Origin of the sequence: Geothrix sp., from assembly GCF_049292215.1 — a bacterium.
Classification (GTDB): Bacteria; Acidobacteriota; Holophagae; order Holophagales; family Holophagaceae; genus Geothrix.
In genome coordinates, this window is sequence record NZ_JBATQW010000046.1 from 1 (window position 1) to 54,810 (window position 54,810).

A 54,810-nucleotide genomic window follows, 5' to 3' on the forward strand; every position below is an offset into this window, starting at 1 on the left:
GAGCTGCTCACCTGGAACGCCGATGTGTGGGCCGAGGCCGTGCCCTTCGGCCGCCTGCGGGCCGCCCACCGCGCCACCCGCGCCACCCTCAGCTGGCTGCTCGTCCCGCATCCGGGCGGCCGCTGGAATCCCGTGTGGATGGATGAGCAGGACCGTGTGCTGCCCAAGGATGAGGTGGGCCCCCAGGGACCCTTCCACTTCACCGGTGCCGCCGCCTGGTCCCCCGAGGCCCTAGCCCTGCTGCCGGAGGGGCCCAGCGAGGTGAACGACCTGCGGCCCCGTCTGCCTATCCACCTGGGCGTGGTCGCCGAGCCCTTCGCCTGGCGGGAGGTGGGCACCGCCGAGGCCCTCCTCCAGGCCGCCGCGGAGCTGGCCCCGGAGCAGGAGGGCCGTCTGCCCGGCTGCTACGTCCATCCCACATCCCGGCCCGCCGGAAGGCTCACCCGCTGCGTCCTGGGCCCCGGCGCCTCGCCCATGCCCTCCATCACCGATGCCGACGCCCTCTGGTTCGAAGAAGGCGGCCACCAGGTGCGGCTGGGGCTCTGACATTCGTGCCTGGAAAGCCAACCGCGAATGACGCGAATGGGCGCGAATGCCGATGCTTCCCCGCCGTTCACCCTCCGCCATGCCTCTGGGCAGGTGCCGTCGCTTTATCGGCGTTCATCGGTGGTTAAAAGGTCCTTTCCTGAGGCCTGAACCCACGTCGGCTGTGGTTGACGATCCCTCGTTGCAGGATCAAAAGCTGGAACACCGATGAACACCGATAAAAGCTGATGAACACCGATCAAGATGGGGCCCATGCGGCGTGTGGCCTCACCCTACTTTGTCCCCGTGGATCTCCGGCCAGAAGGCGGTTTCCCGGTTCCTCCGTGGCTGAAAGCCCGTCCGGGAGTACCCTGGTCGGATGGATCCCCGTCTGCAACGCGCGCTGGACCGCTGGGCCCTGGCCGATCCCCAGGCCCTGGCCGGGGATGCGGGGGCGCGGCAGTACTTCCGGGTGCTGCACCCGCAGCTGGGCACGGCCCTGGTGGTGCTGCACCCGCTGGACACGCCCGAGAAGACGGATGACAGCTACTTCGAGTTCCGGGCCCTGCAGGCCTACCTGGATCCCCTGCTGCGCGTGCCCACCATCGTCGCCAGCGACGACGCCGACCGCTGCCTGCTGGTGGAGGATCTGGGTGACACCACCCTGGAGCGCCGCCTGGTGGAGCACCCCGAGGAGGAACTGGCCTGGGCCGAGAAGGCGGGTTGGCTGCTCACCACGCTGGCCGGACCCCTCACCCTGGGCGCCCCGGGCCACACCTTCTTCATGAGCCGTAGCTTCGACCAACCCAAGTTCCAGTTCGAGTGGGACTACTGCCGCCAGAACTTCTTCCAGGACTTCCTGCAGAAGGAACCCCCCCGCTGGCTCGACCGCATGATGGACGAGGTGCACGCCAGCCTGGAGACCCGAGCCCGCTTCTTTGTCCACCGCGACTTCCACGTGCGCAACCTCATGGTGCACGGCGACCGGCTGGTGGCCATCGACTTCCAGGACGCCCGCCGGGGCGCGGCCACCTACGACCTGGCCAGCCTGCGCTACGACGCCTACTGGGACTGGTCCAAGGAGGCGGGCCGCGCCCTCATCGCCCCCCTGCAGGCCGAGCTGGGCTGGAGCCACGAGGCCCTGCTGGAAGAGCTGAACCTAAGCGCCCTGCAGCGTAGCCTCAAGGCCCTGGGCACCTTCGGCCACCAGCTCGTGCACCGCAAGAAGGCCCACTTCGCCCCCGCCGTGCCGCGCACCCTGCGCCACCTGCGTGGCCACTTCCAGCGCATGAACCACCAGGACGGTGTCCTCGCCAGCGAGCACCTGCTGCGCCTAGCCGAGGAGCGGCTGCTGAAGGGTTAGGGGCGATGCTCGGGGGCCGGGCGCTTTTGCCGAGAACGCAGTAAGGTCAAGGAGGGATCGGCGATCTTTTCGCGAGAATCCCTTCCTGAACAGGTCGCGTGCGGTGGACCATGGGCAGAGAACCATCCACCTGAAAGGCCCCTTGCGAGGTGCGTCTTGAACGGAGACAAGGAAGCCGTACTGACCAAGGAGTTGGCCGACCTGGGGAGACGTTACTCAGAATTGCATGCTCGTGATTCGGCATTAATCGGGCAGATGCAGCTGTTGGCCGAGACTTCGTCCAAAGCCGCAACACGCGCCGCAGGTGCGGCAGACAGGTCCTTGGTGGCCGCGAAATCCGCCTATGAAGCTGTGACGGGGGCTCTGGCTGGGGATGTCGCGGCTGCCGTCAAAGGTGCCGTTGTGGCCGCAACGGCATCGGCTGCAGCAGCCACGGAGGCAGCGGCCTTTTCCGCCGAAGCCGAGGTGCGAGATGCAGTGACCTGCTTTGAGTTGTCTGGAGCGGCGGCTACAGCCGCCAGAGAAGCCTCCGAAGCAGCAGAACGGGCCATCCAAGTCGCTCAAAAAGCCAAAGCAATGCTGAAAGAGCAGGATCCAGGTTCGCTTTGACTGGTCGGCGGCCGGGCCTTCCACTCAGCGAGGGACCCGGAGGCATTGCCGCGCATTTGGGCTCACCTGTCGGCGAGCAGCACCTACTTGGCGGCGCCGCAGAGGTGGAAGTCGGCGGCCTGGCTCATGGTCACGGTGAATACCAGCTCCTGCTGGACGACGGCCCAGTGGGGGCTCTGGCCCGGGATGAACAGGTAGCCGCCGGCCCCCAGGCGGGTGCCCTTGGCCTTGTCCACGGTCTCCCCGCCACCGAAGATGGCGCTGCCCGAGAGGATGGTGACGGTCTCGTCGGCGGTGTGGGTGTGGGCGGGGATGGTCATGCCCTTGGGGAACTTCATGAGCAGGACCGAGGGGCCCTTGGTGGGGTCGCCGCTCTGGACCGCCAGCTGGCCGCCCTTGATGAAGGGGTGGGCCCCCCACTTGGTGTCCGCCGCCTTCACGAGGGCGCCCTCGGCCGCGCCGAGAGACAGGACTCCGAGCGACAGACAGGCGAGCAGCACGCGCTTCATGACAGCCTCCTTGGGCAGGTTCGGGGACAAGGGTGGCAGCCGGTTTCCTCCAAGCATAGGCATTGATACAAAAATAATGCTCTATTCCCAGGCTCCCAGCCCGCCTGGCTGTGCCCCGGCCCAGGCTAGACTGGCGCATCCCCCGTTCCGCCCAGCCAAGTCCCGCCCCGGAGGTTCCATGCCCCAGGTCCGCCGCCCCCTTTCATCCTCCCTGCTGGCCCTGCTGCTGGGCACGGCCCTGCTGGCCCAGACCCCCAAGCCCGCCGCCCTGCTCAGCGAGCTGCCCGCCGAGTTCCAGGTTGCCACCGGGGACTGGGACCACACCCGCCGCGTGGAGATGGTTCCCATGCGCGATGGGGTGAAGCTGAACACCATCATCCTGGTGCCCAAGGGGGCCCGACCAGGAGCATCGGCCGCGCCGATCCTGCTGACACGAACGCCCTACAACGCCGTGGAGCTCACCAGCCACGCCCACAGCGCCCACCTGGGGCCCGTCCTCCAGGGCTACGACAACGTCACCGACCTCATCGTGGAGGGCGGCTACATCCGGGTAGTGCAGGACGTGCGCGGCAAGCACGGCTCCGAGGGCGACTACGTCATGAACCGGCCCCTGCGCGGGCCCCTGAACGGCACCCAGGTCGATCACAGCACGGACACCTACGACACCATCGAGTGGCTGGTGAAGCACCTGCCCGAGAGCAACGGCCGCGTGGGCATCCTGGGCATCTCGTACGACGGCTTCCTGCCTCTCATGGCCCTGGTAGATCCCCACCCGGCCCTGAAGGCCACCGTGCCCATGAACCCCATGGTGGACGGCTGGCGCGGCGACGACTGGTTCCACCATGGTGCCTTCCGCGCCCAGAACCTCAGCTACATCTACGACCAGCAGGCCACCCGCACGGGCGAGGTGAAGTGGTGGACCAGCCACTTCGACGACTACGACATGTTCCTACAGGCGGGCTCCACCGGCGCCCAGGCCAAGCGCCGCGGCATGGACCAGCTGGGCTTCTGGCGCAAGATCGCCGAGCACCCCTCGTACGACAGCTTCTGGCAGCAGCAGGCCATGGATCAGGTGCTGGCGCAGCGGCCGCTGACGGTGCCGACGATGCTGGTCCACAGCCTCTACGATGCCGAGGACATCTACGGCGCCGTTGCTGTGTGGAAGGCCCTGAAGCCGAAGGACAGCGCGAACCTGCTGTACCTGGCCATGGGCCCATGGAACCATGGCGGGCAGATCGGCGACGGCAGCAGCCTGGGTCCCCTGAGGTTCAGCCAGGACACCGGGCTGCAGTTCCGCCAGAACGTGCTGCGCCCTTTCCTCGACCAGCACCTGAAGGGCGGGCCCAGGGCGGACCTGCCACCCGTGAGCGCCTTTGAGACGGGCACCAACACCTGGAGGAAGCTCCCGGCCTGGCCTCTGGCAGGGGAGGGCTCCGCCGTGAAGGCCACGCCCTACTACCTCCGCGCGGGACTGGTGGTGTCCACCGCGCCGCCCCGGGCGGACGAGGCGCCCTTCGACGCCTACGTGTCCGACCCCGCCAAGCCCGTGCCCTTCAGGGCGCGGCCCATCCAGCCTGTGGGCTACGACAAGGGCCTGACCTGGCCCCAGTGGCTCACGGACGACCAGCGGGAAGCCTCGGGCCGCACGGACGTGCTGGCCTACCTCTCAGAACCCCTCAAGCAGCCCCTGCGCCTCAGTGGAGAGCCCGTGGCGAACCTGGTGGCCGCCACCAGCGGCACGGACAGCGACTGGGTGGTGAAGGTGATCGACGTGTACCCAGACGAGGTGGCCAGCCAGCCGCAGATGGGCGGCTACCAGCTCATGGTGTCGGCGGACATCTTCCGGGGCCGCTACCGCGAGAGCCTGGCGGCGCCCAAGGCCCTGAAGCCCGACGCGCCCCTGGTCTACCGCTTCGCCCTGCCCACGGCGAACCATGTCTTCCTGCCGGGCCACCGCGTCATGGTGCAGGTGCAGTCCAGCTGGTTCCCCCTCTACGACCGCAACCCCCAGACCTTCGTGCCCAACATCTTCTTCGCCCAGCCCGCGGACTACCGCCCCGCCACCCAGCGCATCTTCCACGCCCCCGGCCAGGCCAGCTTCGTGGACTTGCCGGTGGTGAAGTAGCACAGTCGGAGCACCCGTCATGGAACAGCCCCCTCCAACCCCCGAAGCCGCCACGGTTCGCCAGCTGCTGGAGCGCTGGGCGGAGGCCACCCGGACCAACCGGCTGGATGACGTGCTGCAAGACCATGACCCCAAGGCGCTGATCTACGACGTGCTGCAGCCCATGAAGCATGAGGGCGCCGAGGCCTATCGGCGCAGCTGGGGGGATTGGCAGCCCGAGACCACCGGCGGGGAGCGCTTTGGGTGGGAGGACCTGGCCGTGGTCGCCGAGGGGGACCTTGCCTTCGCCCACGGCTTTATCCGGTGCGGGGGCCTCCTGCCCAATGGCAAAGCCTTCGAGGATCTGGTGCGGGCCACCTTCTGTCTCCGTCGCGTGGGCGGCGCCTGGCAGGTGGTGCACCAGCACATCTCCAAGCCCTTGCCCGCCTGACTTTGCCGACTCCGAAAGAGCACCTTGAACATACCCAGCTCCGACCTGAACCACCTCCTCCGCACCCTGGATCCCGTGCTGCACGAGGGTGTGTACGCCTTCGCGTCCCTGCCGGCCGGGACCGACCTCCGGGGCCTGGAGCCGCTGGCCACCTTCCAGGAGGACGAGGGCCTCACGGTGGTGCTGAAGGAGGGGGCGGCCCTGGCCCGCCAGCTGCCAGTGCTGTTCCGCGCCGCCTGGATCACCCTTCGGGTCCACTCGGATCTGCAGGCCGTGGGCCTCACAGCCGCCTTCTCGCAGGCCCTCGCCGAGGCCCGCATCAGCTGCAACATCCTCGCCGGGGCCCACCACGACCACCTCTTCGTGCCCGTGGAGGAAGGCCCACGGGCGTTGTCGGTGCTGCGGGAGCTGCAGCGGCGCGGGGGCGCCTGAGCTAACGGGTGGCAGGTTCGGCGAAGGTCACCCGCTGGCGGCCGGGCTTCAGGGCCACGCGCAGGCGCTGGAACAGGGGATCCGCGCCGCCCTCGGCCAGGGGCTGGGCCAGCTTCAGGGTCCGGGGTAGCAGCAGCACCAGCTCCCGGGCCCGGGTGATGCCGGAAAAGCTCACGCCCTTGGCATCCAGCTCCACGCGCAGCCGCTCGCCCGCGCCGCGGCGGTAGGCCTCGCTTTCGCCATCATCGCTGAACACGGTGAAGGCGGTGGGCGTCGGCCCCGGCAGCAGGATCAGGCCCTCGGTGCCGGCTCCGGCGTCCACGGGGAGGATGGCACCCTCCCGGTAGAAGAGGGGGAAGCGGTCGAGGCTGAGGGGGATCGCCACCTCGCTGCCGCCGACCTGGCGTTCCAGCGTGAAAGCGTCATACCAGGCGCCCTTCGGCAGCCGCACACGCTTGACCGATTCGTGCTCAAGGGGCTGGGTGACGGGGGCGACCAGGATCGCGTCGCCGAAGAGGAAGGCCGAGGTGTCCGTGCGCAGCGCCGGATCGGCGGGATCCAGGAAGAACAGGGGCCGCAGCATGGGGTGCCCCTCGGACCACACCTGATAGGCGGTGCTGTAGATGTAGGGCAGGAGCTGCTGGCGGCGATCCAGCACGGCTTTCACCCGGGCCATCCAGGTGTCGCCGTAGATCCAGGGCTCCCGGGGGCCTGTGCCGTGGGCGCGGTAGACGGGCGTGAAGGCGCCGAACTGCTGCCAGCGCAGGTAGAGCTCGGGATCCGGCGGCATGGCCTCGCCGCCCCGGGTGATGAAGCCACCCACGTCGGAGCCCCAGAAGGGCAGGCCCGAGAGGGACGCCGACAGGCCGAGGGGGAGCTGGTCCTTCAGGCCCTTCCAGCTGGCGGGGACGTCGCCGGACCAGGTGGACACACCCATCCCGGCGATGCCGAGGTAGCCCGAGCGGCTGAGGATGAAGGGCCGACGGTCGGGGTGGGCGGCCAGGAAGGCGCTGCGCACGAGCTTGGCCCATTTGAGGTTGAAGGCGTTGTGGAAGGCCCGCTCGTCGTACTCGCCCTGCGCGCCGAAGCGCGCCTCGCCCGGCACCCGCTCCGGCTCGCCCAGGTCGATCCAGAAGCCGTCCACTCCTTCCCTGGCCAGCTTCTTGTAGCGGCCGCCGAGCAGCTCCGCAGCCCGCGGCGCCAACGGGTTGATGACGCCCCCGCCGAAGTCCTTGCCGAAGTCCCACCAGTCCTTCCAGAGCACGGTCTTGCCCTTGGCGTCCTTCGCCAGGGTGCCCGCAGCGTCGAGCTCCGCGAAGGCCTGGGAGTCCCGGGTGAAGAAGGGTTCTGAGATGGTCACCAGCTTCACGCCCTTGGCATGCAGCCAGGCAGCCAGCCCCTCGGGATCGGGGAAGGCCTCGCGGTTCCAGGCCAGGTCGCCCATGCGCTTGAACCAGTAGAGGTCGAGCACGATGGCCGACAGGGGCAGCTTGAAGCGCCGGAAGAGCTCCACCGTCTGGCGTACCTCGGCCTCGGTGCGGTAGCCGTAGCGGGACTGCAGGTAGCCGTAGGCCCAGCGGGGCAGCAGGCTCTGCGAGCCGCTCAGGCGGTACCAGCGGGCCACCAGGGCGGCGGGATCGGCGTCGCTCCAGGCGTAGAGGTCGAGGCGTCCCGTGGTGGTGCTGAGGGTGACTTCGCGGCCCTTGGCCACATCCACCTGGTCCCGACCTGCGGCATTGAAGGCCACGGCCAGGCCCGAATCCGAGAAGAAGAAGGGCATGTGCAGGTAGGTCTGGTCGCCGAAGTGGGGCTCGTGGTACAGCTCCAGACTCTCGTCCGTTACGCCCAGGGCTTTCACGGCCTGACCGAAGCCGTGGAATGCCGTGGCGCCGTCAGCCACGAGGCGCAGGGTGAGGCGGGCGGCATCGCCCTCTAGGGTGAGGTGGAAGGGGCGACCGCCCTTGGGGGTCACGGTCACCTTGGCGGGGCCTGTGGGGGCCAGGCGATAGCCGCCGCCCTCCAGGAGCGCCGTACCCGGCACGGGGTGGAAGGGCGCCCCGGACGGAAAGTCGAGGGTGACAGGCGGCAGGGCCGGGCTTGCGCCCTCCGCCGTGGCCGTGATCCGCAGTAGGCCCCCCTCGGCCAGGGTGACGCGGGCCTGGGCCTTGGCGGTGCGGAGGACCAGGGAACTGTCCTGGGCCAGCAGCAGGAGGCTGCCAAGCGCCAGGCCGAGCATCAGGAGTCGGGGGAGGAGGATCCGTGGTCTCATGGCTCGACTGTACGAGGGGTGCGCCTACTCGCCCAGCAGCTCCTCCACGAAGGCGGGCACCAGGTCCGTGGCGCGACCGGTGCGGGCTTCCTGGAAGGCGCTGGCCACCCGGCTGGGCTCCAGGTTCAGCTCGACGGTGCGGGCGCCGGGGGCCACGGCCTGCACGAGGCCCGCGGCGGGGTAGACGTGCCCGCTGGTGCCGATGGCCACGAACAGGTCGCAGCGCCCCACGGCATCGAAGATGTGGTCCATCTCCAGGGGCCGCTCGCCGAACCAGACGATGTGGGGGCGCAGCCGTCCCAGCTCGCAGGTCGGGCAGTGGCTGGCGTGGTCCAGGTCCCCGGGCCAGGCGTGGACGATTCCACAGGCCAGGCAGCGGCCCTTCAGGAGCTCGCCGTGCATGTGCAGCAGGTGCTGCGACCCGGCCCGGTCGTGGAGGTCATCCACGTTCTGGGTCACCAGCAGGAAGCTCCCCTCCCAGGCGCGCTCCAGCCGGGCCAGCGCCTGGTGCGCGGCATTGGGCTGCACGGTGGCCAGGCTGCGGCGCCGCTCGTTGTAGAAGCGGTAGACCAGGGCGGGGTTGTGGCGGAAGGCTTCGGGCGTGGCCACCTCTTCCACGCGGTGGTTCTCCCAGAGGCCGTCGGCATCGCGGAAGGTGCGCAGGCCACTCTCGGCGGAGATGCCCGCCCCGGTGAGGACCACGATGCGGGCATTCAGCGGGAGGGACATGGCCTATTTCCGGTGACCCAGGTCCAGCACCTTGCCGTCCACTGCGCCGGGCTTCAGGCCCAGCTCCCGGGCCAGGGTGGGGGCCAGGTCCACGGTGCGCACCGGCTCGCGGCGATGGCCTCCCTTCCATGGGCCCCAGAAGATGAGCGGCACCCGGCGGTCATAGGCGTTGGGTGTGCCGTGGCCAGTGATGTAGTCGGGGGTGGGCGTGTTCATCACCACCATGGGCTTGAAAGCCACGAGGATGTCGCCACTGCGCGCGGGGTGGAAGCTGCGACGCAGGAGGCCTCGGAGGCTGGAATGCCGCGGGCTGTCCGTGGGGGCAGGATCCGTGGCGGCGAGCTCCTCGGCGGTGAAGGCATCGGCCACCTCGGGTCGGGCCCTCAGCCAGGCTTGGGCCGCCTGGAGCACGGCCCGGCGCTGCAGGCGGGCCGCCTGCACGGTGGCCTCGACCAGGTAGAGGTTGTTGGCCTCTGGGTTCGCTAGGACCAGGTCGGCATCTACCTTGAAGGTGGCCCTGAGGTCGGCCTGCAGTGCGGATATGAAGGGCTCTGCGAGCGCCCGGCGGGCGGGAAGACCCTGCTCGAGGAGCGCCTCAGGCAGGTCCAGTCCCCCGTGATCCGCGCTGAGCACCACCCAGGCGCCGGGATGACGGCGCTGGAGGCGGTCGAGGAGGCGGCCCAGGGTGCGATCCAGGCGGTGCATCTGGTCCCGCATCTCCGTGCTGAGGATGCCGTAGCGGTGGCCGATGTAGTCCGTGGCGGAGAAACTGATGGCCAGGAGGTCGGTGGCCGGACCCCGACCCAGCTTCTCACCCTCCAGCAACGCCTCGGCGGCCTCCAGGGTCACGGTGTCCAGGAACGGGGTGCGCCGGAAGCGCCCCTCAAAGCCGCTGTCCACGGGCATGCCCGCGCCCTGGATGAGCCTGGGCAGGGTGCCGTTGCGGACGGTCAAGGCACCGACGGTCCACTGCCCTGAACGGCCCTCGAGGGTGCCCGGGTCCTTGGACCAGAGCCAGCTGTCCGTGCCGATCCGCTCTGACAGGCTTCGGTCGTAGCGCATCAGCCAGGTGGGCAGGTGATCACCATAAGTGGTGGAGGTGCTGAAGCCCGCGGCACCGGTGAACCAGTAGACCCCCGTGGGCCTGCGCCCGGCCATGAGAATGGCGGCGCGGTCCTTGCCCGAGACGGAGAATACGCGGCTGCCCGGTACCTGGGCCTGTAGCCAGTCCCCCAGGCCATCCCCGAGGAAGCGCTCGTTGGAGGAACTCGCCTGCGCCGGTGCGTGGAGCGCCCTGGTTCCGGCATCTTCCACGCAGTTGACGACCTTGCCCGTGGCTCGGTCGAGCCACCGATTCTCGACGATACCGGTGTTCGCGGGGAAGCGGCCCGAGAGCAGCACCGAGTGGCCGGGGCCGGTCTCCGTGAAGCCGTGGTCGTGGTAGGCCTCGGTGAAGAAGACCCCTTCCCGGCGCAGCCGGGCGATGCCCTGAGTAAGCTCAGGGCCGTATGTCTGCATCAGTTCGGAGGAGAACTGATCGATCGAGATCACGACCACAAGTTTTGGGCGAGCCTTTGCCGAAGAGGTGGCAACCAGGATCGGGAGGAAGGTGAGGGCAGCCAGCGCGGATCGGATCATCAGAAGGCCACGCCCACGCCGAAGGTCCACAGGCGTTCGAATTCCTGTCCACTGCCCTGGGCGGAGAAGTAGGCCGCCAGGTCCGAGGAGCTGCTGAGCTTCACCGGACGATCCTTGGTGACGGGCTGCTGGTAGCTGGCCGCCAGGTAGGGGTGCACCACCACGGAGGGAATGCGCCAGCGGGCGCCCACCCGCAGCCAAGTGCGGCTGAGGTCCTTGGTGGATGCGGCGCCGGCCGTGTCGTAGCGGTAGTGCTGTAGGCGCTGGATGAGGCCGAACTCCCCGGCGAGCCCCACGAAGGGCACCCAGAGCTGGGCGTGGAGGCCCACACCTAGGCCCTGCTGCTTGAGCTTCGTGGCCTGGGTGGTGCCGCCCTGGTTGAGGCTGCCGTCGGCCGTGAACTGGGAGACTTCCACGCCGCCCTCCAGCTTGAGCAGGGGGCCCAGCTGGAAGAGGCGCCGGTTCGCCGAGGCGATGAAGCCGCGGCCCGAGTCCAGGTCCCCGGAGACCAGCTGGCCCGAGCCGCTGAGGAGGGTCTGCGGCAGGCTCTGGCCGCTGGGGCGGGGCAGCTCCAGGCGCAGATCCCACTGGGCGCTGAGGGGCAGCGCCGCGAAGCTGAGGGACAGGAGGGCAAGGCGCATCGGGGCTCCGGCAGAACCTCCGATCATACCCTCAGCCCGTGCCACGACTATGTCGGTGGGGGCTCATTTCCACTTGATGCTGCAGCCTCGACTGGGCGGCTGCTCTGAGGAGACAGGCCGGCCCACCAACAGAGCCTCCGTGGCCGCATCGAGGTCACGCACCTTGACCTGGGCGGCGTCGCGCCAGCTGTCGTCCATGCGGCCGCGGTAGACGAGCTTTCGCCCCCGGTCGAAGAGGAAGAAGTCCGGCGTGCAGACGGCGCCGAAGACCCGGGTCACCGCCTGGGGCGTGTCCTTGAGGTAGGGGAAGACGAAGCCCTGGCCCTTGGCCTGGGCCTGCATATCCGCGAGGGATTCCTTGGCGTGGGTGTCCACGTCGTTGGCGTTGATGGCCAGCACCGTGACATTGCCCGCGTACTGCTTCGCATAGGCGTTGATGCGGGCCTGGGTGGCCAGCACGTAGGGGCACTCGGTACTGAGGAACACCACCATCAGGGGCAGGGGGGAGGCGGGCCCGTGGACCTTCCCATCGGTGCCCGGCAAGCTGAAGGGCGGGCAGACGTCGCCCAGCTTCAGGCCCGGCGCCTGGGCCACCAGAGCTGCGGCGAGGAAGAATGGAGCCATGGCTCGGATCATCGGGACCTCCACTTGATGCTGCAGCCCATGCTCGGCTGCTGGACTTCGAGGGGGTCGCGCCCCGCAAGGACGCCCTCGATGGCCTCCTGCAGCTCCTGGCGCGTGACGCGGCTCGCATCCTTCCAGTTGTCGTCCAGACGGCCCCGGTACATCAGGCGGCGGTGGGAGTCGTAGAGGAAGAAGTCCGGCGTGCAGACAGCGCCCAGGTCGCGCGCCACAGTCTGCTCCTCGTCCCAGAGGTAGGGAAAGGCGTAGCCCTTGGCCGCGGCCCGCTGGCGCATGGCCTCGAAGCTGTCCTCGGGATGGCTCACGGCGTCGTTGGCGTTGATGCCCACCACGGCGCAGCGGCCGGCGTAGGCCCGGGCCAGGGCGTCGAGGCGGTCGTCGATGGCCTGCACGTAGGGGCAGTGGTTGCACATGACCACCACCAGCAGGGCGGGGCAGTGGAAGTCGTGCAGCGACCAGAGGCGGCCATCCACGCCGGGCAGGGTGAAGTCGGGACAGGCCGTGCCCAGCGGGACCATGGTGGATTCCATGAGTGACATGGCAACCTCCGGAGTGCTCCTCTCATCGTACGCCGCGGGGCAAGGGTTGTTTTTTGCCCCGTCATTTTTTTGACTTGACCCCTAGTTCTCTGCCCCTAGGCTGGTTGCAATCAAGGAGCCCATGACCCAGCTGCCCCGCCTTCACTGGTCCACCCTCGGGGACGATACCGGGGGGCTGGAGCATCGGTGGGCCGCCCTCTGGGATGTGACGGTGGACCGCGGTACCGCGCCCGCCCTGGCGCCGCGCGATGTGGATCTGTGGGTGATCAGCGCCAAGGGCGCCTGGCCCCCACCGGAGTTGAACCGCATGATGGCCGAGGTGGCGGCCCTGCCCATCCTGTTGGGCCTGCAGCCGGACTCGGCGTCCATGGATCCCAAGGCGCTCTCGGAGTGGGGGTCCCTGGGCTCGGTTCGCTGGGGCGTGCTGGGGCCCGAGCCGCCCATGCCGGGTCTGCGGCCCCGCTCGGGCACCACCACCCAGCTGAGCGCATCGCAGGCCCTGGCCTTCGGGCTGGTGGGCACCAGCGTGGCCATGCAGGATGTGCTGGCCCGCGCCCGCGCCGCCGCTGCCACTCGCGCGACGGTGCTGCTGCTGGGCGAGAGCGGCACGGGCAAGGAGGTCATCGCCCGGGCCATCCACCGCATGAGCGCCGACAACACGGAAGCCTTCGTGGCCGTGCACTGCGGCGCCATCCCCGAGAACCTGCTGGAGTCCGAGCTCTTCGGCTACAACAAGGGCGCCTTTACGGATGCCCGCAAGGACACGCCGGGCAAGTTCCGCGAGGCCCACGGCGGCACCATCTTCCTGGACGAGGTGGGCACCATGCCCCTGGGCGCCCAGGTGCGCCTGCTGCGGGTGCTGCAGGAGCGCGAGGTGCAGCCCCTGGGCGGCGGTGCGCCGGTGAAGGTGGATGTCCGCGTCATCACCGCCTCCAATGTGGACCTGTGGAAGAAGGTGCAGGATGGCAGTTTCCGAGAGGACCTTTTCTACCGGCTCGAGGTGGTGCCCATCACCATGCCCCCCCTCCGCGCTCGGCGGGAGGAGGTGCCCTTCCTGGCCCAGCACTTCCTCAACCGCAAGGCCCGCGAGCACGGCCTCTACCCCAAGGCCCTGCATCCCAGCGTGGATCCCCTGCTCATGTCCCTCCCCTGGCCCGGCAACGTGCGCCAGCTGGAGAACGCCATCGAGCGGGCCATCGTGCTGTCGGGCACCCGCCCCGTCCTGACCCGGGAGGATTTCGCCTTCCTGGCCGAGCGCATGGGCGAGGCGACTCCTGCGGAGGCCCACGGCGAAGCCCCCAGGGCCGGCTTCACGCCCCTGCCCGCCGACGCCTTCGCCCCCCAGGCCGCTCCGGCCTTCGGCATGGACCTGCCCGCCGAGGGGCTGGACCTCAACCAGGTGGTCTCCGACATGGAGAAGAACCTCATGCTGCAGAGCCTGGCCATCACCCGAGGCAACAAGAAACGGGCCGCCGACCTGCTGGGCCTCAAGCGAACCACCTTCCTGGAAAAAATGAAGCGGCTGGACCTGGAAGACCCCGATACGGTGGAGGCCGCCGAGTAGGGCTCCCTTTGAACCCAACGAAACAGGGGGGGACGCGTGTCCCCCCCTGCCGTTTTCCCCCCACAGCCCCTCACTCACTCACCGTGGCCCACTGACCGGCCACACCCTTTGAGTGCAGTCCGGAGACCAATGGTTCCCAGGGTGCCCTGTTAATCTTGGTACATGGTTCATGCGACGCATCTGCGGTGGAAGCTGGAGGTTCCGGATCCCCAGGAAGAGGCGCTCTGCGCCTGGCTGGAGGGGGAGGGCTCCTCCGCCTTCTACCGGGAGGCGGAGGAGCCCCGGGCCTGCTACGCCTACTTCCCCCCGGACCAGGCCCCACCGGCCGAGGAGGGGCTGAAGGCCTTTGCCGGGGTAAGCCTTCTGGAGGCTGAGGCCTTTGGGGACGAGGACTGGCTGGCCAAGAGCCGGGAGGGTTTCGGTGCCTTCGAGGTGGGCACCCGCTTCCACGTGCGACCCACCTGGGACGAGGCCCCGGGCCCCGCAGGCCGCCTGGACCTGGTGGTGAACCCGGGCCTGGCCTTCGGCACCGGCGGCCACGAGACCACCCGCCTCTGCATGGAGCTACTGGAGGAACTGGCCCAGGCCGACCGGTTGAAAGGCCCCATCCTCGACATCGGTGCGGGCACGGGCATCCTCTCCCTGGCGGCCCACCTGCTGGGCGGGCGGCACCTCACGGCCTTCGACATCGACCCCGACTGCGGGCCGGCCATGGCGGAGCTCATCGAGCTCAACGCCCACCTGCTTCAGCGCGCGAAACCCTACGAGAGCTTCGTGGGCACCCTGGACCACCCCAAAGCCAATGGCCCCTTCGCGGGCCTGCTGGCCAACATCCTGCTGATCACCATCCAGGAGCTGCTGCCCCGCATGGCCGAGGTGGCCGCGCCCGGCGCCTGGATCATCGCCAGCGGCATCCTGGCCGAGCGCACCGACGAGGCCCTGGTGAGCCTCGTGACCCACGGCTTCAAGCCGGAGCAGGTTCGGCAGGAGGGCGAGTGGATCGCCATCTTGGCCACGCGGGTCAACCCATGAGCCGAGCTGACCGCCCCATCGGCATCTTCGACTCGGGCATCGGCGGGCTCACGGTGCTGCACGCCCTGCGCCAGTTGCTGCCCCAGGAGGACCTGGTGTATCTCGGCGACACGGCGCGGCTGCCCTACGGCAGCAAGAGCCACCGCACCATCGAGCGCTACACCCTGCAGATGGGTGAGCTGCTGCAGCGCGTGGAGCCAAAGCTCATCGTCATCGCCTGCAACACCGCCAGCGCCCACGGCCTCCCGGCCCTGCAGGCCGTGAGCCCCTGCCCGGTCATCGGCGTCATCGAGCCCGGCGCCGAGGCCGCCTCCGAGCACGCGGGACCCGTGGGCATCATCGGCACCCTGGCCACCATCGGCAGCGCCGCCTACGACACGGCCATCCGCCGTCGCGATCCCGCCAAGGTCATCCACAGCGTGGCCTGCCCCCTGCTGGTGCCCCTGGCCGAGGAGGGCTGGTTCGACGACCCCGTCACCGACAGCATCTGCCGCCGCTACCTGAACCAGCTGCCCTTCGAGGTGAAGACCGTGGTGCTGGGCTGCACCCACTACCCCACCCTGCTGCCCAGCCTGGAGCGCTGTCGCCCCGGCACCCGCTGGATCGACAGCGGCCGGGTCACCGCCAAGGCCGTGGATCGCCTCCTGCAGGGCAGCCTGGGCTACCGCACTACCAGCGCCCGCGGCACTCTGCGCGTTCAGCTCACCGACGCCAGCAGCCGGCTGAAGGAAGTGGGCAGCCGGTTCCTGGAGGAAGCGCTGGGGGATGTGGAAGTGGTGGAGATTTAGACCAGTGCCCCCGGCAAGGTGAATACCACGAAGGTGCCCTTGCCTACGGCGCTCTCGATGCGGATCTCGCCGCCGTGGTTGCGCACGATCTCGCGACAGATGCTGAGGCCCAGGCCCGTGCCCTTGCCCTCGGGCTTAGTGGTGAACATGGGGCGGAAGACCTGGCCCAGCAGCTCGGCGGGGATGCCCTGGCCGGAGTCGTGGAAGTGCAGCTCCCACCAGAGGCCGCCCGGCGTGCTCTCGTCGGCGGGCTTCGCCGTGAGCACCACCTGGCCGCCCTCGGGCATGGCGTCCACGGCGTTGTTCATGAGGTTGATGAAGAGCTGCTCCATCTGCTTGCGGTCCACGTCCAGGCAGCAGTCCGGCGGGGCCTGGGCGGACACGGTGACGCCGTGGGCCGCCAGGGTGGGCGACCAGAGCTGCTGCAGGTCCTCTAGCAGGCTTTCGAAGAGCAGGGGCTTTCGGTGCAACTGGGGGCGGCGGGTGAGGTCCAGGAGGCGGCGCACGATGTCGCCCACCCGCTGGATCTGGCCGCCGATGACGCCCAGGCGCTCGCGGGTCCTTTCCGGCAGGTCCTTCTGGGCCTCCAGCAGCTGGAGGTGGCCCGTCACGAGGTTGAGGGGCGTGCCCACCTCGTGGGCGAAGGTGGCGGTCAGCTGGCCGGCCACGGCCAGCCGCTCCTGGGCGCCGAGCTCCTCCCGCAGGAGGGCGTTGCGCTCCACCAGGGCGGCCAGCTCATCGTTCTTGGCCTGCAGCTCGGAGAGGGCGACGTCGATGCGGTCCTGCAGGTTGGCATTGAGGCCGCGGATCTCGCGGATGAGGGCTTCGCGATCCTCCCCGGCCCGTTGGATCTGGGTGGCCATGTCGTTGAAGCGGGCGGCGATGAGGCCCAGCTCGTCGCTGCGGCGCACCGGGGCCCGGGCGCTGGATTCGCCCTGCTCGAGCCGCTGCATGGTGAGCACCAGGCCCTCGATGGGATCGCTGATGAGCATGCGCAGGATGAGCCAGAGCAGGATGAATTCGCCGAGGAGCACGCCGGGCAGGGTGCGCAGCGTGCGTTTGAGGTTGTTGTCCCAGACCACCTCCCAGCGCTCCAGGTCGCAGTAGGCGCGGACGAGGCCGATGGGGGGCTGGCCGGGCTTGTGGGGGCGGATGGGAAGGTAAACCTTCCAGGCCTGGCGCCCGGTGTTGAGGTCCACCAGCTCGGCCTGGGCCCTGGGCAGGGTGAGGTACGACCCAATCTCAGGGCCCCAGTCCACCTGGCTCTCCTCGCCGGAGGAGCGCACCAGCTCCACCTCGTTGCCCCGGCCCACGCGCTTGAAGACGTCGACCTGGAAGATGCTGCGGTCAGGGCCGGCGATGCTGGCCAGCACCTGGTCCAGCTTGTCGGGGTCCTTGAAGGTGGGGTCGCGCTCGATGATGTCGGTTTCGATGGTGCCGGCTGCCTCGATCACGAGGTTGCGCGAGTAGGCCTCCAGCTCCCGGCGGCTGTTGCGCACGATGGAGTAGGCCACGGCCACGGTCAGCACGCTAGTGACGAGGCCCAGCAGCACGAAGAGCTTGGCGTGCAGGCTGCGCAGCCAGGCCAGTGGGCGCAGCCGCACCCGGCCGATGCTCATGCCAGGATCCCGTCCAGGGGAGGGAGCCCCAGGGCGGGCCGCACGGCCCGGCCAAAGGCGGCGGGGCGCAGGGTGTCGGCCAGCTCGACGAAGCGGCCGTAGATGGTGCGCCGCGTCTCGGCCACGCCGCCCAGCAGGTCGAGCACGCCGGCGGCGAGGTTCTGCCGCCCGCGGAGGCGCAGCCCGGCCTCCGCCTCCCAGAGCAGGGCCTCCAGGGCCGCCAGGTCGTGGTGGTCGCCCAGCACGGTCTGCAGGGTGCGCAGGCTCTTCAGCACGGCCTCGGGGGGCTCGGCGAAGGCCGCTTCCAGGGCCTCGACCGCGTAGCGCAGCTTCTTGATGCGCACCCGGGTCTTGTGCAGGGCGGACGGATCCTCGTGGGCGCAGAGGTCGGGCAACTCGCCCAGGGCGGCTTCGGCCCGGGTCTCCAGGCAGCTCCAGGCGGCCTCTTGCAGGGAGGTGGACTGGAAGGGGTTCTGCAGGGCGGGCACCTCCAGCAGGCGGCGGAGGTCCGGCAGACGCAGGCGATCGAGCTCCTTCTGCATGGCCCGGCGGGCCTTGGCGCGGCCACGGTCCACCTGCTCCAGAAGGTGTTCGAGCACGGCGGCCTGGGCGGGCGTGGCGGCCTGGAGGAGGTGGTTCCGCAGGTGGCCGGCGTGGACATCCAGCTCCCGGGGAAGGCCCAGGGTGTCCACCAGCCCCTTGAGGGCCCGGCGCTGGCCCTTGTGGCCGGGATAGATCTCGGCGTCCACCAGGTCCAGCACGGCTCCGAGCCGCCGGGCCGAGACGCGGACCTGGTGCAGCTGCTCCTCGTCCTCGGCCCAGTCCGGGGCGTCAAGCAACTCCTGCAGGCGCGCCAAGCGGACCTCCAGGGCGCGGTGAAGCAGGATCGACAACTCAGCTGGATGCATCAGACGATTCTAAGCGCAATTCCCGAAGGCGAAAATTTGGCGTAAGCTAGGGAGATCATGGAACACATCCACATCAAAGGCGCGAGGGAGCACAACCTCAAGAACCTGGACCTCTCGCTGCCGCGGAACCAGCTGGTGGTGATCACGGGGCTGTCGGGCTCGGGCAAGTCCAGTCTGGCCTTCGACACCCTCTACGCTGAGGGCCAGCGGCGCTACGTGGAGAGCCTCTCGGCCTACGCCCGGCAGTTCCTCGACCAGATGGAGAAGCCCGATGTGGACAGCATCGAGGGCCTGTCCCCGGCCATCTCCATCGAGCAGAAGACCACCAGCAAGAACCCCCGCTCCACCGTGGCCACCGTCACCGAGATCTACGACTACCTGCGCCTGCTCTACGCCCGCACTGGCAAGCCCACCTGCGTGGGCTGCGGTGAGGGCATCGCCAGCCAGACCATCCAGGAGATGGCGGACCAGATCCTGGCCAGGCCTGCTGGCACCAAGCTGCAGATCCTGGCGCCCGTGGTCCGGGGTCGCAAGGGCGAGTACAAGAAGCTGCTGCAGGACCTCATGAAGCGCGGCTACATCCGGGCCCGCGTCAACGGCACGATGCTCGATCTCACCGAGGGCATCCCCGACCTGGACAAGCAGAAGAAGCACACGCTGGAAGTGGTGATCGACCGCCTGAAGGTGGACCCTTCCATCCAGTCCCGGCTGGCGGACAGCCTGGAGATCGCCTGCAACCTGGCCGAGGGCAGCGCCCTCCTGATCTTTGAGGCTGCAGTAGGCGCGGAGGGCCACCGTCCGAAGGATGGCCCGAAGGGCGGTGCCCAGGACGGGCGCCGTGACGGGGTCGAGCAGTTCTTCTCCAGCAAGCTGGCCTGCAGCAACACCAAGTGCGCGAAGTTCGGCCAGGGCCTGCCGGAGCTGGAGCCGCGGTCGTTCTCCTTCAACAGCCCCTATGGCGCCTGCCCCACCTGCGACGGCCTGGGCTTCAAGCGCCAGTTCGCGGAGGAGCTGATCATTCCCAATCCAGCGCTCTCCATCAACGAGGGCGCCATTCAGGCCAGCGGCTGGAAGAGCGTGTCGGAGGATGGCTGGCGCTCGCAGCTGCTGGACCAGCTGGCCAAGAAGATGAAGTTCAGCCTGGACGTGCCCTGGAAGAAGCTGCCCGCGGACATCCGCCGCCTGCTGCTGCACGGCACCGAGAAGGAGATGCGCTTCACCTACGAGAGCAAGCGCAACCGCTACGACTTCGTCCACCACTTCGAAGGCATCATCGGCAACCTGGACCGGCGCTATCGGGAGACTGCCAGCGAGGAGATCCAGGCGGAGATGGAGCAGTCCATGCGGATCATCCCCTGCGAGGACTGTGGTGGGCGGCGCCTCAAGCCAGAGATCCTGGCGGTGTACGTGGGGGGACTCCACATTGCCGACGTGGTCGCACAGAGTGTGCGGGAGGCCCGGACATGGTTCGCGGAGCTTGCGCTCGAGGGCAAGGATGCCGTCATCGCCGAGAAGGTGCTGAAGGAGATCCGCGAGCGCCTGGGCTTTCTGGATGACGTGGGCCTGGGCTACCTCACCCTGGATCGCAGCGCGGCCACGCTGTCCGGTGGCGAAGGCCAGCGCATCCGCCTGGCCACCCAGATCGGCAGCAAGCTCCAGGGGGTGCTCTACGTGCTGGACGAGCCCAGCATCGGCCTGCACCAGCGGGACAACCTGCAGCTCATCAAGACCCTCCAGGAGATGCGCGACCTGGGCAACACGGTGCTGGTGGTGGAGCACGACCTGGAGACCATCCTCGCCGCCGACCACGTGGTGGACATGGGGCCGGGCGCGGGCGAGCACGGCGGCATGGTGGTGGCCCAAGGCACGCCCGCTGAGATCAGCCGCACGCAGGGTTCCATCACCGGCGACTTCCTATCAGGGCGGGATTCCATCCCAGTCCCCCGCAAGCGCCGCAAGGCCGAGCGCGGGTATCTGTCCATTTTGGGCGCCGAGGAGAACAACCTGAAGAAGGTGGATGCGGAGTTCCCCATCGGCATCTTCACCTGCGTGACCGGTGTGAGCGGCTCAGGCAAGAGCACCCTGGTGAACGAGATCCTCTACAAGGCCCTGGCCAACCAACTGCACCAGGGCGTCCACATCGTTGGCAAGCACAAGGCCATCAAGGGCCTCGAGGCCATCGACAAGGTCATCGACATCGACCAGGCCCCCATCGGCCGCACGCCCCGCAGCAACCCCGCCACCTACACAGGCCTCTTCACGCCCCTGCGCGAGCTCTTCGCCCAGCTGCCCGAGAGCAAGGCCCGCGGCTACGCGCCGGGCCGCTACAGCTTCAACGTGAAGGGCGGGCGCTGCGAGAAGTGCGAGGGCGACGGCGTCCTCAAGATCGAGATGCACTTCCTCCCGGATGTCTATGTGACCTGCGAGCAGTGCAAAGGCAAGCGCTACAACCGCGAGACCATGGAGATCCACTACAAAGGCAAGAGCATCTCCGATGTGCTGGCCATGACCGTGGAGGAGGCGCTGGCCGTCTTCGGGCCCATCCCCGTGCTGGCCAACAAGCTTCAGACCCTCATGGACGTGGGCCTGGGCTACATCCGCCTGGGCCAGAGCGCCACCACCCTGTCCGGCGGCGAGGCCCAGCGCGTGAAGCTGGCCAAGGAGCTGAGCAAGCGCGCCACGGGCCGCACCGTCTACATCCTGGACGAGCCCACCACCGGCCTGCACCTGAAGGACATCCAGAAGCTGCTGGAAGTGGTGAACCGCCTGGTGGAGACTGGCAACACGCTCATCGTCATCGAGCACAACCTGGACGTGATCAAAACGGCTGATTGGATCCTCGACCTAGGCCCGGAGGGTGGCGGAGAAGGGGGCCGCATCATCGCCGTGGGAACCCCCGAGGCGGTGGCCAAACAGAAGGCCAGCGTGACGGGAAAGTACCTTGCGCCGTACCTGAAGTAGCGGGCTACAACCGCCACAGGTACGAGGCCTTGAAGAACAGGCCTCGCTGCATGTCGAGGAAGTGGTCCGAGGGCCGGTACATGCCGTTCTCCCACTCCTGGCGCTTGGCCAGGGCGCCGTAGCCCAGGTAGAGGACGGTGCCGGGGATGTAGGTGTACGAGGCGAGGAAGTCCGTCAGCAGCTGGCGGCGGTAGCCGTTGTACTCGGCAATCGCCCGCAGGAAGAAGGCATGGCTGAACTGGTAGGTGAGCTTGGCCCGGCTGATGGGGTACGAGTAGACCTTCTCGTCCGTGGCGTCCCGGTAGAAGTCGGCGTGGATCCAGTTCAGGGTCAGATTGAGGGATTCCCCTGGCTGGACCACGGCGGACAGCGAGGTCTGGGAACCGTGGCCCTGGAAAGGATCGGCGGTGTAGCGGATGCCCTTGCCCCGCCAGTGGGAGCCGGTGAAGGCGAGGGTCCGGGTGACTTGGCTGCGACCCGAAAGGCGCAGGCCGTCGGTCCGGAAGCGCTGGCCCAGGAACACCTCTCTGGCGTCGTCCCACTGGAGCGTGGCTGCGGCATTGCGCTGGAAGATGGCCGTGAAGCCCAGGGTCGCATCGGTCTCGAAGAGGTTGCTCGGGTGGTCGCGGAGGGTGGTGTACCCGACGAAGGGATCGAGGCGGCGTACCCAGCCAGAAGGGGGATAGACCTTGGGCGTCACCTTCAGGCTCGTGGCGGTGAGGCCCGTGCGGGTGAGGAAGCCGGCATCGGCGATGAAGCCGCTGGTCACGTCGTGGACCGCAGCGGTCACCGCCAGGCGACTGGTGTCGTAGAGGTACTCCAGGCCCAGCGCGCGGCCGCGCTGTGGTCCGGTGGTGCTGCCGTTCTCGGTGATGGAGCCCAGGGCGTGGAAGCCCAGGAGTGAGGCGGGCGTGAGGCGGAGCTGGCCATCGGGGCCGAAGACGCGGTTGCTGCGGGGACCGGCCTCGCGCCCGGCGTAGAAGGCGCCGAGGTAGCCATCCTCCTCGGTGCTCCGGCGGTAGCGGAAGATCCCGAAGTGGGGGTTGGCCGGGTCGGGGGACCTGGGATCGGCCGTGTCCGTGGCCGCCAGCAGGGCGATGGTGTCGTCGTGGCCCAGCTTGCCCGAGAGCTTGGCACCCCACTTGGGGTCCACGATGGTGCGCGAGTGGAAGAGCGCCAATACGGAGCCGGTCTGGGAGGCCGCAAGGTTGAAGGCCTCGCTGCCCTCCAGGAAGAAGGGGCGCTTCTCGGCGAAGAAGAGGCTGGAGCGGAGATTGGCGTCCACCTGCCCGGCATCGGCCTCCACCTGGGAGAAGTCGGGGTTCACGGTGGCGTCCAGGATGAGGCTGGGGGTCAGGCCGTATTTCCCCGTGAGGCTCCACTGCCGGTCATCGGAGTGGCGGACCATGACGCCCTCCTCCCGTGAGGCCTGGCGGGAGAGGGTGAAGGCCGGGAGCAGCTCCAGGATCGTGGGCCGGGCGAGCCCCTCGTATTCCAGGACCGCCATCTGGGGCAGGAAGGCGTAGCCGCGCTTCGGGTCCAGGGCCGGGAAGGAGCCGTGCTCCTGCCGACGGTGGATGGTGCGCTCGAAGAACACCGCCATGTCCACCACGGGCTTGTGCAGGTAGCGGATGCTCTTGAGGGGGATCCGCATCTCGACGGTCCAGCCCTCGGCATCGATCCGGGCGGCGCTGTCCCAGACCAAGTCGACGCTGAAGTCCTCCTTGTTGCTGGCGAATCGGCTGTCGCCCTGGACACCGAGCGGCGTGACATAGAAGGCGTAGAGGGACTGCTGGTCGTTGAAGGTGTCGAGGTTGATGCAGACGAAATCGCTGGAGCCGATGTCATCGCGGCGCGACAGGGCGCCCTTGATCAGGTCGGGGCGATCCAGGCAGCGGAAGGCGAAGTAGAGGTTCTGGTCGTCGTAGGCCATGTAGGCGGTGGTCTTCTCAGCCTGCCGTTTGCCGTACTCCGGGATGAAGGTCTCGAAGTCCGTGACAGAGGCGGCCTGGGCCCACACGGGCTCATCCAGTCGGCCGTCCAGGACCGGCGGGTTGCTTGTCTTGAGGGGCTTCAGCCGGGGCTTGAGCGGGGCCATCCCCCCCAGGAGGGGAAGGGCCAGGAGCGGGGCGAGAAGGAGGCGGGGGCGCATGGTCTTCCGGGGAGCGGGGGCAAGGAGCCCTAGCTTACATCAAGTCATGATGCAAGCGACCATCCAGGCGCATGAGTCCCATCGCACTCGCCTGACCCCTAAGCGTACTGGTCGATGCCCTGTCCCAGGCCCGTGGACTGGTTCAGCATCTTCACCAGGGCGGCACCCTGCTGGGCGTCCACGTCCAGGCTCTTCTTTAGCACGCTGACTGCGACCTGCTGCTGCAGCAACTGCTGCGCCTGGGCTGCTGCACCTGCCGGGCTGATGTCCACATTGGCCTCGAAAGCGTCTTATCGGATGTGGGGCTTCCGGACTTGAGCGGCCCGGAGCAGGGCAGCCACGTCCTGGACGGGCACCTTGGAAGCCGTGGCGGCACGGTTCTCGGCGGCGATGGCCTCGAAGACCTCCCGCCGATGGACCTCCACGGTGCGCGGTGCCTTGATGCCCAGTCGCACACCATCCTTGGTGATGCCGAGGACGATGACCTCGACCTCACCGCCGATGACGATGGATTGTTCGGGCTTTCTCGTGATGACGAGCATCCACGGGGCCTTTCAGACCGTTCAGTCCTGGAGGAGGATGGGGCAGCGGAGGGGGTAGGTTTCGGAGCTGAGGATGATCTGGCGGCCGATCCGCGTGCGGACGTTGATGATGAGGGGTCCCGCCAGGTTCGTGGTCATCTGCCGCGGATCCTCTGGCACGACCACCAGGGTAAGGATCAGGGCATCCTCCGGGGCCTCAAGGCCGAGGGCCTCGGCCTCCTCCTGAGTCAGGGGGACCTGGTAGTCCCGCTTGACCGTGACGGGGTCGATGCAGATGAAGGACACGTCCGGGTTCTCGTTGGACTGGAGGAACTTGAGGGGATAGCCGTCCTTGGGTTCGAAGAGCAGGAAGGCCGTGAGCTGCTCGAAGCCCAGCAGACCCTTGGGAAAGGTCACCTGGATGCCATCGGGCAGTTCGGGGGTGGAATCGGGAGGGTTGGCGGGTTCGGGGGTCATGGTTGTCCAGGGGTGGTCCAGATTAGGCTATCGGCGGATTCTGCCTCTTCCTGAGTTTCATGGGCGCCCTCGGCGAAGACCTCCCAGAGGGCCTCCAGCCGCTTGCGGCGGAAGCGGGGATTCGGGATGGTCCGCTCCAGGGCCTCTTTGGTGGCGGGGGGGTGCGACAGCCGGGCCATGAGCCAGCGGTTGCCCAGCTCCATGACGGCCCCCACATCGCCTTCATTGCCCCAAGCCCAGCGCAGGGCCGTGAGCTTCTTGGCGCGGTCCACGGCCAGGTCACCCAGATGCTTCACCTTCTCGACGACGGGATCATGCTTGGGGGGCGCGTAGGCGCGGATGCGCTTGAGGAGGTGGCGCATCTCCCTGGGCAGGCTGGCCAGGCGGGGCCCGATCTCGGGGTGGTCCCGGTGGGCGTCGCACTCATCCGCCAGAATGCGCAGCAGCGGCAGCAGCAGGGCAGCATCGCGGCTGGCGTAGCTGATCTGCGCCTCGCGCAGGGGGCGGAGCATCCAGTTGGAGTCCTGCTCCTCCTTGGGGATGTCGAGGCCCAGCTTGAGCTTGGCCATGGTCTTGAGCCCCGGCTGGGGATAACCCAGGGCGCGGGAGAGCAGCATGGTGTCGAAGATGCTCTCGGGCACCACGTCGTAGAGGCGCTTGAACACGATCCCGTCGCCGGAGAAGTCGTGGACGATCCAGGGCACCTGGGCCATGGCCTGCAGGGCGGGGCGCATGAGGTGATCCAGGGGGAGCGGGTCCACCAGCCAGGCCTGGTCGTGGGTGGCCACCTGCATGAGGGCCAGCACGCAGTGGTGCATGCCCGTGAGGCTGCACTCGATGTCCACGGAGAGCACGCCGGCCGCGTGCCAGAGCGGCAGGGCCTCCTGCAGCTTTTCCGGAGTGTCCACGTAGGTTGTGGGAAGGTCGAAGTGATCCAGCGCCATCCGGCCAGTATGCCAGTCCGGTACCATGAACCCTTGTCACGATCTGTGAGGAACCATGAACCGATCGCTCTTCTGGACCACTTTCGCCACGGTCTTCCTCGCCGAGGTGGGGGACAAGACCCAACTCGCCGCGATGACAGCCACGGTGCGTAGCGGCCAAGTCTGGACCGTGTTCCTGGCCGCCAGCGCCGCCCTGGTGTGCGCCACCGCCATCGGCGTCGCCCTGGGCGGCATCCTGTTCAAGTACATCCCCGAGGCGGCCATCAAGTGGGCGGCGGGGACGGCCTTCATTGCGGTGGGGCTGTGGGTCCTGATCAAGGGCTGACCTACCTCTTCTACGACGGCAGCTGTGGCCTCTGCAGTCGGGCCGTGCAGTTCGTGGCAGGGCGGGACCGCTCCGGTCAGGTCCGGTTCGCGCCTCTGGGCGGCGAAGCCGTCCAGCGTCTGGTTCCCGAACCGGTGCGCACCGGTCTCCCGGACAGTCTCCTGGTCTGCACACCCGTCGGTGAGCACCTGGTCCGCTCTGCGGCAGTCATCCACCTCCTGGGCCAGATGGGACCCGGATGGCGCCTGGCAGGTGTGGCTCTCACCCTGATTCCGGTGAGGCTGCGGGACTGGACTTATGACCGGGTGGCGTCGCGACGGCGCAAGGTCGCGGCCTGTGCCTGGCGGCCCGCCGCAGGCGATCCGCGCTTTGAACCATAGAAATAAAAAAATGTCACAATGCCGCACGGGGTCGCACCGAAAGGTTTAACAACAGCACTTCGGCCCTGATCGGAAACGTCCGCGATGGCCATGTCCTGTTCCACAACCGGGCCGCAAGGCGGCCCAAGCTGCGGCTCTGTCCGCACGGAGGATCCATGTTCACGAAGTTGATTGGTGCCGCCACCCTGTTCACCGCCGGTTCCCTCATGGCCGGCGGGACCGCCACCGTGGGTGCCACCCCTGTTCAGGCCTTCGGCGCCGAGGCCGCCCTGACCCAGGCCGGTGAGTGCGGAGCCAAGGAAGGCAAGGAAGAAGGCAAGAAGCAGGACAAGGCCAAGGACGGCAAGGCCAAGGACGGCTCCTGCGGCAAGGGCTCCTGCGGCAGCAAGGACAAGAAGGAGAAGAAGACCAAGGACGGTTCCTGCGGTAAGGACAAGAAGGCCAAGGACGGCTCCTGCGGGAAGGACCACAAGGAAGGTTCCTGCGGCAAGGAAAAGAAGTAGCGGGCTGGAGGCTGGCATGACTCAGGACAGGTTCACCGGAGTGGGGCTCGGGCTTCGCCGCCCGCACCTCGAGCTGGTGGCGCGCATGGGTGACCATGGCGTGCCCTTCTGGGAGACCTGTCCTGAGAACGTGATCGGCGACGGAGGCCGGCAGCATCGGCTGGCCTCCGCCATCCTGGACAGGGATCCCGTGCTCACCCACGGACTGACCATCTCCGTGGGTGGCTTTGACGCCTGGGACGAGGACTACCTGCGGGACCTGGGGACCTTTCTGATTCGCACGGAGACTCCCTGGCATTCCGAGCACCTCTGCTTCACCAGTGTGGATGCGAACTGCCTCCACGAGCTCCTGCCGCTGCCATTCACGCGCGAGGCCGTGCGGCATACCATCACCCGGGCCAAGGACCTGCAGGCCCGGCTCCCAGTGCCCCTGCTGCTGGAAAACATCACCTACTACGCCGAGCTGGGGGCCGCCGAAATGGATGAGGCGAACTTCATTACCGCCGTGCTCGAGGGTGCGGACGTGGGTTGGCTGCTGGACGTGAACAACGTCTACGTGAACGCCCTCAACTTCGGGTTCGATCCCAAAGAATGGCTCTCGCGCATGCCGCTGGACCGTGTGGCCCAGCTCCACATCGCGGGGCACAGGAAGTTCGGCGGCCTCACGGTGGATACTCACGGCGCCGAGGTTATCGACCCGGTCATTGACCTCATGCAGTGGACCCTGGCCCGCCTGGGGCGGCCCGTGCCCCTGCTGCTGGAACGCGACAACCACATTCCTGATTTCGACATCTTGCTGGCGGAGCGGCTACGCCTCCAGCAGGCCTACGACACGGCGATGGCCACCATGGAAGTTCGTCATGGCTGAAACCCGGACACTCCACCTGCAGCAAGCGATGGCCTCCCTGGTGCTCGACGGGGACGAGGCCGCCCTCGAGGCGGATCCCGGTCGCGTGGCCCGGCGCCACGGCCTCTCCGGGGCTGATCAGCGCGCCTTCCGCGAGCAGGGCGAGGCGATGCTCACCTACCGCGAGCTGGCCCGCATGAGCCTCATCGAGCCCCTGGAGACCATGTTTCCGGTGCTGAAGGCGCTGCTGGAATCCGAAGAGCGCTGGGATCCCTGCGTGCAGGCCTTTCTGGATGCCCGATTGATCCGCAGCGGCCACTACCGCGACATCGCCCCCACGTTCCTCAGTTGGCTGGCCAGCACCAGATGGGGCCAGGAGCGCTGGCCCTTCCTGCTGGAGCTGGCCCATGCCGAACTCCTCGAGGTGCTGGTCGCCCGCTTCCCGGATGGCGACCCGATCGAGGGCCTCCATGCCGAGCCGGGCCCTGGCGACCTGGTGGTGCTCGAGGCGGCCACGCAGATCGTTTCCTACCGCCATGCGGTCCACCAAGTCACCGAGGCGGCCCCGGTGCCCGAGGCCAGGCCCACCCACCTCTTGGCCTTCCGCAACGGGGAAGGGGAGCCCCGGCTCATGGAGCTGACCCCGGCCACCGCCGCCCTCCTGGTGCAGGCCCAGTCGCGGTCCCTGGGGGAAGCCGCCGCGGCGCTCCACATTCCTGACCTTGCCCCTGTCCTGAACCTCCTGAACGACCTCCACCGCGATGGTGCCATCGCCGGATTCCAACCTTCCACCTAGCCCAAGAGGCCCCCATGCGTTTCCGTTTCCTTCTGCCGGCCCTGTTGCTGGTTCTGCCCCTTTCCGCCCAGAGCAAGGTGTTCCGTCTGGATGACAACCACACGGTCTTCGGCTTCAAGGCCTCGACCCTGCTCTTCGATGTGCCGGGCCGGTTCATGAAAGTCAGTGCCGACATCCAGGGTGATCCAGCCACGCTGGAAGGAGCCAAGGTCCGCATCACGATCGACGCCAAGTCCCTAAACACCGCCAACAAGGGCAGGGACGAGCACCTGCGTTCGGAGGATTTCTTCGATGTCGCGAAGTACCCCAACATCACCTTCACCTCCACGGATGTGCGCAAGGAGGGCGACAAGGTGCGCGTCCAGGGCAACCTGGAGATGCACGGGGTCAAGAAGGAGCTCACGCTCTCCTTCGAGCCTGCCGAGGGCATGAACGGGGCTGATGTCCACACCTGGTCCTACCGCACCGTGATGCCCCTGGATCGCCTGGATTTCGGGGTGGGCGCCGAGAGTGTGGCTGCCAAGATTAGCCTGAAGCGTCAGGTGGAGTTGAACCTGCTGCTGGTGGGGTTCTTTGAGGAACCCGCAGTTCCCGCCAAGCCTGCCGCGAAACCCGCCAAGAAATCCGCCGCCAAGAAGTAGCTTGCCCGGGGAAAGATCGCCGCCGACACTGGCAGCGGCATGACGGAAGCACCCCCGACCGAACCTGAGCTGATCCAGCGGGCCGCCCAAGGCGACTCGGATGCCTTCGGTGCGCTCGTCCAGCCTCACCTGTCCCTGTTCCACAATGGGATCCACCGCATCCTCGGCAACACGGCTGATACCCAGGATGCGCTCCAGGACGCCCTCATGAGCATCCACCGAGATCTGCCCAGGTTCGAGGGGCGCAGCCGCTTCAGCAGCTGGGGCTACAAGGTCTGCCTCAATGCGGCCCTGATGATGCGCCGGAGCCGGGTGCGGATCCACGACATGGAACGTTCGGAACCCCTGGCCCTGGGCCCTTTCGATGATCGTGGGCACCACCAGGAAATCGATCGCCTGCCCGAGTGGCAGGTGGAGGCCCAAGCCCACGACCTCTTGGAACGCCAGGAGATGCGCGAGTGCCTGACTCGGGCCCTGGACGAGCTGCCCGATAGCCATCGGATCGTGTTCGTGCTGAAGGATCTGGAGGACTGGGGGACCGATGACATCGCCCGGCACCTCCAGCTCACCCCAGGCACCGTCCGGCAGCGCCTCCACCGCTCGCGCGTGCTGCTCCAGGCTCGGCTTCGCGCCTACGTTCTGGGAGGTCGCCCATGAAGCTCCTGCCCTCCTGCCATGATGTCCAGACCCACCTGACCGACTATGCCGAGGGCTCCCTCCCCTGGTCGCAGCGGCTCGGGATCCGGCTCCACCTGCTGTTGTGCCGGGTCTGTGCTGCCTTCAAGCGGGGGCTGGAGGCTCTGCCCGGCCTCGCCAAGACTTCGCTCGCGCCGCCGCCGGAAGCGCCGGAAGCGGCCGCTGAAGTCCTGGCCCGCATCCAGGCGACCCTCCGGAAGTCCTAGCCCCTTTTCAGGGTGAGGATCGCGATCTCCGGTGCGGCCGCGATGCGGACCGGCAGGCCCACGACGCCGAGGCCGCGGCTGACGTAGAGCAGGTCATCGCCTTCGCGGTAGAGCCCCGCCGTGCGGGGACCGATGAGGTTGGCGCTGCTCCAGCCTGGGATGGGATTGATCTGGCCGCCGTGGGTGTGGCCGGAGAGGGTGAGGCGTGCCCCGGCGGCCAGGGCCTGCTCCCACTCGCTGGGGCGGTGGTTCATGCAGATGCGGAAGGCCTCGGCAGGCAGGTCCTTCGCCGCTTCGGAGGGCCGGGGGCCGGGGCCAAAGACCAGGCGGCGGAAGCGCCCGTTCCGCGCCATGGGATCCTGCAGGCCCAGCACGGCCAGGGTCGAATCGCCCCGCTGGACCAGGGCTGCCTTGTTCTCCAGGCAGGTGATCCCGGCGGCCTCCAGATCCCGCCAGATGGGGCGGGGGTCATCGAAGAAGTCGTGGTTGCCCAGCACCGCGAAACGGCCCAGGGGCGGCCGGAAGCCGTCGAAGGCCTCGAGCAAGGAGGCGAGCTCCTCCGGCCGGCTGTCCACGAGATCCCCCGTGAACAGCACGAGCTCCGGCTGTTCACGCTCGGTGAGGTCCCGCCACCGGCGCAGCGTGCCCGGGTTTACGAGGGGGCCCGCATGGAGGTCGCTCAGGTGGGCGATCCGCAGTCCATCGAGACCTGGGGGTAGGTCGCTAAATGGGAGGGTCTTTCGAGTGACCTCTGGATCTCCGTAGGCCTGCCGGGCGCCCACCACGCCCACGGCGAGGGCGGCGCCGGTGCTGGCTAGTGCGGCCGTCCGCAGAAAGGCCCGACGCCCGGAGTCCTCCGGTGTATCTTCCTCGGCTTCTCGATCTGCGGACCGGCCGAGGCGGCTGAGGCGCCACCCCCCTTCGGCCAGCATGGCAATGAGCAGATGCAGGATCGTGAACGCCTGGAAGTAGAACCCTGCCCGGGCCAGAGACCGCAGAAGCGGCAAGGTGCCGGGTCCGCTGACCCCGGCCGCCCGCATCACTGCAAAGAGGATCAGGGGCATGTGCAGCCCCAGCAGGATCCAGGGCAGCCAGGGCAGGGCTCGCTTCGGCACCTCCAGCCGCAGCAGCCGCAGATGGAACCACTGGACCAGAAGGATGAGGACGAGTGCGATGAGGAAGGACATGGGGCCCTGGCGAGGGGACTAGGGTCGCACGATCACGCTCAAGGTCCCCACGGTCCGATCCTTCATGACGCCGTCCAGAGGACGGTGGATGCCCAGGGTGAAAGAGAGATTGCCGGTCAGCCTCCGGAGCACATCCAGGGGCAGGCCGAGGGCGCGGCTGTCCAGCTCGAGACCCACCACCCGCTGGGCGGAGGGCCGGGCCGCCGTGTCCTGCCAGAGGGTGGCGTGCTCGACGTAGGCGTGGAATGGGGCCAGACCGAGCTCACCCCGCAGGCGCTGAAGGCGATTGCCGGTGGTGGTGTAGGCGGGCAAGGCCGCCTGCACCACCCGGTTCGCATCGAGGGAGGAGGGGAGCAGGGAGGTGGGGACACCGCCGAGGTGGAAGCGATCGTAGGCGGAGGGATCCCCTCCCATGCGGCCCGACTCGGCCTCCAGCGTGATGGGCACCCAGGGGTTGATCCAGCCGGCGCGGAGCGAGAGGCGCGTGAGGGTCCAGGCTTGGCCGCCCGTGCGGCCGCCAAATTCGCGGAGCGAGGCTGAGGCACGCAGTCCCTGGCGATCGCGGCTCCAGAAGCTGCCGAGCGTGGCTTCCAGCCCACCCAGGGCCCGGGGGAAGCCCTCGGCATCGACGGGCAGGACGCGCTCGAAGGCCGCCACGGGACGCAGGGTGAACGAGGGCCGGCCCTGGTCGATGTGCTCCAGCGCCAGCTCGGCGCCGCGGCGCTCGCGATCAAAGCCCCTGGTGGCGAGGTGGTCCTGGTAGAAGGGTCGCTCCAGCGTGGAGAACACCTGCAGAGAAGGCGCCCAGCTCCAGCCGCGCCAGGCCAAGCCCAGCATGCCGCCGCGGGGCCCAGCGGCATTGCCGAAGCCCGCCAGCACCTGCCAGTTCAGGCGGCCCAGGATGTCGTTGCCGCCTGCCCCGAGCTGGTAGCTGTTGCCCGAGGGTGTGCTGCTGTAGCCCACCAGCGAGAACGCGTCGTGGCTCGGGCCCACGCGATAGGGCCTGGGTTCCACAGGGACCGGCGCCGGTAGGGGGCTGGGCTCGTCGGCCTTCGGCAGCACCAGGTCCTTCACCAGGGGCGAAGGATCCGTGGGCAGGGGCTTGGCCTCCAGCGGCGGCTGCGTGGCGTCGAGCCGACGGATCTGCAGGCCCGAGGCGCTGAGCTGGGTGTAGTAGATCCACTTGCCGTCGGGCGTGGCGGTCGGATTCCAGGCCGCGGCCAGGGTTCGAGTGAGCGGACGGCCCGCACCATCCACCAGGTTCCAGATACCGCCCACCTCCTTCCAGGTGAGGTTGGTAGGGCCAGTGCCCGCCACCGGGGCTGTGGCTGCCGCCGGTCCCAGACGCCACAGGCGCGGTTGGGGCCGGAGGACGCCTTCCCCGTTCGGCAACCGCAGCTGGTAGGCGATCGTCTGGGACGAGGTCCAGACCGGCTTCCAGGGCAGCGCGCCGTGGATGCGTCCCAGCCGGCGGCTGGGGGGAAGCACGGGCGCGAGCGGCGCGTGATCCGCCGGCTCATCGGCATCCTTCACCGCCGCCTTCGGCGTCTTGGGAGCCTTGAGGTCCCAGACGTAGAGCCCGGGCTTCTTGGGATCCAGCACGCGGGCCAGGAGCTTGGTCCCGTCCGGGCTGAAGGCCAGGTCCGTGGCCCAGCCGCCCAGTTGGGCGACCAAATCGCCTTCACGCAACCCTTCGGCCTTCGAACGGCGCTCCAGCTCCAGGGCGGTGTGGGTGAGCTCGGCGCAGAAACGCTGGTACCCGTCCCGGGGGCCGAAGCCGAAAGTCGCCAGGAAGGAGGCCTCGAAGTCGCGCTTGCCCGCCATGCGCGTCCAGAGGGCCTGGAAGACCTTCGGATCGCCGGCCTTCGTCTCAAGCCACTCGAGGTAGGCGCTGCCCCCCAGGTAGGCCATGCTGCCACCCAGGAAGCCGTCCATGCCGCTGAGGGCCTCGTAGGTGGGCAGCTTGCCTTCCAGGGCCCACTGGCGCAGGACCGAGGCGCGGATGGCGCTGTGGGGCCGGCCGCTCCCCGTGAGCTTGCCTTCGATGAGCGTGGCGTAGCCTTCGATGACCCACCGGGGCGATTTTTCTGTGAGCGGCCCCAGGGCCGCGGTCCAGCGCCGCCACAGGCTGGGCTTCCGCGCCGGCCGCAGCAGGTGATGCATGTGCCCGAGCTCATGGGTGACCAGCAGCTCCGCCCAGCCGTGGTGGTGGCCGATGGCGGAATCCGGCTCGGGCTCGGTCTTCCAGAGCACCACGTGGGGCCGCTGCAGGATCGGGAAGGCCATGCCATTGGCCTCCATGACTGGGTCCAGGATCACCACATCGATGGGCTTCTCGTAGGCGAAGCCGATCAGGCCCAGATACTGGGCGTGGATGCCCTCCACGCGTCCGGCCACGTCCCGTCCAAAGGCCTCGAAAGCCTTGGGGCAGTGGATCCGGTAGTGCGCCGTGGTGAAGGTGATCCAGGCGGCGTCGGGGGCCTGGGTGCGGGGCGCAGCCTGGAGCAGGGCGGGCAGGAGCGCGAGACAGGGAAGGAGGCGGCGGGATGACATCGCTCAAGTGTGCCCAGCCTGTGACGCAGGTCGCTTTATGAGATTCGCTCTCAAAAATCCTTGAAAAGAGATTTAAAAATTGTGAGACTCAATCTCGATATGTTTAAAACCTTCCTCGCCCTCCTCTTTCCAACCCTCCTGTCCGGACAAATTGCGGGCGCAGTCATGGACCGCAAGGTGCTGGCCATGGGCACCGAGTTGCGCCTGCACTTCGAGGGTGCGGCGACCGGGTCAGGATCGGAGGCGGCCCTGGCAGAATGTGCCAGGATCGAGGCCGAGTGCTCGACCTGGGATCCGAGGTCCTCCTGGAGTCGCCTGAACGCGGCGGGTGGCCGGCCCGTTGGGCTGAGCGTGGAGTGGCTAGCCCTTCTGAGCCAGATGAAGGCCTGGAACCACTGCACGGAGGGGGCCTTCGACCCCGTTCTCAAGGCTTTGATGGGCGCTTGGGGTGTGCGCGAAGGTGGCCGGATCCCAACATCGGCGGACCTGCTCGCGGCGACCGGGGCCGGACTGCTTGAATTGGACGAGGAGGCGGGCACGGCAAGGTTGTACCACCCTGAGGCGGGTCTGGAGGAGGGGGGGTTTCTCAAGGGATACGCCCTGGACCGCATGCGGAAAACCGCCAAGGTGGGTTCCGGCTGGATGGACTTCGGGGGGCAGGTCCTCGCCTGGGGAACACCCTTCAAGGTGAACCTCGCCGATCCCCAGCAAAGGGGCCAGGCCCGAATGTCCCTGACCCTCTTGAATGCCTCCCTCTCCAGCAGTGGGTCCTCGGAGCGGGGAAGACACATCCTGGACCCCCGCAGTGGCCAGCCCTGCGAGCCCTGGGGTGCCACCGCGGTGGTCACCGCCGAGGCGCTCACGGCGGACGTCCTCTCCACCGCCCTCTATGTGCTGGGACCTGACGAGGGTCTGGCCTGGGCCGAGCGCCACGACGTGGCCGCAGCCTTCCTCCTGAACGACGGCAGCGTCCGGATGACATGGGCTTTTCGCCGCCTCCATCCCACCTTGATTCCCCGGGAGACCCGATGAAGTCCCTTCTTTCCCCTCTTGTGTTCGCCCTCCTGGCAGGCCCTGCCTTCTCGCAGGAGAAGCCGAACACGGAACGCCGAATCGCTGAGCTGGAGCGGCGCCTGGAAGCCATGTCCCGCGAGCTGGAGACCCAGAAGACCGGCAGTGCCATGCCTACTGCGCCGGAAGAGGGGCGCTTCGGCCTAGGTCCCAGCGCGAGCAAGGTCTATGCGGCACCTTCAGGGCTAAGTATGGGAGGCTATGGCGAGTTCCTATACGAGGGCAAGGCGGGGTCCCTGCAGGACGGCACCCATGTCGGCACGGAGAAGAAGGCCGATGCCCTGAGGCTGGTGCTCTACACAGGCTACAAGTTCAGTGACCGCATCGTGTTCAACGCGGAGATCGAGTTTGAGCATGGGGGCTACAGCGATGATCATCCGGAAGGCGAAGCCGTGGTGGAGTTCGCCTACCTCGACTTCCTGCTCAACAAGGCCTTCAACCTCCGGGCCGGGCAGATGCTGGTGCCCATGGGCTTCATCAATGAGCTGCACGAGCCCACGGCTTTCCTCGGGGCCCGGCGCCCTGCGGTGGAACGGGCCATCCTTCCCGCCACCTGGCACGAGAACGGGGTGGGCATCCACGGTGACCTGCCGGGCCACCTGAGCTACCGCCTCTACCTTATGAACGGGCTCGATGCGTCGAAGTTCAGCGCCTCCGGCATCCGGGATGGCCGCCAGGCGGGCAAGGAGGCCAACGCGCAGAGCCTGGCCTGGACCGGACGCCTGGACTGGACGCCGACCCCCGGCCTCCTGCTCGGCGCCAGCTTCTACACAGGCAATAGCAACCAGAGTGGCGGCGGCGAAGCCATCACCACCACCCTCTGGGATGCCCACGCTGAATACCGTGCCCACGGCTTCCAGATCCGAGGTCTCTACGTTCGAGGCAGCAACGGTGCTGCGGGGCTCCAGGTACTGGACGCTGCCGATCCGGCGCGGGAAGCGGGGACGAGACAGTGGGGGGGCTACCTCGAGGTGGGCTACGACGTGCTGAAGGGTGCCCGGCAGTCCCTGATCCCCTACCTGCGCTATGAACGCCTGGACACTCAGCAGGCCGTGGTGGCCGGAGTGGCCAAGGACCCTGGTAAGGACCGAACCCTGATCACCGCGGGCCTAGCCTTCAAACCCATTCCCCAGGTGGCAGTGAAGGCCGACTGGGCGCGGGATGAGAACCGCGCCCGCACAGGAAGAGATCAGTTCAGCCTCGCACTGGGCTACACCTTCTGAGGTCGACCATGCTCCGCATCCTGGCCCCCCTCGCCCTGACCATGCCTCTGGTCGCCGCCCTGCCCTCCGCGCAGGAGGCGCTGGCCCTGGCGTTCCCGGGGGCCCAGCTCACCCGGAAGGAACTGGTGCTGAGTGATGCCCAGGTGGCGCGCGTCAGGACCCTCGCCCAGGTCGAGCTGCCCGGAAGCTGGCTGGTGGCCTACGAAGCGCGCAGGAATGGGGCCCTGGTCGGAGTCGGGTTCTTCGATACGCATCGTGTTCGCACCTTGAACGAGACGTTGCTGGTGGCGATCTCGGCGGAAGGACGCATCCTCCGCGTGGAAGCCGTGGCGTTCCGCGAGCCGGCCGAGTACATGGCCAAGGAGGCCTGGGTGCGGCAGTTCGAGGGCCGCGGCCTCGATGCACAGCTCAGCCTCAAGGCGGCGATCCACCCGCTCGCCGGGGCCACGCTCACGGCCCATGCCATGACGGATGCCGCCCGGCGCTGCCTGGCCCTGCACCGGGTGCTCTACCAGGAGGCCCGATGACGCCCCTCGAGCGCTGGAGCCTGCACCTGGCGGCCCTCACGACGGCGGGCACCGGGCTTCTCGACGGCCTGCTGCGCTGGTTCGGGCAGCGTGCCGGGGAATTCGGCCCCGAGCCGCACCCCTGGCTGGGGCTCGTCCAGCACCTGCACGTGCTGGCGGCGCCGGTCCTGGTCTTTACCTTGGGCGTGATGGCGCGGGGTCACCTCTGGCCTCGCCTGGGGCAGACGCTTGAGGGCCGGCGCACGGGGCTGGGCGCTGCCGTCCTGATCGCGCCGATGGTGTTCAGTGGCTACGGACTCCAAGTGGCCACCAGCCCTGTCGGGCGCAATGGCCTGGCCTGGATTCATGCCATCAGCGCGGGCCTGTTCCTGCTGGCCTATGCGGGACATCTGGCCCTGCGGGGATGGCGGCCGTCGGTCCTTCCTGCGGTGGAGCACGTCTCCGGCGGACCCTTGGCGGACAGATAAAGGCCCCCCGGCCGACAGGCGATCTAGACTGATTCGATGGCCAAAATCCGAATCCTCCCCGACCAGGTTGCGAATCAGATCGCGGCGGGCGAGGTCGTTGAGCGGCCCTCCTCGGTTCTGAAGGAGTTGGCGGAGAATGCCCTGGATGCTGGGGCCCACCGCATCGAGGTGACCTGGGAGGAGGGCGGAAAGCGGCTGTTGGAGGTGGCCGACGATGGTTCGGGCATGGCCCGGGACGAGCTGTACCTGGCCCTGGAGCGCCACGCCACCAGCAAGGTGCGCACGGCCGAGGATCTGGGCCACCTGGGCACCTTCGGGTTCCGCGGCGAGGCCCTGCCCAGCATCGCCAGCGTGAGCCGCTTCGAGCTCACCAGCGCCGAAGCCGAGGGTCCGGGCCATCGCCTGCGCTGCGAGTTCGGCATCATCAAGGAGGTGGCGCCTGCAGGGCGCAGCCGGGGCACCACGGTGACGGTGCGTGATCTGTTCGCGCAGCTGCCGGCGCGACGCCGATTCCTAAAGTCCACCGATACCGAGCATGCCCAGCTCTGGGGCGCCGTGGCCCGCCTGGCCCTCAGCTCGCCGGGCGTCCACTGGACCATCCGTTCCGATCGCGGCACCCCGCTGGTGCTGCCGCCCGTGGACGACCCGGGGCAGCGCCTGGCGCCGCTCCTGGGCGAGAAGCTGGGGCGCCTCGTACCCTTCGTGAATGGTGAATCCCCCTGGCGGTTGCGGGGCTTCGTCTCGCCGCCGGACCTCAGCTTCCGGGACCGCAACCACCTCTACCTCTTCGTGAACGGCCGGGCCGTGAGGGATCGCCTGCTGCTGGCGGCGCTCTCTGAGGCCTGGTCCGGCACCTTCGCCAAGGGCTCGTACCCCGCGGCGGTCCTCTTCCTGGAGTTGCCGCCCGAGGCGGTGGACGTGAACGTGCACCCCACCAAGGCAGAGGTGCGCTTCCGCGAGCCGCAGCGGGTCTTCGCCTGGGTGCGCGGTGGCGCCGAGGAGGCCTGGGCGAAGCTGCGGGGTGGCCTGGCCTCGGTGCTGGAGCTGCCGCCGAAGCCCCTGGAGGCTGAGTTCGACCTGGATCCTTCGCGCCGCATGGCGCCCCAGCATCCACAGCTCTGGTCGAATCACTCCGGTGGGGCCCTGGGGGCCTACCAGGTCCTGGCCGACGCCTTCCAGACTCGGCCTCTGGATGCGCCATACACGTACGAGCCCGCCCCTTCCGGCGTGTCGGAAGGCCCTGACCTTGGCCCCGGTATCCGCTACCTTGGCGCCTTCCAGCGCACCTACCTGCTGGCGGAGGTCGATGGGGAACGCGGCCCCGAGCTCTGGCTCGTGGACCAGCACGTGGCCCACGAGCGGGTGCTCTTCGAGCGGCTCTTCCTTCGCCGCCACGCGCCAGCCATCCAGCCCCTACTGCCCCCCCGGGTGGTGCAGCTGGGCCCCGAGGCCCTGGCGCGCCTCACCCCCTTCCTGGCGGAACTGGAGGCCGCGGGCGTGGAGGCCGAGCCCTTCGGCGCCGATGCCCTGGTGGTGCGCGGGCTGCCGGACTTTCTGGTGGACCGCGATCCCCAGGCCCTGCTGGAGGACCTGCTGGCCCGGTTGGAGCGGGAGGGGCGGGTAGACCTCGATGCCTTCCGCCGGGACCTCAACGCCGAGCTGGCCTGCCGCGCCGCCATCAAGAAGCACCACGCCCTGCCCCCCGAGCTGGCGCTCCGGCTCATCCAGGACCTCCTCGCCTGCGAGGTGCCCAACACGTGTCCACATGGCCGACCCATCATCAAGAAGCTGACCCTGGAGGACCTGGAGCGGAGCTTCGGTCGGCGGCTGTAGCTGGGCTTCAGGACGGCGGGAAAGCTGCTCGGCCACCAGATCCATGCCCAGCCGCTTGGCGGTGGCGTGGAGCGCGGGGCGGGCGAGACCCAGGGCATGCAGCAGTTCCCGCATATTGCCGGGCCAGGGGCGCTTCGCCAGGGCCCACAGGGAACCCCCCTAGCGCCGGCCCCAGTCCTGGCCTCAGGTGGCCTGCCAGTCGCCGAAACAGGCGGCCCTCAACAACCGAGCATCCCTCGCCAAACCTCCCAGAAATTCGGGAAGGTCTTCGCCACGCAGTGGGGATCCAGCAGTTCGCCGCCCCAGCGAAGCCCCCCCACAGCCGCGGCGAAGGCCATGCGGTGGTCATTGCGCGGGTTGAAAGCGATCCGGTCGGTCAGTGCCTTCCCCGGGGCGATGCGCAGGGTGTGGTCCCCTATGACCTCCGCCTGGCCGCCCAGCCAGCGCACCAGTTCCGCGGAGGCATCCAGGCGGTCGCATTCCTTGAGGGGGAGGGTATGGAGTCCCCTCAACTCCGAGGGGGCCGGAGCCAAGGCCGCGAGGGCCGCCAGCACGGGGCCCAGATCGGGACAGTCCGTCAGGTCCGCGTCCAGGCCACGCTGGAGGGGCCCCTGGACGTCGAGGGTCTGGGCGTCGTTCCAGCGGACCGCGCAGCCGGCCGCTTCCAGGATGGCCACCATGGCCCGGTCGCCCTGGGCATCGTCAGGGTCCAGGGGCCCCACCCGGAGCCGCCGGCCCGTGGCTGCCGCAGCTGCGAGGAATGCCGCCGCGCCGCTCCAGTCTCCGGGCAGGACCAGGTCCCGGGGTTGGAGGGAGCCGCCAGGGATCCGCCACTGCCCGGAGGCCAGGATGGCTCCAGAGCCGAAGCGCCGCAGCCACTGGGTGGTGAGGGTCAGGTAGCTGGAACTGGCCACTTCCTCCCAGGTGAGCAGGCTCGGCTCGGGCAGACCTGCGGCCGCCAGGGCCAGTCCGGAGAGGAACTGGCTGCTGAGGCGGGCATCCACCCGGAGGTCCAGCCGTCGGGGCGGCAGTGGGCTCGGCTGAAGCCACGCCCCGGAACCATCCGCAGACCACCGGGCGCCCAGGGCCTCCAGGGGATCGAGCAGGGGGCCGAGGGGCCGTTCGAATAGCCGGGGATCCCCCTCGAGCCGGACCGGTCCCTCCGCGCGGAGGGCCAGCCAGGGCAGGAGGAACCTCAGCGTGGTACCCGAAGCCCCAAGCCAGAGGGGACCTTGGGCCCGGGGTTGACCGCCGCCCTGGATGCGCCAGGTTCCGGCTTCCTCAACGACCGGGATGCCCAGACCCCGCAGGGCCTCGCGCATCCAGCGGGTGTCCTCGGCCTCAAGGCCACCTTGGAGGTGGCTGATCCCGGGGGCGAGGGCGGCCAGCAGGAGGGCCCGGTTGGTGACGGACTTCGAGCCCGGGATGGACACGGAGCTCATGGCCTCACCGGGCGCCAGAAGGCTGTCTTGGGGAAGTGACAGAAGCATGTGGGCAGGGTGCCGCGAGGCGCCCCCGACTTCAAGGCCTGATCAGCTGATGTTCTCGAAGATCGGCTTGGTGATGCGCTTGTCAGTCACGATGGTGTACTTGTAGGCGCCGTAGAAATCAATGGTGCGCTTGTAGCGCAGGATGATGGTGCAGGTCCCGGCATCGCCGGCCCCGGTCTTGGTGATCCGAATGGCGCTCTTGTCAGTCAATGCTTCAACCACATTCAGCTCGCGGGCCTTCTCCTTCACCTCCCGCTCCAGGGTCTCGATGGGCTTCTTGCTCGCACCACTGGCAATGAAGTCGCAGGCATCCGACAGTTCGCTGTTCCCGTAATAGATCGGGACCGCCTTGATGGCCACGGCGATGATCAGGCCGAGTACGAGTATGGAAACGATGCATCCGATCTTGCCTTCACCGCGTTGCTTTTGCATGAACTCCTCCGACTCACTTCAGGTCTTCAAGGGCCTGTCTGGCCAGGGGGGCAACCAGGGGGCCGTCGGAACCGAGAAGGGTTGCCTGAGGATACTTCAGTGCTTGGCGGAATGCCTGCACGGCTTCGGACTGGTAGCTGGGGCCCAGGTGGAGGAAACAACGGCCGGTGTGGTAGTCGAGGGTCCCTTGGCTGACGCCCCGGACGGTGCTGAGGCGGGCATCCCGCAGGAGCTCGATGGCCTTGTCGTATCTCCGGAACTGCATCAGGACGAGGGCCAGGTTGAGCTTGATGAGGTTGGCCTCGTCCCCCTTGGCCCCCGCATAGAGCAAGCGCAGCTGCGCCAGCACGGCCGGGTAGCAGAGCTCCGGCATCCCCAGGGGCACCTCCAACGCCTCCACCTGCAGGGGCAGGGTCAGCAGGACGGCGTCCTGGGTCAGCGGCAGCGGACCCTTGGCGGTCTCCACCACCTGCCGCAGATTTCGGACGGAGGTGGCCGGCTTCCCTTGGGCCTGCAGGATGGGCCGGCCGATCTGGAGTCCGGCCTTCAGGGCCGGTTCCGTGGCAGCCAACACCCAGGGGCCGGCTTCGCCCTGGACATCCAGGAGTGTGGCGCCCAGGCTGGCCTGCTGGAGGCTTGGGGCCGCATTCAGGCGCGCGGCCAGGGTGGCCAGAGGATCCTGCTCCAGTGGCTTCACGAGGAGGCGCTCCTCCTCTCCGTCCAGGGTGGTGACCACCAGCTCGACCCGGTGGATCACCCTGTCGGGGACCGGCCTGGCCAGGAGGATCAGCTCGGCCTCCCTGGAAGCCTTCAGCCGGGCCAGGGCTTCGCTGGGCGGCTCGTTGGGGCGGGCGGGCAGGAAGGCCACCTGCTGCAGCCGTTCTCCGAGGGCCTCGAGCTGGGCCTGGAACCGGGCGCGTCCGGTGAAGTCCCCGGCTTCAAGGCCGACAAAGGCCAGGCGGGGTTTGGGACGGGCCTCCAGGTTCAGGGCCTTGCCGTCCTCCACGACCAGGCGCTGGGAGTAGCCGCCCGCCGGGAACCGCACCTGCAGGTCGTAGGTCCCTGTGCACACCGGGACATTCGCGAGTGGCAGCGGCCCCTTGCTCTGACCGGAGAGGAACAACTCTCCCCCAGGCCACGGGGAGGAGACGGAGAGGTTGCCCCGCGAGGGCTCCAGCCGGATGGGTTCGAGGGTGTGGTCGGCGGCGGGGGTCGCAAGGTCCGCCCCGAGTTCGAGAATCTTGGTCCGGAGGCAGGGCGCCCGCAACTCGAGGCGGTGCTTGCCGGGGCGTAGCTCGGAGATGACGAAGGCGGAGGAGAGGTCTTCCGGACGCAGGCCCAGGGGGAGTGCAAGGGCGGCAGCCTCGGGGCCGCCCTTGCCGATGGCGTAGCCGAGGCTCTGGCCATCCAGCAGGACCTCCACATCGCTCGGCTGGACATAGAGCGTGATGGTGGAGGCGGTCCGGGTCAGCCTGAAGTCGGCGGTCTTCGCGTCATGGGGGCCGAGTTCCAGGACGAGTTCGGATGTCGCATGGCCCGGCCTTGCGTAGCTGAGCTTGTGGGTCCCGAAGGGGAGGAACTTCCGCGGGAGCAGCGCGGAGGGCCTGCCGTCGATGGACAGGCGGCCGCCCTCGGGCTGGAAGGTCAGCTTGAGCAGCGCGTATTTCTCGCTTTTCATCCGCTCGAACAGGGCCACGAGTCGCTGGGAGGTCAGGGCCTTGTCCAGCTCGAAATCGGGGTTGAGGTCCATCAGGGCCTGGAGCCGCACCTGGGCCCGGGCCTTGGTCTGGGCGCTGCGATCGTCCAGGACGGCCAGCCAGTTGTAGGTTTCACAGAGCACCTGGTTCCACTCGGGCTCGAGCCCGGCGGCCTTCGGGGCGAGCGCGGCCACCACCGTGTCGAAGCGCGCCGTCGCGCCCTCCCGCTCCCCCTGGGTGGCCCAGAGGGCCTTGGCCTGGAGGAACGTGTCCTTGAGGGCGGCATCCTGGGCTGAGAGCAGGCCGCAAAGAAGGGAGAGGAACAGGACGTGTCGGAAGCGCATGTCAGTTCAACCGGATGAGCAGGTCATTGCGGCGGTCGCATAGGATCAGGCCGCCCGAGCGGTCCATGACCAGCGAGGTGATGCGGCCGCTGATGCCCAGGGCCTTGAAGGTGGCGTACCGGAGCAAGGTGCCATCGGGTCCAAGGATCACGACCCCCTCACCAAACTCCCCGCCATCCACCAGGGCAGCGATGTGGCCGGCGCCGTCGGTGGCGAGGGCCGTCACCGCCTTGTAGGGCGCGGGCAGGTCCTTGCCGTAGGGGACCACGATGCGGGGCTGGCCATCGGTGTCGAGGAGCAGCAGCTTGCGATCCGCATCGGCCGAGATGACCATCCCGCCCGTGGGGAGCGGCGCGAGGGCGCCTGCGGTGGGTGAGGCCATGGTGCGCGAGCCGCCTTCCGGCGTGAACAGTGTCAGGGCGGGGGTCTTGGCATCCGCCACCCAGAGGTTGCCCCACCGGTCCAGGGCCGCCCCTGAAATGGCCGAGAGGGTGCCGAGGGGCTGGGGAGCGCCCCCCTCCTCGCGGACCAGGGTGCTCTTGGACAGCAGCCAAGTCGTCCCCGCAGGGCCGGCGCACAGGGTCCGGGTGCCCGGGGCCGGGGGCCCCTGAGGCAGGAGCTCAGTGCCGTGCAGGCGGAAGACCCGGTCGAGGTCGTGCTGGAATATGAGCAGCTCCCCGTCCGGCGCGAGGGCCAGCAGGGTTGGGGTCTTCAGCCACTTCGTCCGACCCGCGGGCCAGGGTCCCTCGCTGCGCAGGGGGGGCTTCTGGAGACGGTGCCTGACCAGGACCGCGGTCCGCCAGGCGGCCTCCTGGGCCTCGGGGGCCTGGGGGTGCTCAGTCCTCAGGCGCTGCAGCATCCGTAGGCAACCGGGCAGGTCACCCAGCAGATCCATCGCTCCGGCGGCCTCAAGCATGGCCTGGGGCGCCACCGCGGATCCGGCATGCAGGCGGAAGGCCTCAATGAAGTTCTGAAGGGCACGGCCCCACTGGCCCTGGTCCCGCCAGGCGCGGCCGAGGTGCAGGCGGGCCTCCGCGCAGGCCTCGGCATCGGGAAAGAGATCAAGCACGCGGTTGAAGTCGCCCATGGCGTCTTTCAAGTCCGCCGGCCTGCGGGCCTGCCGCGTCAGCAGGGTGCCTCTCAGGACCAGGCCGTGGGCGGCTTCCGGAGACTTGATGAACTCGCTGCGGAGGCGGTCCAGGTGCTGCATGGCCGCCTCGGGCTTCCGTTCGACCTCCACCTGATGCTGGGCGAAGCGGAGCAGGACTTTCGGCGCGAACTCGCTTCGCGGACTGGCCTGCAGCAGCTGCCCCCAGGTGTCCAGGGCCTCCTTGTAGGCCTTCGAGGCATAAGCCCTCTCACCACTGCGGTAGAGTCGCTCCGCCAAGTCGCCATCCTGCACCGGGGCCTGGGCGGCTACCGACAGCACAAACAGCAGCGCGGCCGGGATTCTTAGCCATGAAAGCGGGACGTGCATGAGGGCCTCGGATCTGATCAAAGCATATCCGCCCGGTCAGGGTTCCAGCGCCTTCAGCAGCGCCTCGGGCACGTAGGGCTTGTAGAGTGTGCCCAGGAGCCAGGGCTCGGCAGGCATCGTGTCACGGGCGGCCGTGGACAGCAGGACCTGCCGGCAGCGCCGTGTCTCGACCTGCACCTTCAGCCAGGGACGGAGATCCCCCATGGCATCGGCCTGCTCGGAAATGAGGAGATCCACCGGCCGCTCCGACAACAGAGGTTCCGCCTCGCTGCGGCTCCCGGCCTCCCGGACGTCCCAATCCTTCATGAGCACCGCCAGCAGACGCTTCCGGAAGAAGGCGCTGGGTTCCAGCAGGAGGATGGTGGTGATGGGTGCCCGGCGGGTGATGGCCACCTCGTCCAATCCCAGGGCCACAAGCGCTTCCTTTGCGGCACTGCGCAAGCCGAGACCGGAGGCCCCCCTGAAGATGTCCTTGAGGGGTTCGACGAGATCGAGCTGGCGGGTGAGCCCCGCGATTTCGCAGAGACGGGCCAGCTCTCGCCAGTCCTGGTCGGAGCGATGGATCTCCCTGATGACGAAGGCGGACAGCTCCCTGGCCAGCTCGGGCCGGAGGATGAACTCCGGATCCTGGAGGGCCTCACGCAGGTTGAGAAGGGCAGGGCCCCGGCCGGGGCCCTGGGGCGGGAGCCCGCTCACGATGGCGCGGAGTTTCTCTTCGCTGCCGGCGATGTGCCCCAGGCTGTTGCTGCGTCGCCCGAGTTCCTTCACCACCGCCGCGACCCGGTCGTTGGTGTCGCGGTCCCAGTCGCCCTTGGTCCGAAGGTCGAAGAGGAAGTCGGAGAAGGTGTCCTTCAGGCGGGTGTAGAGTGCCTGGTCGAAGCAGTAGAGATGCTGGGTGGCGAGGATCGCCCGCAGTCGCTGGCCCTCGCCCTCGCGGTCATCGCAGCAGCGGGTGATGAGCTGCTCCAGGGACGGCAGGCACTCCGTCGGGAGGGGGCACTCGAATCCAGGGAAGGGGGCAAGCATACCCTCCAGGGCTCGGATGAGGACTTGGGGAAGCTTCAGGTGGGCGGCCTTGGCCAGGAGTCCGAGTCCCGCCTCTGGGGTGGCCAGTTCCGCGAGTGCCTCCACCAGCGCCTCCTGAAGCCGGGCGGGCTTCCCGTCGTGGAGGAGGTCCAGAAGGACGGGGCTGGCGCTGGGACAGCGGGTGGCGCCCAGCGCCTCCACCGCCTCCAGGACCAAGTCATCCCGGACATCGGTCCGCAGGAAGGCCATGAGGGGTTCCGCCGCAGCCTTGGTGCCGTTGACGGTGAAGATGCGGAGGGCGGTACGGATCTGTTCAGGCTGGCCGGACTGGAACAGGTTCATGACCGCGGGGAAGCTGGAGGGCAGTTTCCCCAGGTGATGCATGGCGCGGTGGCCGACCTCGACGATGGAATCCTGCATGGCCCGCATGAAGAAGGGCATCAGGGCATCCTCTTCGCGGGCACCGAGCACGTCCAGGCAGGTCAGGCGACGCTTCGGGTCAGTGACCAACAAGACCCGCCCCAGGGCCGGCTCGTCCGTGGCCGGTACTAGGCGGCAGAATGCGTGGTCCAGGCCTTCACTGTGGGCAAAGCGGTCGAAGGCCGCCTGGAGAGTGGGAACCACCTGGACCATGGGGAGGCTTGCCATGGTGACGGCCTGGTGGACCAGGGCCTCGCAGAGCAGGTTCAGCGTGACGCCTAGGGCGATCTGCTGCTTGGCCGCCATGTCCTGGGCTTCGGTCACCATGGCGCTGAACCGGGCCACTTTCCCTTCCAGCAGGACGACCAGCGAGTCCGTGATGAACCGTTCGTAGGGACCCTTGGCCTGCTCCCGGAGAAGGTCGACCTGCGGGATCGGACGACCTTCCTCCCCGGCCTCCAGGGCCTGTTGCAGGGCGCGGATGATCTCAGCGTGCTGTCCGCCCATGCGCGCCGCCAGGGCCGCCACCAGCATAGATCGGGCGGCGGTGCGCGCCCCGATCTGAACCTGGTGGGTCAGGGACTCCAGGGCCTCAAGGTCCTCCAAGGTCTGCAGCGTTTCCTGGAACAACCCCAGCAAGAGGGACCCCTGGCCCGCTCCGGGGAGCTCCGTGACCGCCCGCAGCAGGAGGCGGAAGGCGAGGGAATCGGCCCCAGCCAGGGCCTCCCAGAGCGCGGGAAGGTCCTCGGGTTCAGCCACGGCGGCCACCCCCCGGGCACCCTGGTGGGCCAGGCGTGGGTTCGCCTCGCCTTCCATGAGCCGCCCCAGGTAAAACACGAGAGGCTGTTGAGGATCGACGGCGCCGAGCTCCCGCCGCAAGATCAGCTGGCGGTCCGGGTCGGTCCGTTGGCTCTCCAGCTTCTGGAGGGCCTCCCGCGCGGAGCGGAGCTCCAGGCGGCCCAGGGCGGCGCAGCCCTCATCGAAGACACCCAGGTCAGGCTCCTGCTGCAGGACCTGGAGCAGCCAGGGCACCCACTCCGGCCAGTCGAACTTTGCCGTGAGGCCCAACAGGAAGCGCTTCAGTGTTGACGGCGTGGAAGGCTTGACCAGGCGATTCCCGAGCTCGGGCAGGGCCAGCTGGCGGAGCTGCTGGAGCAGCTGGTTGAGGCGCACCTGCGCACCGGCATCCGTCTCCATGGGGTTGCCCAGCCAGGCACGGAGTTCGTCCAGCGGCGTCGTGGGCATGTGGCGGAGGGGCGTGGCCATCCCGTTCCCATCGGCTTGGAAGGCTTCCGGGTGAAGAACCACCATTATGGCTGGAGGGTGTTAGCGTTTTTCCATGAGAGCCCTGTGTTGGATCCTCCTGGCCGCCGTCGCTCAGGCCCAGACACCCGCCTTCCTGGAGCAGCTGCCGCCGGCGGCCCGGGCTGAGGCCATGGACATCGTCAAGCGGGCCGATTTCGTGTTTGAGACCCGGACCCAGCCCAGGCACGTGCGCATGGCCACCATGGAGAAGCTGTTCGATCACCCCGTGTTGGGCGCGGCCATGTGGCGGCACTGTCGGTTCGTGCCGGGATTTTACGCCTTCGTCCATCCGGATGGAGCTTGGAGCATTGATGATACGCGTGGCCTCAAGGGGACCCTGCGGCTGGTGTATCAGCGCCCGGGGCATCGGGTCTATCTGGTGGAGGGGCGGGCCGAGAAGGGCCGACTGCCCGTGATCCCCTTCTCGGTCGGCGCAAAGATGCTCACCTCGTACCGTTATTGGGAGGGCAAGATCGGCTTCGAGAGCCACCTCCACACCTGGACGGCCCTGGACTCGGCGGTGCTCGGGGTTATGTCCCGTCCCTTCCGCCCCTACATCAGGGGGCGCCAGGATGAGTTCATCGCCTACATCAACGGAAACATCGCGACCTTCGGGGAATTCGCCGACCTGAGGCCAGGTGACTTCCACGGACCCTTGACGCGGGATGGGGACCTGGTCGCCCTGCGTGAATTCGAATCGATCTTCCTGGGCCGGTGATGTCCCTCCCCTTCGCAGCCTCTTTCCGCGCCCTGCTGCAGCCCGGCGCTGCGTTCCAGTCGCCGCCGCCCTCTCTGGGCCGGGCCGCCCGTGACATGGCGCTGGTCTGGGTGCCGCTGGCCTTCGTGAACGCGGCCCTGACGGTTTCGCACGCGCTCCAGGCCTACGGCTCCCTCCGTCAGGGGACGGTGCCGACCGGGGTGTTGGACTGGTTCGGGCTGGATCCGGAGAACCTCCAGGCCTTCCTGGGGGCCCTGCCCGCCCCGCCGGCATTCGGCCGAGTCTGGCCCTGGCTGCTCCTGATGGTGCCGGTCGGGGTGTTGGGGACCTGGCTCCACCACGCGGTCTGGGATCACACGGGCCTCTGGCTGTTGGGAGGCCTGAAGCAGAAGCGGGGCTTCCGGACCAGCCTGCTGGCCGAAGCCGAGGCACTCCGCATCACGGCCCTGGGAACCCTGCTGGGGCTGGCGGGCTTCCTCCCCCTCCTGGGGCCGCTGCTGGCGCTGCCTCTGCTGCTGCTGGACGGCTACCTCTGGCTGTTCCGGGGCTTCGCGCTGGCGGCTCGGCACGGCTGCGAGCCTTGGCGGGGCCTGGCGGCCACGGTGGTGCATCTGGTCCTGTTGGGCTGCTTCGCCTTGGGGCTCTCCGCCCTGATGCTGGCCCTGCTCCGGATGGCCGCATGAAGCGGGTCCCCTGGGTGGCGCTGGGCATCATGCTGGCGGCCCTTGCCACCTGGGCCTCGTCCTACCTGCAGCCCATCTCGGCCCTTCTCCCCGGGTGCGCCTTCAAGCGCCTGACCGGTTTCGCCTGCGCCACCTGCGGCTTGACCCGCTGCATTCTGGCCCTGGGGCGGTGGGAGTGGGCCGAGGCCTTCCATTGGCACCCGGTGGCTGCCGCAGCCGGGCTGCTTCTTCCCGTAGCGGTTGCCTGGGACCTCCGCCGGGCCTGGCGGGGCCATCCCTATCTGGACCTCCCGGATTCGTGGGCCGTCCGCATGTCCGTCTGGGCGCTCCTGCTCGGCACCTGGATCCTGCAGGTCTGGCGGGGGATCTAGTACCGTTTTGCATCCGGCCAGACTCCGGTCATGCTTTGGGCACGCATCACCGGAGTCCCGCCATGTTCCAGCAAATCCTGGATCAGCTCATCGAACGAGTGCCCGAGGCCCTGGCTGCGACCTTCAATGACCGGGATGGTGATCCCATCTGCTCGCGTACGATCCAGGTGTCCAACGAGGGGCTCCAGTTGCTGGGCGCCTACCAACACGTGGTGAAGCGCCACCTCCAGCAGGCGGTCGAGGAGTTCGATCGTGGCGAGGTGAAGCAGGTGGCCTTCGCGACGGACCAGCACTGGATCCTCATGATCGGGGCCCGGGAGCAGTGCACCCTGGTGCTGGTCATGCAGCGGGAGGGCATTCTGGGGCGTGCCCGTTTCCACATGGAGCAGGCCATCGAGGCCCTGAACGGTCAATTGTAGGGAGTGCCCGATGGAACGTCTGATCGGCCTGGCCGGAATCGTGGCCTTCGTGGCCCTTGCGTACCTGCTTTCGCACAAGCGGAGCGCGATCCACTGGAAGACCATCGCCTGGGGCCTGGGGCTCCAGTGGATATTCGCCCTGATCGTGCTCAAGGGGACGCTGATCGCCGGCCTGCTGTCCTTCCTGCCCTTCCCGAAGGGCGCTGGCTGGGTGGTGCTGGCGTTGATGTTCACGCCCATGCTGCTGCGGCGCTTTGCCTCCTACGAGAACAAGGGTCTCAACTGGGGGCTCTTCGGCGTCATCGTCCTCGGTCTGCTGCGGGGAAACCTGGTTGGCTCCGCCTTTGATCGGATGCGGATCGTGGTCGAGCACCTCATGGCCTACGCCCACGAGGGGGCGAGCTTCGTGTTCGGAGCCCTTTCCGACGGGCCCGGCGGCAAGGTGGGAATGGTCTTCGCCTTCGCGGTGCTGCCGACCATCATTTTCGTGGCCTCCATCTTCGCGGTGCTCTACTACCTGGGCGTCATGCAGTGGGTGGTGGGCGCCGCCGCCCGCGCCATGGGCCGCTTCCTCAAGGTCTCCGGCGCGGAGAGCGTGAGCGTGGCCGCCAGCATCCTCATGGGGCAGACCGAGGCGCCGCTCACCATCCGGCCGTTCCTGGCGAAGATGACCCGCAGCGAACTCATGGTGATCATGACGGCAGGCATGGCCCACGTGTCCGGCAGCATCATGGTGGCCTATGTTCAGGTGGCGCACGTGGACATCGTGCACCTGCTCACCGCCGTGATCATGACGGCCCCCGGCGCGGTGATGATGGCCAAGCTGCTTGAGCCGGAGACGGAACTCCCGGAAACCTCCGGCGAGATCAAGGTGGACATCCCCAACCACGATGCCAATGTGCTGGACGCGGCAGCCCGGGGCGCTTTTGAAGGTGGGCAGCTGGCCTTCAACGTGGCCGTCATGCTCATCGCCTTCATTGCCCTCATCTACCTGCTCAACGGCTTGATGAAGGCGATCCACCCCGGCTTCAGCCTCGAGCTGGTGTTGGGCTGGATCTTCAAGGTCCCGGCCTTCCTGATGGGTGTGCCCTGGGGCGAGGCCGGCCAGGTGGGTGGGCTGCTGGGCAAGCGCATGGTGGTGAACGAATTCGTGGCCTTCCTCGACCTAGGGAACATGACGGGGCTCTCCGCCAAGGCCAGGCTCATCTCCACCTTTGCCCTGTGCGGCTTCGCCAACTTCAGCAGCATTGCCATCCAGGTGGGCGGCATCGGGGCCCTGGTGCCCGAGCGGCGGGGCGACCTGGCCCGGCTGGGTGTCCGGGCCATGCTAGCGGGCACCTTGGCCAACTTCCTCAGCGCCTGCATCGCCGGAATCCTGACCTAGCTGTAAAAAACCCACACCTGAGCTGAAGTTCAGACAAAGCGACGGGTTGCCGATGAAGCATCCTCGGGAGGTGGTTCCATGTCGAGGTTGTGTGCTGCGTTTGTCTTCCTGGCCCTGGCCACCCCGGCCCTCGTGGCCGGTGACTATGACGCGATGTTCAGTGCGATGAAGAAGGCTTGGCCGCAGTGCGAGACGGTGGCGGTGGTCTGTGATGCCAACGGCAGCAAGCCCCTCCTGGCCGCCCTTACCGGCGCTGCCAGCGGTCTGAAGGTCATTGTCGTGGATGTGAAGGGCCCCCAGGACATGGGCAAGGCCATCGGGACCCTCTCCGGGCGCAAGCCGGACGCCATCGTCCTGCTTGCCGGAGACAAGGTGGCGGGGGATGGCTCCTCCGCGGCCAGTTTCCTGATCCAGCGCATGGCGGGCGTCAAGATTCCGACAGCCGCCACGACGGAGGCCGGGGTCAAGCAGGGCGCCGTGCTGGGCATCGGGCCCGGGACTGGCGGCAAACTGCTGTCCAATGCCAAGGTGGCGGCGGTGGCTGGCGTGGCCATTCCCGCAGGGGCCACGCAACTGTAGGAACGAACGCCCGAAGGCTTTCCTACTGCACGGTCTCCGGATCATCGGGTCCGTCGTGCGGGGGCTCCACGCCTCGCCAGCCGGCCTTCCAGGCCAGGTTCATGACCAGCGTCAGGGCGATGTAGGCCGCGAAGAAGCCCAGGAAGAAGCGCTGCTGGAAGAGGACCAGGAGGGCCAGCAGGAGCACGACGGTGAGGTAGGTGACCATGACCGAGCGCAGCGAGGTCGCCTTCTTCTTGAAGCTGGAAAAGCGGATGGTGGAGACCATCAGCAGGCCCACGAGGAAGAGTCCCGCGGCAAAGGAGTATGCCAGGGCGGTGGTGCTGGGCGGGGTGGGGTGCCAGATGATGACCGAGGCCACGCACGCAGCCCCAGCGGGGATGGGCAGGCCCACGAAGTAGCGGGAATCCACCGCGCCCACCTGCACGTTGAAGCGGGCCAGGCGCAGGGCGCCGCAGGCGGTGAATACGAAGCAGGCGGCCCAGCCGGCGGCCCGCAGATGGGAGTCATGGATGCCCAGCTGGAAGAAGGCGTAGCGGTAGGCCAGGATGGCTGGGGCCATGCCGAAGCTGATCACGTCCGCGAGGCTGTCCAACTGGACGCCAAAGTCTGTGGCAGTGTTGGTGGCGCGGGCCACGCGCCCATCCAGCCCATCGAAGATGCCGGCCAGCACGAGGAGCCCTGCGGCCCAGAGGAAGAAGCGTTCGGGCGTCGCTCCGGCGGCGTTGATGGACATCACCACGCTGGAGAAGCCGCAGAAGACAGAAGCCATGGTGATGCTGGAAGGGAGCACGAACATGGACCGGCGCATGGCGCGCTGGCGCCGGGCACGGCGTTCCTCGGGACTCAGACGGGGTCGCATGGGGACAGTTTCTCACATCTGGGCCGGGGGAGGCTGGAGTCGGCGGGCGAGGGTATGCTGGCTTCCTTCGGAGGATAGTGGATTGAAGCACCTGGTGGTGATCGGGGGTGGACATGCCGGAATCGAAGCGGCCCATATCGCCGCGAGGATGGGCATGGCCACGACCCTGCTCACCATGAACCTCGACCAGATCGGCCAGATGAGCTGCAATCCCAGCATCGGTGGGGTCGGCAAGGGACACATGGTGCGGGAGTTGGACGCCCTCGGCGGGGCCATGGGCCGCCTCATCGATGCCACGGGCATCCACTTCCGCATCCTCAACGAGAGCCGCGGCGTGGCCGTGAGGGGTCCCCGGGCCCAGGCGGACAAGGTGAAGTACCGCAGCGCGGCCCGGCGGCTCCTGGAGCATCTGGAGCACCTGAAGCTGCGGCAGGGCACGGCGGCGGCCCTGGTCTGGGAACCCGGCACCCGAAACCTTCGGGGGATTGAACTGCTGGACGGGTCTGTGCTGCCCTGCGATGCCGTGGTGGTCACCAGCGGCACCTTCCTCAATGGCCGCATCCTCATCGGGGCGCGGCGCCTCGAAGCCGGGCGCGCCGGAGAGCCTGCCAGCACCCACCTGGCTGAGCAGCTGCGGGCCCTGGGCCTGCGGCACCGGCGCCTGAAGACCGGCACCAGCCCCCGCCTCGCCCGGGCCAGCATCGACTTCGGGCGGCTGGAGGTCCAGCGCGGCGACGATCCGCCCAGGGCCTTCAGCTTCTTCAGTCCCGGCATTCCGCAGCCCCAGGTGCCCTGCCACATCGTCCACACCACGGCCCAGACCGAAGCAATCGTGCGGGAGAACCTGCCGCAGTCCAGCCTCTACGGGGGCCACATCGAGGGGGTCGGGCCCCGCTATTGCCCTTCCATCGAGGACAAGTTCGTGAAGTTCCCGGACAAGGGCCGGCACCAGATCTTCGTGGAGCCCGAGAGCCTCGAGACGGAGGAGATCTACCTGGCGGGCCTGTCCACCTCCATGCCCCCGGACGTGCAGCTGCGGATGGTGAGGAGCCTCCCTGGCTTCGAGGCCGCTGAGATCCTGCGGCCCGGCTACGCCATCGAGTACGACAGCTTCGATCCGCTCCAGCTCCACCGGGACCTCTCCGTCGAGGGCCTGGAGGGCGTCTGGTTCGCGGGCCAGATCAATGGCACCACGGGCTACGAGGAGGCTGCGGGCCAGGGTCTGCTGGCGGGCATCAACGCCGTACGCTGGCTGCGGGAGCAGGAGCCCATCGTCCTCGGCCGCGAGCAGGCCTACCTGGGCGTGATGGTGGATGACCTCGTCACGAAGGGAACGGATGAGCCCTACCGCATGCTCACGGCCAGGGCGGAGCACCGGCTGGGCCTGGCCTGCGACCTGGCGGATGCCCGGCTGCTGGCCGTGGCCCGGGAGGTAGGGGCCTTGGAGCCACAAGAACTGGCGCAAGTCGAAGCCAAGGTGCTCCGCCGGGAGACCCTGAGGGGGCAGTGCGAGGCTGCCTGGGTGACCCAGACCAGCCCCTTCGGAGGTATCGCCACCGCCGTCGGCCTCCGGTTGGATGCGGGCCTGAGCCTATCGGACCTGTTCCGGCGGCAGCACATCGGCCCTGTGGAGGCCGATGCCTGCCTGGCACTGCTGGACGGTTGGAGGCGGGAGCAACCCGGCTGGGACCCAGCCATGGAGCGGGATCTGCTCCTGTTCGACCTCCGGTACGCCCCCTACCGGGACCGGGAAGCGAAGCTCCTGGAGGGCCACCGGGCCTGGGACCAGGTCCGGATCCCCGCGGATTTCCGGACCGAGCATCTGCATGGCATCTCGAAGGAAGTAATGGAAAAACTAATGTTGCATCGACCCGAGACCCTCGGCCAGGCCAGTCGCATCCCCGGGGTCACCCCGGCGGCCGTCACGCTGCTCCACCTGCATCTTCATCGTGTTCGGAGCATATAGTTGAAGTGTGATTTTTATCCTTGAGCTTCCATGTAACTGGAACCTTACCCTTGGGAAGTCCGCTTCCCGGGAGGTCCCCATGGCGATCTCGTCAGACACACAAGCTGTTCAAGCCGGTTCCTCCGGCCGGATGCTGAAGATCGGCCAGTTGGCTGCACGCTCCGGCATCACGGCCCGCAATCTCAGGTTCTATGCGGACGCCGGCGTGTTCGGCGACCTGCCACGCTCGCCGAAGGGCTATCGCCTCTTTCCTGCGGAGGCCGTCCAGTGGGTCAGGATCCTCAGGGCCGCCCAGGCTGCGGGGTTCAGCCTCGAGGAGGTCCAGGAACTGCTGCGGGCCCTCCGCCAGGACAGCGCCCCCTGCGAGCACGTCCGTGAGGCGCTGGGGGGCAAGCTGCAGGCGCTGGAGACCAAGCTGACCGAGATCAAGCTGCTCGTGGACATCCTGCGCATCACCCTGGGCACCCCGGATGGCCAGAGCAGCGAGCTGGGGTGCAACCTGATGGAGACCCTGCTGGTCGAGTCGGCCAGGCTGCCCTCGTTCGCGGACCACAGGGCCTGAACCCCCCACTGGAGGCACGAAATGGATACCAAGGTTTTCAAGGTCAACGGCATGACCTGCGGCGGCTGCGCGAAGCATGTGGAAAAGGCGCTGCGGTCCGTCGAGGGCATCGTCCAGGTGGACATGGACGTCCCACATGGAACGGCGAAGGTCATGGGAGAGGCCCCCTTCGAGGTCATGGCGGAAAGGGTCGCGAAAGCAGGCTACGAACTGATCGGGCCGGCCTGAGGTCCAATCGTCGAATCAGGCAAACAGAAGGGATGGGCGGTGGATCAACAGACCTTTGCCGTCACGGGGATGACCTGTGCTGCCTGCGTCAGGCACGTGGAGAGGGCCCTAGCGGACACGCCGGGTGTGGCTGCGGCGGTGGTGAACCTTGCCACGGGCACCGTGCGGGTGGAGG

At 68.3% G+C, this 54,810-nt stretch carries 55 protein-coding genes (1 of these 55 only partly in view); 33 read left to right on the forward strand and 22 right to left on the reverse strand.

Annotated elements, in window-relative coordinates; translation table 11 throughout:
• The 3 genes from WAS25_RS07870 to WAS25_RS07880 form a co-directional block, all read left to right on the forward strand.
• Positions 1-546 (forward strand): hypothetical protein (locus WAS25_RS07870; RefSeq protein ID WP_422310969.1); only part of this gene is annotated, 546 nt, incomplete at its 5' end.
• Positions 547-904: 358 nt separating this feature from the next.
• Positions 905-1,888 carry a phosphotransferase gene (locus WAS25_RS07875; protein ID WP_422310970.1) on the forward strand — a complete coding sequence of 328 codons (984 nt, stop codon included), beginning with the start codon at positions 905-907 and terminating at the stop codon, positions 1,886-1,888.
• Positions 1,889-2,044: 156 nt separating this feature from the next.
• Positions 2,045-2,497, forward strand: coding sequence for a hypothetical protein (locus WAS25_RS07880; protein WP_422310971.1), 453 nt, complete (start codon positions 2,045-2,047; stop codon positions 2,495-2,497).
• 83 nt (positions 2,498-2,580) lie between these two features.
• Here WAS25_RS07880 and WAS25_RS07885 read toward each other — a convergent pair whose 3' ends face one another.
• The gene (locus WAS25_RS07885) at positions 2,581-3,006 is read right to left on the reverse strand and encodes a cupin domain-containing protein (RefSeq protein ID WP_422310972.1); all 426 of its coding nucleotides are present in this window, start codon (positions 3,004-3,006) and stop codon (positions 2,581-2,583) included.
• A 178-nt stretch (positions 3,007-3,184) separates the two neighbouring features.
• Between WAS25_RS07885 and WAS25_RS07890 the strand changes: the two genes are divergently transcribed.
• From WAS25_RS07890 to WAS25_RS07900, 3 genes are read left to right on the forward strand one after another with little or no spacing between them, the layout of a single operon-like run.
• A complete protein-coding gene (locus WAS25_RS07890) occupies positions 3,185-5,131 on the forward strand; it encodes a CocE/NonD family hydrolase (protein WP_422310973.1) in 1,947 nt (648 codons plus the stop codon).
• 19 nt (positions 5,132-5,150) lie between these two features.
• Entirely contained in the window at positions 5,151-5,561 is a 411-nt protein-coding gene (locus WAS25_RS07895) for a YybH family protein (RefSeq protein ID WP_422310974.1), read from the forward strand.
• 24 nt (positions 5,562-5,585) lie between these two features.
• Positions 5,586-5,993, forward strand: a complete 408-nt coding sequence (locus tag WAS25_RS07900; protein WP_422310975.1) for an ACT domain-containing protein — start codon at positions 5,586-5,588, stop codon at positions 5,991-5,993.
• Position 5,994: 1 nt separating this feature from the next.
• Here the strand turns inward: WAS25_RS07900 and WAS25_RS07905 are convergent, their stop codons facing one another.
• From WAS25_RS07905 to WAS25_RS07930, 6 genes are all read right to left on the reverse strand, one after another.
• The gene (locus WAS25_RS07905; RefSeq protein ID WP_422310976.1) at positions 5,995-8,262 is read right to left on the reverse strand and encodes a TIM-barrel domain-containing protein; all 2,268 of its coding nucleotides are present in this window, start codon (positions 8,260-8,262) and stop codon (positions 5,995-5,997) included.
• A gap of 24 nt (positions 8,263-8,286) precedes the next feature.
• Positions 8,287-8,991 (reverse strand): Sir2 family NAD+-dependent deacetylase, encoded by a 705-nt coding sequence (gene cobB / locus WAS25_RS07910; RefSeq protein WP_422310977.1) that lies wholly within the window; start codon positions 8,989-8,991, stop codon positions 8,287-8,289.
• A 3-nt stretch (positions 8,992-8,994) separates the two neighbouring features.
• Positions 8,995-10,629: an alkaline phosphatase family protein gene (locus WAS25_RS07915; protein WP_422310978.1), complete on the reverse strand. Its 1,635-nt coding sequence runs from the start codon at positions 10,627-10,629 to the stop codon at positions 8,995-8,997.
• Positions 10,629-11,270, reverse strand: a complete 642-nt coding sequence (locus tag WAS25_RS07920; RefSeq protein ID WP_422310979.1) for a hypothetical protein — start codon at positions 11,268-11,270, stop codon at positions 10,629-10,631. Before WAS25_RS07920 ends, WAS25_RS07915 begins: the two co-directional genes overlap by 1 nt.
• A 63-nt stretch (positions 11,271-11,333) precedes the next feature.
• Entirely contained in the window at positions 11,334-11,906 is a 573-nt protein-coding gene (locus WAS25_RS07925) for a thioredoxin family protein (protein ID WP_422310980.1), read from the reverse strand.
• Complete coding sequence (locus WAS25_RS07930) at positions 11,903-12,451, reverse strand: thioredoxin family protein (protein ID WP_422310981.1); 549 nt, start codon at positions 12,449-12,451, stop codon at positions 11,903-11,905. Before WAS25_RS07930 ends, WAS25_RS07925 begins: the two co-directional genes overlap by 4 nt.
• A gap of 121 nt (positions 12,452-12,572) precedes the next feature.
• Between WAS25_RS07930 and WAS25_RS07935 the strand changes: the two genes are divergently transcribed.
• The 3 genes from WAS25_RS07935 (at position 12,573) to murI (ending at position 15,835) form a co-directional block, all read left to right on the forward strand.
• Entirely contained in the window at positions 12,573-14,015 is a 1,443-nt protein-coding gene (locus WAS25_RS07935; RefSeq protein WP_422310982.1) for a sigma-54 interaction domain-containing protein, read from the forward strand.
• Positions 14,016-14,177: 162 nt separating this feature from the next.
• Positions 14,178-15,047 (forward strand): 50S ribosomal protein L11 methyltransferase, encoded by an 870-nt coding sequence (locus WAS25_RS07940; protein ID WP_422310983.1) that lies wholly within the window; start codon positions 14,178-14,180, stop codon positions 15,045-15,047.
• Entirely contained in the window at positions 15,044-15,835 is a 792-nt protein-coding gene (gene murI, locus WAS25_RS07945) for a glutamate racemase (protein ID WP_422310984.1), read from the forward strand. Before WAS25_RS07940 ends, murI begins: the two co-directional genes overlap by 4 nt.
• On the opposite strand, the gene WAS25_RS07950 is transcribed toward murI, so the two are convergent.
• Both WAS25_RS07950 and WAS25_RS07955 read right to left on the reverse strand, forming a co-directional pair.
• Positions 15,832-17,454 carry a sensor histidine kinase gene (locus WAS25_RS07950; protein WP_422310985.1) on the reverse strand — a complete coding sequence of 541 codons (1,623 nt, stop codon included), beginning with the start codon at positions 17,452-17,454 and terminating at the stop codon, positions 15,832-15,834. The two genes, murI and WAS25_RS07950, sit on opposite strands and share 4 nt — an antisense overlap.
• Positions 17,451-18,362, reverse strand: coding sequence for a CHAD domain-containing protein (locus tag WAS25_RS07955; protein ID WP_422310986.1), 912 nt, complete (start codon positions 18,360-18,362; stop codon positions 17,451-17,453). The genes WAS25_RS07950 and WAS25_RS07955 overlap by 4 nt, the downstream gene beginning before the upstream one ends.
• A gap of 57 nt (positions 18,363-18,419) precedes the next feature.
• On the opposite strand from WAS25_RS07955, the gene uvrA reads away from it, so the two are divergent.
• Positions 18,420-21,323: an excinuclease ABC subunit UvrA gene (uvrA, locus tag WAS25_RS07960; protein WP_422310987.1), complete on the forward strand. Its 2,904-nt coding sequence runs from the start codon at positions 18,420-18,422 to the stop codon at positions 21,321-21,323.
• A 4-nt stretch (positions 21,324-21,327) separates the two neighbouring features.
• Here uvrA and WAS25_RS07965 read toward each other — a convergent pair whose 3' ends face one another.
• From WAS25_RS07965 to WAS25_RS07985, 5 genes are all read right to left on the reverse strand, one after another.
• The gene (locus WAS25_RS07965) at positions 21,328-23,475 is read right to left on the reverse strand and encodes a DUF5916 domain-containing protein (protein ID WP_422310988.1); all 2,148 of its coding nucleotides are present in this window, start codon (positions 23,473-23,475) and stop codon (positions 21,328-21,330) included.
• Between the two features lie 98 nt (positions 23,476-23,573).
• Complete coding sequence (locus WAS25_RS07970) at positions 23,574-23,747, reverse strand: putative motility protein (RefSeq protein WP_422310989.1); 174 nt, start codon at positions 23,745-23,747, stop codon at positions 23,574-23,576.
• An 18-nt stretch (positions 23,748-23,765) separates the two neighbouring features.
• Entirely contained in the window at positions 23,766-24,017 is a 252-nt protein-coding gene (csrA, locus tag WAS25_RS07975) for a carbon storage regulator CsrA (RefSeq protein WP_422310990.1), read from the reverse strand.
• Between the two features lie 21 nt (positions 24,018-24,038).
• On the reverse strand, positions 24,039-24,473 hold the full coding sequence (gene fliW, locus WAS25_RS07980; protein WP_422310991.1) for a flagellar assembly protein FliW: 435 nt from the start codon (positions 24,471-24,473) through the stop codon (positions 24,039-24,041).
• Positions 24,470-25,417: a hypothetical protein gene (locus WAS25_RS07985; protein ID WP_422310992.1), complete on the reverse strand. Its 948-nt coding sequence runs from the start codon at positions 25,415-25,417 to the stop codon at positions 24,470-24,472. The genes fliW and WAS25_RS07985 overlap by 4 nt, the downstream gene beginning before the upstream one ends.
• 55 nt (positions 25,418-25,472) lie before the next feature.
• Here WAS25_RS07985 and WAS25_RS07990 point away from each other — a divergent pair, with 55 nt between their 5' ends.
• The 8 genes from WAS25_RS07990 (at position 25,473) to WAS25_RS08025 (ending at position 29,811) form a co-directional block, all read left to right on the forward strand.
• On the forward strand, positions 25,473-25,742 hold the full coding sequence (locus tag WAS25_RS07990) for a TMEM165/GDT1 family protein (RefSeq protein WP_422310993.1): 270 nt from the start codon (positions 25,473-25,475) through the stop codon (positions 25,740-25,742).
• Positions 25,721-26,122: a thiol-disulfide oxidoreductase DCC family protein gene (locus WAS25_RS07995; RefSeq protein ID WP_422310994.1), complete on the forward strand. Its 402-nt coding sequence runs from the start codon at positions 25,721-25,723 to the stop codon at positions 26,120-26,122. The genes WAS25_RS07990 and WAS25_RS07995 overlap by 22 nt, the downstream gene beginning before the upstream one ends.
• Before the next feature lie 155 nt (positions 26,123-26,277).
• A complete protein-coding gene (locus tag WAS25_RS08000) occupies positions 26,278-26,625 on the forward strand; it encodes a hypothetical protein (protein ID WP_422310995.1) in 348 nt (115 codons plus the stop codon).
• Between the two features lie 16 nt (positions 26,626-26,641).
• The gene (locus tag WAS25_RS08005; RefSeq protein ID WP_422310996.1) at positions 26,642-27,493 is read left to right on the forward strand and encodes a DUF692 domain-containing protein; all 852 of its coding nucleotides are present in this window, start codon (positions 26,642-26,644) and stop codon (positions 27,491-27,493) included.
• A complete protein-coding gene (locus WAS25_RS08010) occupies positions 27,486-28,268 on the forward strand; it encodes a putative DNA-binding domain-containing protein (RefSeq protein WP_422310997.1) in 783 nt (260 codons plus the stop codon). The genes WAS25_RS08005 and WAS25_RS08010 overlap by 8 nt, the downstream gene beginning before the upstream one ends.
• Positions 28,269-28,282: 14 nt before the next feature.
• Positions 28,283-28,909: a YceI family protein gene (locus WAS25_RS08015; protein ID WP_422310998.1), complete on the forward strand. Its 627-nt coding sequence runs from the start codon at positions 28,283-28,285 to the stop codon at positions 28,907-28,909.
• A 39-nt stretch (positions 28,910-28,948) separates the two neighbouring features.
• Positions 28,949-29,566, forward strand: coding sequence for an RNA polymerase sigma factor (locus WAS25_RS08020; RefSeq protein ID WP_422310999.1), 618 nt, complete (start codon positions 28,949-28,951; stop codon positions 29,564-29,566).
• A complete protein-coding gene (locus tag WAS25_RS08025; RefSeq protein ID WP_422311000.1) occupies positions 29,563-29,811 on the forward strand; it encodes a zf-HC2 domain-containing protein in 249 nt (82 codons plus the stop codon). The genes WAS25_RS08020 and WAS25_RS08025 overlap by 4 nt, the downstream gene beginning before the upstream one ends.
• Here the strand turns inward: WAS25_RS08025 and WAS25_RS08030 are convergent.
• Both WAS25_RS08030 and WAS25_RS08035 read right to left on the reverse strand, forming a co-directional pair.
• Positions 29,808-30,998 carry a metallophosphoesterase gene (locus WAS25_RS08030; RefSeq protein WP_422311001.1) on the reverse strand — a complete coding sequence of 397 codons (1,191 nt, stop codon included), beginning with the start codon at positions 30,996-30,998 and terminating at the stop codon, positions 29,808-29,810. The two genes, WAS25_RS08025 and WAS25_RS08030, sit on opposite strands and share 4 nt — an antisense overlap.
• Before the next feature lie 18 nt (positions 30,999-31,016).
• A complete protein-coding gene (locus tag WAS25_RS08035) occupies positions 31,017-33,551 on the reverse strand; it encodes a hypothetical protein (RefSeq protein ID WP_422311002.1) in 2,535 nt (844 codons plus the stop codon).
• 165 nt (positions 33,552-33,716) lie between these two features.
• On the opposite strand from WAS25_RS08035, the gene WAS25_RS08040 reads away from it, so the two are divergent.
• From WAS25_RS08040 to mutL, 5 genes are read left to right on the forward strand one after another with little or no spacing between them, the layout of a single operon-like run.
• A complete protein-coding gene (locus WAS25_RS08040; RefSeq protein ID WP_422311003.1) occupies positions 33,717-34,583 on the forward strand; it encodes an FAD:protein FMN transferase in 867 nt (288 codons plus the stop codon).
• Positions 34,580-35,845, forward strand: a complete 1,266-nt coding sequence (locus WAS25_RS08045) for a hypothetical protein (RefSeq protein WP_422311004.1) — start codon at positions 34,580-34,582, stop codon at positions 35,843-35,845. The genes WAS25_RS08040 and WAS25_RS08045 overlap by 4 nt, the downstream gene beginning before the upstream one ends.
• 8 nt (positions 35,846-35,853) lie before the next feature.
• On the forward strand, positions 35,854-36,372 hold the full coding sequence (locus WAS25_RS08050) for an FMN-binding protein (RefSeq protein ID WP_422311005.1): 519 nt from the start codon (positions 35,854-35,856) through the stop codon (positions 36,370-36,372).
• The gene (locus WAS25_RS08055; RefSeq protein WP_422311006.1) at positions 36,369-36,839 is read left to right on the forward strand and encodes a hypothetical protein; all 471 of its coding nucleotides are present in this window, start codon (positions 36,369-36,371) and stop codon (positions 36,837-36,839) included. The genes WAS25_RS08050 and WAS25_RS08055 overlap by 4 nt, the downstream gene beginning before the upstream one ends.
• A gap of 36 nt (positions 36,840-36,875) precedes the next feature.
• Complete coding sequence (gene mutL, locus WAS25_RS08060) at positions 36,876-38,672, forward strand: DNA mismatch repair endonuclease MutL (protein WP_422311007.1); 1,797 nt, start codon at positions 36,876-36,878, stop codon at positions 38,670-38,672.
• 218 nt (positions 38,673-38,890) lie between these two features.
• On the opposite strand, the gene aroA is transcribed toward mutL, so the two are convergent.
• From aroA to WAS25_RS08085, 5 genes are all read right to left on the reverse strand, one after another.
• Positions 38,891-40,114: a 3-phosphoshikimate 1-carboxyvinyltransferase gene (gene aroA / locus WAS25_RS08065; RefSeq protein WP_422311008.1), complete on the reverse strand. Its 1,224-nt coding sequence runs from the start codon at positions 40,112-40,114 to the stop codon at positions 38,891-38,893.
• A 90-nt stretch (positions 40,115-40,204) separates the two neighbouring features.
• A complete protein-coding gene (locus WAS25_RS08070) occupies positions 40,205-40,594 on the reverse strand; it encodes a hypothetical protein (RefSeq protein WP_422311009.1) in 390 nt (129 codons plus the stop codon).
• A gap of 13 nt (positions 40,595-40,607) precedes the next feature.
• Positions 40,608-42,635 carry a hypothetical protein gene (locus WAS25_RS08075; protein ID WP_422311010.1) on the reverse strand — a complete coding sequence of 676 codons (2,028 nt, stop codon included), beginning with the start codon at positions 42,633-42,635 and terminating at the stop codon, positions 40,608-40,610.
• 1 nt (position 42,636) lies between these two features.
• Positions 42,637-44,112, reverse strand: coding sequence for a hypothetical protein (locus tag WAS25_RS08080; RefSeq protein ID WP_422311011.1), 1,476 nt, complete (start codon positions 44,110-44,112; stop codon positions 42,637-42,639).
• A 36-nt stretch (positions 44,113-44,148) separates the two neighbouring features.
• Positions 44,149-46,824, reverse strand: coding sequence for a HEAT repeat domain-containing protein (locus tag WAS25_RS08085; RefSeq protein WP_422311012.1), 2,676 nt, complete (start codon positions 46,822-46,824; stop codon positions 44,149-44,151).
• Between the two features lie 73 nt (positions 46,825-46,897).
• On the opposite strand from WAS25_RS08085, the gene WAS25_RS08090 reads away from it, so the two are divergent.
• The 6 genes from WAS25_RS08090 to WAS25_RS08115 all read left to right on the forward strand — a co-directional run bounded on the left by WAS25_RS08090 (position 46,898) and on the right by WAS25_RS08115 (position 51,017).
• Positions 46,898-47,581, forward strand: a complete 684-nt coding sequence (locus WAS25_RS08090; RefSeq protein ID WP_422311013.1) for a hypothetical protein — start codon at positions 46,898-46,900, stop codon at positions 47,579-47,581.
• A complete protein-coding gene (locus WAS25_RS08095) occupies positions 47,581-48,264 on the forward strand; it encodes a hypothetical protein (protein ID WP_422311014.1) in 684 nt (227 codons plus the stop codon). The genes WAS25_RS08090 and WAS25_RS08095 overlap by 1 nt, the downstream gene beginning before the upstream one ends.
• Complete coding sequence (locus WAS25_RS08100) at positions 48,261-48,635, forward strand: DUF2752 domain-containing protein (protein ID WP_422311015.1); 375 nt, start codon at positions 48,261-48,263, stop codon at positions 48,633-48,635. The genes WAS25_RS08095 and WAS25_RS08100 overlap by 4 nt, the downstream gene beginning before the upstream one ends.
• Before the next feature lie 62 nt (positions 48,636-48,697).
• On the forward strand, positions 48,698-49,054 hold the full coding sequence (locus WAS25_RS08105; RefSeq protein ID WP_422311016.1) for a roadblock/LC7 domain-containing protein: 357 nt from the start codon (positions 48,698-48,700) through the stop codon (positions 49,052-49,054).
• 10 nt (positions 49,055-49,064) lie between these two features.
• Entirely contained in the window at positions 49,065-50,438 is a 1,374-nt protein-coding gene (locus WAS25_RS08110; RefSeq protein WP_422311017.1) for a NupC/NupG family nucleoside CNT transporter, read from the forward strand.
• A gap of 78 nt (positions 50,439-50,516) precedes the next feature.
• A complete protein-coding gene (locus WAS25_RS08115; RefSeq protein WP_422311018.1) occupies positions 50,517-51,017 on the forward strand; it encodes a hypothetical protein in 501 nt (166 codons plus the stop codon).
• Between the two features lie 22 nt (positions 51,018-51,039).
• Here the strand turns inward: WAS25_RS08115 and pssA are convergent, their stop codons facing one another.
• Positions 51,040-51,879 (reverse strand): CDP-diacylglycerol--serine O-phosphatidyltransferase, encoded by an 840-nt coding sequence (gene pssA / locus WAS25_RS08120; protein ID WP_422311019.1) that lies wholly within the window; start codon positions 51,877-51,879, stop codon positions 51,040-51,042.
• An 82-nt stretch (positions 51,880-51,961) separates the two neighbouring features.
• Between pssA and mnmG the strand changes: the two genes are divergently transcribed.
• The 4 genes from mnmG to WAS25_RS08140 form a co-directional block, all read left to right on the forward strand.
• Positions 51,962-53,845 (forward strand): tRNA uridine-5-carboxymethylaminomethyl(34) synthesis enzyme MnmG, encoded by a 1,884-nt coding sequence (gene mnmG, locus WAS25_RS08125; protein WP_422311020.1) that lies wholly within the window; start codon positions 51,962-51,964, stop codon positions 53,843-53,845.
• 79 nt (positions 53,846-53,924) lie between these two features.
• On the forward strand, positions 53,925-54,407 hold the full coding sequence (locus WAS25_RS08130; protein WP_422311021.1) for a MerR family transcriptional regulator: 483 nt from the start codon (positions 53,925-53,927) through the stop codon (positions 54,405-54,407).
• Positions 54,408-54,428: 21 nt separating this feature from the next.
• Positions 54,429-54,635 carry a heavy-metal-associated domain-containing protein gene (locus tag WAS25_RS08135; protein ID WP_422311022.1) on the forward strand — a complete coding sequence of 69 codons (207 nt, stop codon included), beginning with the start codon at positions 54,429-54,431 and terminating at the stop codon, positions 54,633-54,635.
• 39 nt (positions 54,636-54,674) lie between these two features.
• A protein-coding gene (locus WAS25_RS08140) for a heavy metal translocating P-type ATPase (RefSeq protein WP_422311023.1) crosses the window boundary here: on the forward strand, positions 54,675-54,810 show its 5' end (the start). Its footprint extends 1,970 nt past the window's final position; only the first 136 of its 2,106 coding nucleotides appear in the window; the start codon lies at positions 54,675-54,677; its stop codon lies beyond the right edge, outside the window.

Excerpts from the sequence above, each read along its gene's own strand:
- WAS25_RS08010 (WP_422310997.1), top strand. The coding sequence starts at position 27,486 with ATGGCTGAAACCCGGACACTCCACCTGCAGCAAGCGATGGCCTCCCTG.
- WAS25_RS08015 (WP_422310998.1), top strand. The coding sequence starts at position 28,283 with ATGCGTTTCCGTTTCCTTCTGCCGGCCCTGTTGCTGGTTCTGCCCCTT.
- WAS25_RS08040 (WP_422311003.1), top strand. The coding sequence starts at position 33,717 with ATGGACCGCAAGGTGCTGGCCATGGGCACCGAGTTGCGCCTGCACTTC.
- WAS25_RS07895 (WP_422310974.1), top strand. The coding sequence starts at position 5,151 with ATGGAACAGCCCCCTCCAACCCCCGAAGCCGCCACGGTTCGCCAGCTG.
- uvrA (WP_422310987.1), top strand. The coding sequence starts at position 18,420 with ATGGAACACATCCACATCAAAGGCGCGAGGGAGCACAACCTCAAGAAC.
- WAS25_RS07955 (WP_422310986.1), bottom strand. The coding sequence starts at position 18,362 with ATGCATCCAGCTGAGTTGTCGATCCTGCTTCACCGCGCCCTGGAGGTC.
- WAS25_RS07940 (WP_422310983.1), top strand. The coding sequence starts at position 14,178 with ATGGTTCATGCGACGCATCTGCGGTGGAAGCTGGAGGTTCCGGATCCC.
- WAS25_RS08070 (WP_422311009.1), bottom strand. The coding sequence starts at position 40,594 with ATGCAAAAGCAACGCGGTGAAGGCAAGATCGGATGCATCGTTTCCATA.
- WAS25_RS08110 (WP_422311017.1), top strand. The coding sequence starts at position 49,065 with ATGGAACGTCTGATCGGCCTGGCCGGAATCGTGGCCTTCGTGGCCCTT.
- mutL (WP_422311007.1), top strand. The coding sequence starts at position 36,876 with ATGGCCAAAATCCGAATCCTCCCCGACCAGGTTGCGAATCAGATCGCG.
- WAS25_RS07920 (WP_422310979.1), bottom strand. The coding sequence starts at position 11,270 with ATGCGCCTTGCCCTCCTGTCCCTCAGCTTCGCGGCGCTGCCCCTCAGC.
- WAS25_RS08090 (WP_422311013.1), top strand. The coding sequence starts at position 46,898 with ATGAGAGCCCTGTGTTGGATCCTCCTGGCCGCCGTCGCTCAGGCCCAG.
- WAS25_RS07990 (WP_422310993.1), top strand. The coding sequence starts at position 25,473 with ATGAACCGATCGCTCTTCTGGACCACTTTCGCCACGGTCTTCCTCGCC.
- csrA (WP_422310990.1), bottom strand. The coding sequence starts at position 24,017 with ATGCTCGTCATCACGAGAAAGCCCGAACAATCCATCGTCATCGGCGGT.
- WAS25_RS08105 (WP_422311016.1), top strand. The coding sequence starts at position 48,698 with ATGTTCCAGCAAATCCTGGATCAGCTCATCGAACGAGTGCCCGAGGCC.
- aroA (WP_422311008.1), bottom strand. The coding sequence starts at position 40,114 with ATGAGCTCCGTGTCCATCCCGGGCTCGAAGTCCGTCACCAACCGGGCC.
- WAS25_RS07915 (WP_422310978.1), bottom strand. The coding sequence starts at position 10,629 with ATGATCCGATCCGCGCTGGCTGCCCTCACCTTCCTCCCGATCCTGGTT.
- WAS25_RS08130 (WP_422311021.1), top strand. The coding sequence starts at position 53,925 with ATGGCGATCTCGTCAGACACACAAGCTGTTCAAGCCGGTTCCTCCGGC.
- WAS25_RS08085 (WP_422311012.1), bottom strand. The coding sequence starts at position 46,824 with ATGGCCACGCCCCTCCGCCACATGCCCACGACGCCGCTGGACGAACTC.
- WAS25_RS07885 (WP_422310972.1), bottom strand. The coding sequence starts at position 3,006 with ATGAAGCGCGTGCTGCTCGCCTGTCTGTCGCTCGGAGTCCTGTCTCTC.
- fliW (WP_422310991.1), bottom strand. The coding sequence starts at position 24,473 with ATGACCCCCGAACCCGCCAACCCTCCCGATTCCACCCCCGAACTGCCC.
- WAS25_RS08005 (WP_422310996.1), top strand. The coding sequence starts at position 26,642 with ATGACTCAGGACAGGTTCACCGGAGTGGGGCTCGGGCTTCGCCGCCCG.
- murI (WP_422310984.1), top strand. The coding sequence starts at position 15,044 with ATGAGCCGAGCTGACCGCCCCATCGGCATCTTCGACTCGGGCATCGGC.
- cobB (WP_422310977.1), bottom strand. The coding sequence starts at position 8,991 with ATGTCCCTCCCGCTGAATGCCCGCATCGTGGTCCTCACCGGGGCGGGC.
- WAS25_RS08055 (WP_422311006.1), top strand. The coding sequence starts at position 36,369 with ATGACGCCCCTCGAGCGCTGGAGCCTGCACCTGGCGGCCCTCACGACG.
- WAS25_RS07950 (WP_422310985.1), bottom strand. The coding sequence starts at position 17,454 with ATGAGCATCGGCCGGGTGCGGCTGCGCCCACTGGCCTGGCTGCGCAGC.
- WAS25_RS08035 (WP_422311002.1), bottom strand. The coding sequence starts at position 33,551 with ATGTCATCCCGCCGCCTCCTTCCCTGTCTCGCGCTCCTGCCCGCCCTG.
- WAS25_RS08095 (WP_422311014.1), top strand. The coding sequence starts at position 47,581 with ATGTCCCTCCCCTTCGCAGCCTCTTTCCGCGCCCTGCTGCAGCCCGGC.
- WAS25_RS08025 (WP_422311000.1), top strand. The coding sequence starts at position 29,563 with ATGAAGCTCCTGCCCTCCTGCCATGATGTCCAGACCCACCTGACCGAC.
- WAS25_RS08135 (WP_422311022.1), top strand. The coding sequence starts at position 54,429 with ATGGATACCAAGGTTTTCAAGGTCAACGGCATGACCTGCGGCGGCTGC.
- WAS25_RS07890 (WP_422310973.1), top strand. The coding sequence starts at position 3,185 with ATGCCCCAGGTCCGCCGCCCCCTTTCATCCTCCCTGCTGGCCCTGCTG.
- WAS25_RS08100 (WP_422311015.1), top strand. The coding sequence starts at position 48,261 with ATGAAGCGGGTCCCCTGGGTGGCGCTGGGCATCATGCTGGCGGCCCTT.
- WAS25_RS08080 (WP_422311011.1), bottom strand. The coding sequence starts at position 44,112 with ATGCACGTCCCGCTTTCATGGCTAAGAATCCCGGCCGCGCTGCTGTTT.
- WAS25_RS07925 (WP_422310980.1), bottom strand. The coding sequence starts at position 11,906 with ATGATCCGAGCCATGGCTCCATTCTTCCTCGCCGCAGCTCTGGTGGCC.
- WAS25_RS07935 (WP_422310982.1), top strand. The coding sequence starts at position 12,573 with ATGACCCAGCTGCCCCGCCTTCACTGGTCCACCCTCGGGGACGATACC.
- WAS25_RS07930 (WP_422310981.1), bottom strand. The coding sequence starts at position 12,451 with ATGTCACTCATGGAATCCACCATGGTCCCGCTGGGCACGGCCTGTCCC.
- WAS25_RS07875 (WP_422310970.1), top strand. The coding sequence starts at position 905 with ATGGATCCCCGTCTGCAACGCGCGCTGGACCGCTGGGCCCTGGCCGAT.
- WAS25_RS07965 (WP_422310988.1), bottom strand. The coding sequence starts at position 23,475 with ATGCGCCCCCGCCTCCTTCTCGCCCCGCTCCTGGCCCTTCCCCTCCTG.
- WAS25_RS08075 (WP_422311010.1), bottom strand. The coding sequence starts at position 42,635 with ATGCGCTTCCGACACGTCCTGTTCCTCTCCCTTCTTTGCGGCCTGCTC.
- WAS25_RS08045 (WP_422311004.1), top strand. The coding sequence starts at position 34,580 with ATGAAGTCCCTTCTTTCCCCTCTTGTGTTCGCCCTCCTGGCAGGCCCT.
- WAS25_RS08000 (WP_422310995.1), top strand. The coding sequence starts at position 26,278 with ATGTTCACGAAGTTGATTGGTGCCGCCACCCTGTTCACCGCCGGTTCC.
- WAS25_RS07905 (WP_422310976.1), bottom strand. The coding sequence starts at position 8,262 with ATGAGACCACGGATCCTCCTCCCCCGACTCCTGATGCTCGGCCTGGCG.
- pssA (WP_422311019.1), bottom strand. The coding sequence starts at position 51,879 with ATGCGACCCCGTCTGAGTCCCGAGGAACGCCGTGCCCGGCGCCAGCGC.
- WAS25_RS08020 (WP_422310999.1), top strand. The coding sequence starts at position 28,949 with ATGACGGAAGCACCCCCGACCGAACCTGAGCTGATCCAGCGGGCCGCC.
- WAS25_RS08030 (WP_422311001.1), bottom strand. The coding sequence starts at position 30,998 with ATGTCCTTCCTCATCGCACTCGTCCTCATCCTTCTGGTCCAGTGGTTC.
- WAS25_RS07985 (WP_422310992.1), bottom strand. The coding sequence starts at position 25,417 with ATGGCGCTGGATCACTTCGACCTTCCCACAACCTACGTGGACACTCCG.
- WAS25_RS08050 (WP_422311005.1), top strand. The coding sequence starts at position 35,854 with ATGCTCCGCATCCTGGCCCCCCTCGCCCTGACCATGCCTCTGGTCGCC.
- WAS25_RS08115 (WP_422311018.1), top strand. The coding sequence starts at position 50,517 with ATGTCGAGGTTGTGTGCTGCGTTTGTCTTCCTGGCCCTGGCCACCCCG.